Below are 47,662 nucleotides of genomic sequence, written 5' to 3'. Positions count from 1 at the left end.
ACTGTCAACCCCCGGTGTGTTCACCCCACACGACTAACTTCCAGCGGCGACGTGTGCCGCGGGTCGCCGTTGGCATCCTGCGTGCCGCTGACGACCATGAGGTCGTCGGCCGTACTCCACTGCAAGGAGCCGACCTGCTTGGGGAGATCGCGGTAGCGCAGGGCGAACCGCACGCGGGCAGGCTGACGCGCTTGTCCATCCGGGAGAAGGAGATGTCCTGCAGCGCCCCGCCATCGACGGGTCGGGGCGCTGTACAACTGCGGTCATCCCGGAACCTCCCCGCCTTCGCGCTGAGCGTCCGGCCGTCGACCATCATGCCGGACACTGTGCGCCGTCAAGAGCACCGATCACCTGAAGGCTCCGACTCCAGAATCCTTTTGAGGTTGTTGCGGGCATGACGCAGATGGGAGCGGACGCCGGCTGGTGTCAGGCCCAAAATCTCGCCGATCTCTTGAGGGCTGTAGCCGTCCATCGCTCAGGCGAGAACCACTCTCTGGCGCTCGGGAAGGCTGCGGAGCGCGTTGAGGACGGTGCCCGTCACCTCCGAGGCACCCTCGGTGGAGGTGTCGCTTCCCCATACCGGCAGTGCGTGATCCTCCAACTCGGCCCTTGGACCAACCTTCTCCGAGGAAGCCCGAGTCCGCGGCAACTGCGATGCTCGTTGGCATGGGCGACAAGTGTTGGCGGATCCTGTCGGCTAAACCAGGGGCCAGGGCCGCGGTGGCTACCAGGCGGTCTTGGCGGTGCTGTATGAGGTGCGGCAGGTGGCGTCGGAGGCCGTAGCGGAAAGCTTGGTCATGGCCTGGGTCCACACCTTCTTGACCACCTTTTCCAGGCCCCGGGCCGCCGCCGGCGTGTTCAGAGAGAACTTCCTGACCGTTCCCCCCGTGGCGACGGTGAACTTGTTGCACACCGGCAAGGCGGCGTTGCGGTAGCGGTTGTCGAGCTCACCCGTCACGGCGGAACTATTGGCGGTGGCCCAACTGTTCCACGCCGCACAGGCAGGCCGGGTGAGTTCGGCCCGCTCGGTCTCGGTCAGACTGCCCAGAGCGGCGACAGCGGCGTTCCAGAACTCGTCCGGGATGGCGTAGCGGGTGGTGGCGAACTGATCCCCGGCCTTGAAGATCGCCTCCTGGCAGGCGAACGGCAGCGAAGCCGCTTGCGTAAGGGCGGCCAGGAGCGGAGGGGACTTCACACTCTGAGCGGCCGGGGTCTCCTCCTGAGGGATGACGATCACCGCCACCGCCAGGACACCGGCGGCCCCGGCCACGGCCAGAGCGGAGCGCTTGAGGCTGCGGGAGGTATTCATGAGCGCAGGTCTCCTGTACGTGAGGGCTGAGCGGCCAGCCCGGTGCAGACCAGGAGCGGGGGCTGGATACGGAGCATCAGCCACCGCGCCCGTCCCCGGCCCTACTCAGCGCTGACGGTCGGCTGCTGAGGTGGCCAGTTCGGCGAGGCGCAGGGCGCCCGGCAGGCCGGTGAGTGCAACGTGTGCTCGTTCGGCGCGGGAAGATGCCATCTGGGCCGCCTTGGTGAGGGCGCCGGTGCGTGTCAGCACGGCGAGGATGTCTCGGTGTGCGGTGACGGGATCGATGTCGCCGTGGAATACGGTGGTCAGGCGGTCGCGGTCGGCTTTGTCGGCCACTTCGTAGGCGAGCAGGACGGGCAGGGTGGGCTGCAGGTTGGCGACGTCGCTGATGGCTGTCTTGCCGGTGATCTGGTCCTCGGCGGTGTAGGGGAGCAGGTCGTCACGGATCTGGAAGGCCATGCCGAGCTGTTCTCCGTACGTGCGGAGGGCCCGGTCCTGCTCCGGGGTTGCTCCGGCCAGGATGGCGCCGGCCTGGCAGGCGGCGCCGGTCAGCGCGGCGGTCTTGGCTTGCATGACGTTCAGGACGGCGGGTACCCCGCAGGTCAGGTCGCCGCGGATTTCGGTTTCGCGCATGATGCCCTGGCACATGTGACGCAGGGCCTCGACGGTGACCCGTGCTGCGTGCAGTACGCGCTCGGCGGGGCCGCCGCTGAGCATGGCCGCAATGCCGGCCATCGACAGTCCGTCGCCTGCTACCAGGGCCTCGGCGAGACCGTACTGCTCGGCGGTGGAGGCCCGCCCGCGGCGTACCGGGTCCTGATCGACGATGTCGTCGTGGACAAGGCTGGCGACGTGCAGGCATTCGATGCCGGCCGCGAAAGCCAGCACCTGGTCGGCGGTGCCGCCGACGGCTTTGGCCGACTCCATGCACAGGACGGGGCGCAGGAGCTTGCCCGGGGGGAACAGTGCGTCCAGGCATGACACCTCCAGCAGGCTGTCGCCGCTGCCCACCCAGCGCAGCAGTTCAGCTTCCAGGAGCGGAATGTGTGTGCCCCCGACTGGGGTCGCGGCGATGGACATGACAGGTCCCTTCGATGGTCAGCAGGGGATGACATCGCGCATGACGGGGCGCCACGCGTTGAGGAAGTGGCCCATGGGTGGTTGCACCGGCCGGTGTAGTACGTCCTGTCCTGCGGCCAGCGCTCCGGCCACGAGGAGCCTGAAATGCTCTCCCACTGCGTGGGTATAGGGGCTGGCGGTGGTGTGTTCCAGTTCAGCGGCCAGGGCGGGCAGCCGGTCAGTGACGCGCGCGGCCTCGAACGCGATGAGATCAGCCATGGGCGGTGTCCACCGCTTCGCCTTGACGTCCTCAGGGCACACCCCGAACTGGTGGAGATCCTCCAGAGGGAGGTACAGGCGGCCGTCGTCGAGGTCCTCCGACAGGTCGCACAGCACGTCGGCCAGCTGGCACAGTTCGGCGAACTCATGCGCCAGCGATTGCACTTCGGCCAGTTCGGTGCCGACCATGGCCCACATGACCCTGTAGAACGGGCTGCCTGAGACCTGCCCGGCCCACTGGCACAGTTCCGCGTAAGTGACGAAGTCACGGAAGTCGAGATCGCGCTGCATCCCGGTGAACATGTCCTCGATCAGTGACAGCGGCATGCCGAAGGTCCGCTGCGTGTGCACCGTGGCGTGCAGGACGGGATCGTGGGAGCCGCCAGTGGCGAATGCTGCCCGGGTGGCCTCCGCGAATTCGGCGAGCCGACGCCGACGGTCCTCGACCGGCCCGCTATCTGCCCAGGCATCAGCACGGCACCCGTGTGCCACCAGCGCCGCCGTATAAGGCCGTGCCGCTGCGGGCGCGATGCGCAGCGCCCCCCAGCGGCCGCGCCCTCCGCCGAGACCGGATACCTCTCGCGCGCACACCGTGTAGCAGCGCCGAAGGACAGGATCGGTGATACCCGCCGCATCCAGCCATCGCCCTACCAGCATCTGTGAACCCCTTTCTGCTCAACCGGCCCCCTTTCGGGGTCAGGACTTCGCTCTGCGATGAGGGCGCGACACGTCCCTCCAGGGCCCTTGTTGGGCCGTCGTGCGGGGGCGTCACTCAGCGGGACGTCGACGTGGCCCGGGCCGGGTGCGCAGGTTGTCGGCGCGTGGGCAGCCAAGGCAGACGCAAGGACGGCATTGCGGTCAGGGCGTCTTTGGTGCGGCGGTGGAAGGCGAGCAGGCCCAGGAACGCGGCGCCGGCGAACCACAAGAACTGAACGGCCAGATCACCGGGCAGCCACTCGCGGGTGAAACCCGCAGCTGAGGCAGCCTGCATGGTGCCGTAGGTAGGCAGGAACCGCACGACCTGGCTTCCGGCACCGCCGCCGGCCAGCGGATTTTGAAGACCGACATCCACGAGGCTGGTCATGACCAGGGCGAACATGCCCTCCACCTCCCGGCGCAGCAGCGAGCCGAAGACGACGCCGAGCGCCCCGTAGGTCATCGCTCCGCAGAACAAGGCAGCGGCGAGCAGCAGTGGCTGCCGAGGGCTCCAGGCCATGCAGATCACCGCGGTGGCATAGGCCGCGATGGCGCCGGAGGCCAGGGTCAGCGAGGTGGTCTTGGCCAGGACGAGATGGATGCGGGGGTACCCGGCCAAGGCCAGGCGGCGGTCGAAGCGCCCGCCGTTGAACGTGACGGCGAACATCATGAACCCGGTGATGAGGGTGACGGCGTTGATGGCGCCGGTGATCTGCGTGATCTGGTTGCCGGCCGGTGCCAGCAGCCGGCCGGTCGCCCGCAGGCGGAAGGCCAGGTGCCTGCTGGGGATGACGGCGTACGCCAGGCTGATCCAGCAGGGGATGAACACGGCGACCAGGACCATGGCGAGCCTGTTCCGGGCGTGTTCGACCAGGTCGAAACGGACTGCTGTGACGAACAGGTTCAGGTGCCGCCTCATGCCGACACCCCCTCAGCGGGGCGCAGCACGCCGCGCTGAAGGCGCCACAACTCGTCCAGGCGCTCAGCGTCATAGGCCAGGTGGGAGACGACAAGGACTGAGCGGCCCGTATCGCGTAATCGGGCCGCCAAGTCCCAGAAACGCTGGTAGGTCTCCCAGTCGAAACCCTGGTAGGGCTCGTCCAGCAGCAGCACCTGCGGGTCATGCATCAGCGCCAGGGTCAGGTTCAGCTTCTGACGGGTTCCGCCGCTGAGCAGGCCGGCACGCTCATCGACGTACTCCGACAATCCCAACGCGTCCATCACCTGCCCGGCGTGCTGCAGATCCGACAGCCCGCGCGCGACTCGGAAGAACTCCAGATGCTGGCGCACGGTCAGAGCCTCGTTGACCACCACGTCCTGCGGGCAGTAGCCGAAACGGCCCCCATGACGGACCGTGCCACCCAGCGGGCGCAGCTCACCAGACAAGATCTTCAACAGCGTCGACTTGCCCGCACCGTTCTCGCCGACAATCCCGGCCAGCACTCCAGGCCGTAGATCAAGGTCAAGGCCCCGCAAGACCTCACGGCGACCGTATGCGTGACGCACACCCCGAACCTCCACCGCACCCCCGGGCTCTACGGCGGTCGCAGGCACTCACTGCCGGCCACTCGCCGTCACGGCAAGGCTAGGCATCACGTACGGTCAATACCGGGGCAAGATCACTTATTAGCCCGCACGAGTGAAGCCCGCGCTGTAATCGGCGCCCAGCTCCGGGGTGATCACCTGCGTTGCCGAACCAGCGGGCGAGGCAATCGCACAGCGACACGCGAGAGTTGGACTCCGACAGTACGGACGCGGCAGACTAGAACAAAAGGACCTCCAGACACTCGGAGCGGGTTCGTACCCCGAGCCACCAGCAGGCCCTGTTTCCGTGCGCGGCCCCCACGAAGATCACCCGTGCGCGTTCCGGTCGTACCGGAACCGCGTCCTCGAACCTGACCGACACGCAGTCCAACAGCGGATGCCGTCGATGCTCGCGCCTGTCATCCACGCACGACACCTCGACGTACGGCACGGCCCCTTCCGCCCCAGCGGGCACGGCCATCCAACACCTCCAGCGTGCTCACCTCACGACTAGGTTCACTATCAAAAAAGCCGAAACGACTGGTTTCGTTGTCAAACGCCTCGATTGGACATCAAAGGGCATATTTGTCCTTTGATGTCGAAGTCAGTCGCGTGCAGTGCACTGACCTGGGGCGACTAGATTGGATGCCAAGGGGGAGGCTGACCGCTTCTTGCGCTGTCTGCCGGATCGCGTGTAGTCGATGTAGTGGCGGATGCTGTGGTATTTGACCAGGTAGTCGTGGTCGTCCATGAGCTCGATCCAGATCTGCCTCTTGTTCAGCCCTCTGCTGATCATGTTCTCGACCAGGTCGGCGAGTTCGCCCGTGATCGGGTCGGCCAGCTGTCCCGTCTCTGTGGTGGTCAGGCGTGGGGTCTCCAGGGCGAAGCGGATATCCCAGCAGCGGAGGTTGTAGCGCTTGGCGAGCGTGTGGACCCGTGTGCCTTTCAGGGCCTCTTGGGCGATGCGGTGCGCCAGGTCCGGGCGCCGGGCGAAGGGATTCTTCCTGGGCAGGCGGCGGCGTGGTCTGTTGGTGCCACCCAGGGCGCTGGCGTCGGCCAGGGCGCGCTCGAGTGCCTCGGGCGAGTGGCCGGCGACCGTGGCGAGGTGTTCGAGGAGCGGCCTGGCGAACCACTGCGGTGGGCCGGAGAGATAGCAGTGCAGGAAGCTGGGCTTGAGATGGTTGGCGCGGGCCAGGCGCCGGATGTATGAGTCGGAGGATTCTCCGAGGCAGGGGCGGAGGCGGACCGGCAGAGGCGCATACCGGGGCGGCAGTTCGCTGTTCACCGGGACGCTGCGGTCTTCGTGGCCATCGAGGCGGTGGTGTGGGCGGTGTGGTCGAGCGGGATGGCCTGCAGACTCCGCTTGGTGATCTTCTCGGTGCCGGTGAGGATGGCGTCGATCGCGGCTCCGCGGATGGCGTGGGAGAGGGATCCGATCATGCCGCCGGTGTGGTTGTGCAGGAAGCGGTCCAGGCTGGTGAGCGTGCCTGGGCGGTGGTCGTGCAGCCGCAGGGTGTCTTCCATGGTGGCGACCAGGCCCTTCCATTCGCTGTTGCAGGGGAAGGGGCGGGAGGGGATCAGGGTGAAGCGGCCGGCGATCTGGGCGCCGCGTGTCCCGGACAGAAGGCTGGATTCGGCGATGTCGATGCCGGCATAAACGAAGGTGGCGGGCAGGCGCTCGGAGAAGTACTTGAGGGTGTCGGCGACTTCGGCGCCGTGGCGGCTGGTGAGTGAGATGTTGTGGAGCTCGTCGACCAGCACCAGACCGGTGCACGTGTCGGTGCAGACCCCGACCACGGCCTCGATGATGTCGGTCATGTTCGAGCGGGCCCGCACCGGCAGTCCCAGGAAGCGGGCGAACTCGGTTGCGATCATGCGGGCCGTCGCGGCCGGCGGGACGGTGACGTAGACGACCGGGATGCGGTCGTTGACGTGTGGGTGCCGGGCCCGGTCAAGGAGTTCGTGGGAGCGTCCCAACTGGGTGATGGCGATGGTCTTTCCGGTGCCCGCGGGGCCGGAAACGATCAGCCCTCGGCGGGCGCTGATCGCGTGGCGGTTGAGCAGGACCAGCCGACGGCCGCAGATCGCCGTCTTCTCGACGAACGAGGTGGCGATCGTGAGCATGCGGGCGTGATGGTCCAGGCGGTCTTCGTCGTAGAGGTCCCGCTCGGGTACTGGCATTTGCTGCCACGTGCTCCGGGACGACAGGGCCGGGGGTTCGGGCGGCCCGTCGATGAACCTGCGCCATCCGGTCAGAGTGTTCAGCTGTCGGCCGGCCTCGGCGTCGGACTCCCGCAACACGGCCTGCCGGGCTGCCGGTGTGGATGAGGTCACGGGCGCCTCCAGGGGTTGGCGAGCGGGTCGAACAGGCCCAGCGGGATGACCTTGGCCGGCGCGGTGTCGGTGTCCTCATCCGCCGGTTCGCGGTCGGCCGGCGGATCGGGGATCTCCCGGCCTGGGGCGGTTGCCCGGGTGCGGGCGGCAATCCGGCGATCTTTCTGAGATCGTTTGGCCGCAGGGCCCTTCTCGTCTAGGGGGCCATCGTGGGCGCGCTGGAGCAGGGCGGCCGCCGCATCCGCGATCTGTGTCTCGTTGCGGCCCGGGACCTGTTGGCGGGCGTGGTCCCAGGCCATTTCGCCGAACGGGACGCCGACGCGGTGCAGGTGCCGCCAGAACGCGGTGATCCACCGGTCCCGCTCGCCGCGGCGGTCGCGTACCCAGATCCGGGAGACGTCGTAGGGGTCGTGGTGGATCTCCCACAAGCCGTTCTTCTCGGCGATGCCGGAGCGCTGACGGCGCAGCGGGTTCAACTCCGGGCTGTCGTAGGTGCGGTGGTTGATCTTGATGCCGTAGGCGTTGATCGCCTGCCACCGTTCCGGCAGCAACTCGACGTAGTCCTCACCGCTCAGCGGGGCCGGGACGTAGCCGCTCGACTCCAGCAGCATCGCGTACTTCTCGTTCGGCGAGAAGGCCCGCTTCGGCGCGTCGGGGTCACGCAAGGAGTCGTGCGGCCGGTTCTGCCAGACAGCGACGATCCACTCGTCGAGCAGTTCCTGCAGCTCGGGCAGCGACCACAGCGGTCCGTCCTCCAAGTGCCGGCCGCGGCGGTCCACCGACCGGCCGGTGTAACCCGCGACGAACTGCGCAAACAGCGTCGCCACGGACCCCAGGGTCTTCTCGATCACTCCCTTCTCGAAGGGCGATGCCTTGTGCGTCGGCTGCAGCGTGATGCCCAGAAAGCGGCAAGAGGCCCGGAAGTTGTTCGAGATGAACAGCTTTCCGTGGTCGCAGACGACCGTCTCCGGAACGATCACCGGCCGCGCCGCCGCATGCTCCAGCCGCTCGTCCAATTCCAGCAGCCGGCGGTGCGGCAGTGCCGACCGGGACATGCGCAGCGACTCCGACCAGCCCGGACCCATCATGTCCGGCGTGATGCTGCGGGCCACCAGCGCGGAGGCATCGGCCGCCTTCGTCGTCGGCCGCAGCACCGCCGCAGTGATCGACCTGGACGCGATATCGACCAGCGCGGTCAGCTCAACCTTCTCCGCGATGCCGTCGTCCAGCCTGACCAGGACATCCAGCGGACTGGAGTCGATCTGCATCAACTCGCCCGGTGCAATGGCCGGGACTTCCCCGAACGGGCCGGCCGGACGCGCATGCAGCGAGCGGCGCGTGGTTGCCGAGCCGGTCGCATGCGTCCCGGCGGCCAGTTTGTCGAACAGCCGGTAGAGCGTGCGCTCGTGGGGCATTTCGATGCCGTCGCCATCCTCGCCGGCTGCCAGGATCTGCTTGGTCCGCCAGATGGTGAATCGGACTGTCCTCGAGGAGGCATCGGTCGTCTCGGCGATCGCCTGCCGCATCGCGTCGACCACCGCCGGGGCGATCTGGCCGAAGGGAGGCAGCTGCTTGGCCGTCCGGCCGTCGGCCAGCCCAACCAGCCCGTCGCGGCGATAACGCTGGCGCCGCTGCTTGACGCCACTGGCCGTCATCCGATGGCCCGCCGCCGTCAGCTCGGCCGCTTTGGCCCGCTCGCGTTCGGCTAGCGAGTGCAGCCTGGGGTCGAACTCCGGCCGCGGCACCGCCCCCTGGGGAGCATCCGGCGGCAAACCGTGCAACACCTCCAGGATGTGCCCCTCCCACCAACGGGCCTGGTCAGCGGCCGTCTTGGGGTACTCCGCGATCCGGGCTGTCGGTGGAACCCGCCGCCCCTGCTCCGTCATCCGGCACCCCCACCGGCGAGGCGCACGACCGTGCGCGGCCCCAGCAACTCGACCGACATCCCCTCGGCGGACAACTCCTGCCGCCACAGAAGGTGGAACAACACAGGCAGCGTCGCGAGCCGGTCGCCGGCGCTGTCGGCCCCGGCCATCAGCGGCACCGGTTGCGAGAAGACTTCCATCAGCCGGGCCGCCACCGGATGCTGTCGGCAGCGCGGGTGACGGTAACGCGACAGCCACCGCACGTTCGCTAGCAGCACCGCCTCCGGCCTCCCCACCCGCTCAAAGCCCCACCCGGCCTCGGCGCAGGCCCGGCGCGTCACCTCGAACGCTTCCGCATCGCGCGGTGCGATGCAGTCGTCGGCGCGGACATCGACAACCACGGCCGAGCCATCCGCGCGGCGCACGAAGAAGTCCGGGGCATGCCGACGCTCACGCGTCCCGTCGTGCCAGTGCAGCCAGAACGGCTGGGAGGCGACCCCCACCACAGCCGGATCGAAATCCATGAGCACGAGACGGTCCCGCTCCAGCCACGACTCGAAACCGACATGCTGCCGAGTCGTCGCCGCCCAGTACCAGCCCGGGAAATAGCGCCCACCCGGCGGCCACCGAAACGGCCGCACCGGACGAGCGTCCTCGAACCTGACCGACACACAGTCCAACAGCGGACGCCGACGACGCTCACGCTTGCCCACCACACTCGACACCTCGACGTACGGCGCCGCCCGTTCCGACCCAGCCGATACCGACATACGACACCCCCAGCCTGCATACCCGTCACGACTAGATTCACTGTCAAAGAAGCCGAAACGACTGGGTTCGCTGTCAAACGCCTCGATTGGATGACAACGCGACTGGGTTCGCTGTCAAAGGACAAGTTCGCCGGGGGCAGACGGGAAAGAGCCCGAAAGAACTGGTGCGCGGCGGCAAGCCATGTCAACGTACAACGCCCTGCTGGAAACCCCGCCAAGCCCACGGAGGCGCCCCTGCACCCGCACCACCCCAGCGACTCCTCCCGTCCTGCCTCGCCGGACCAGGTGTACTGGGTCACCCCGCGCCACCTAGCCGGCGACGATGGTGTGCTTGCCGAGCGGATCGGCGACACCCTGGCCAGCCTCGGCTGGCGCATGTGGCTTACCTCCCGTCACACCCTGCTGTACGTCAGCCCGGACGGGCTGCGCGGCGCCGAATGGGTCCTCGCCGCTTATCCGTTGGAGTTGGGCGGACTGCCCGTTTCCTGGCAGCTGAGTGCCCGCTCGCATGCCGCCTCCGTGATGATGGAGTGGAACGCGTACTTCACCGCCGGTGTCCCGTACGAGGCGATCGCCGATCTCCTCGTGGCGATCGACGCCCGTAAGGCGCCCGACGTTGGTTTCGAGGGGCCCGAGACCGTCCTCAACGCGCTCTGTGCCCGCGGCTGGGTCCGTGACCTGGACCGCCCCCGTACGACTGCCATGGATCCCGGCTTCGCCTGCAGCGTCTCGCTGGAGGTGCTGCCGCCGCTCATCGAGGACGCCGACCCGTGCTCTGACCTGGTGGGCTGGCAGGCGTGGGCGGAACCCGCCCTCGGCGCTCCGTATCTGTGGTGCGCCAGCTTCAGCGCCAGCGTCCCCCACGACCTGGTCGCCGCGTTCGCCTCCTCGCTCGCCTCCCCGGTCCCGGTTCCTCGCCGCACCGTGCCCAAAAGCGCCGAGGCCGGCTCACCGTCGTTCGCCGCAGCTGACGACCCCTGCCTCGATAGAGCCGCCGTTGTGCGGCTCATCGCCGATCTCCCCGGGCGGAGGCACATTCCCCGTGCCCGCCAGACGACAGAGAGGAAGAAAATCTTGTTCTTTCGACGTGCTCGCGAGGACCGCGCCTTCCGTGAGGCCCAGCGTGCGGGCTACGCACTACTACTGCAGCTGCAGGACACGCAGCCCTGGCCCGACGCCTCCCAGCTGAGCGCACCGGCTGCGGCTCCGGAGGAAGCGGTGGCGTCCGACTTCCTGCCGCCGGACTTTCGGGTGCCGTCCCGGCAAGAGGTCGCTGGCCTGATGATGCGCTGGCAGCATCCCCTCGTCGTCGACGGCGAGGTCCGTACGTGCCCCGAGTGCGGCGCATACCGGGACTGGATCGTCTTTTGCCTGCGCGACGACTCGGTGTGGCTGCGCTGCCGGGCCGGCCACGAGACGAAGGAACCGCGCTTGGACGCGGCCTGGTACAACCGCCACTCCGGTCCCGTCGACCGGTTCCATCCCACCCTCGAAGAGGGCCTGCGCCACCTCGGCCACTGAACCCCCGAAACCCCTCCGCCCCTTCGTACTGCCGGTGCCCGGAGGGCCGGCCTGGTCAACCCGTCCGCTTCGCAGACCACCAAAGGGGTTCGCATGCGCCTTCACACTACAACCGTTCTCAGCCTCAGCGCCTTCGCCGTCCTTGCCTTGACGGGATGCTCAACCGACAGCACTGATTCCACCGACCCGACCTCCGGGGTGCCCGTCTCGGTGCGCCCGGACGGTGAGTGCCCCGGTGCCCGCGCCGTTGTCCTCGGCCGCCCTGGCCAAGCGGCTGTTGGACGAGAGCGACCTGGGCGAGGGCTACACCCGCACGCCGCAGCCCCCGGCGCAGCACGACGATATGACCGTGATCGGCTGTCCGGCGCTGGAGAAACGTGGCAGCGAGGTCGCGGTCGGCTGCAGCCTCGACTTCCCGCACGAGGCGAAGTCGTGTGCGCGGCCGACTTCGATATTCCGAAATACGGCGGCAGAGCCCGCCAGGCACAACCGCTGACCAGCACGTAGATGATCGCCGTGAACAGCTTCTCATCAGGCGTGTCCTGCGTTCCGCCACCCTGTGGCCGCATCACCGAGTGCGGGATCAACAGCTCGGCGATCTCCCACAGCCCGTCCGGAACAATCCAACCTCACGTACCCCGCCCCATGCGAGGCCCAACAAGCCCCCACCACATAGGGCACCGTCTTACTCGGCCTGTTGGCGGGCGTCGGGGGCTTCGCGGCGGGGTCGCCGATCGCCTCCAAGAGCGTCTGGTTCTCCGGTCGGCCGAAGCGCCGGAAGATTGCTCCGGCCGGGCCTTGCTCCTGGAGCGTCTTCATACCGGTGACCACGATGGGCAGCTTGCCGTCATATATGTGGAAGTCGTCGTGGGCGCTACGCTGCCAGTGCCGCTGGATCAACTCGGCCAGCTGCGCGATGACGGTGTTTGGGTTGCGCGGGCCGACGCGGTTGAAGACGAGCAGCAGCGGCGGGTGCGGCTGCCCGCCGTGACGGCCGTCGGGCACCCACCAGCGGGTGTGCCACATCGGCCGCTCGGTGCCGTCGGCGTCCTTCACCTTCCGCTGGCAGAACCGCATGTACTTGTCGATCTTCGCCGCGAGTTCCTGCGCGGACTCGAAGCAGTTGTCGATCTCCACGAACAGCAACGGCACCCCGTCCTCGGGCGCGGTGAGCACGATGTCCGCCTGGGCGCTGCCCTTGCCGGGGTTGGACCACGTTCCCGTCGCGGGCAGTGCCACCTCGGTCGCGTAGGAGGCGATGGTGCCCAGCCCGGCCGGGGCGTCGACGGCGGCCTGCGCGGCGGCGAAGGCTTCGGCCGGCTCGCCATCGAGCAGGGCCAGGTCCGGCTTCGGGCGCAGCAGTGCGAACAGGGCGTCGTTGACCGCCATCGGGTGAGAGGCGCCGCTGCGGCCCGCACCACGGGCTGCGCCGCCCATCTCCCCGACCGGCCGCCCCAGCTCGTAGGAGGCAGCCTTCAGCCCCATAGGCGTGAGGTTGCGCAAGGTCTCCCCGCCCGAGGTCCGGCCGCCGTTCTCCACTAGGCCGTGCTTGCGCAGATCGGAGAGCGCCCCGAGGTGTGAGGCGGTACGGGCCTGCTTCTGCTTGGCGGGCGTCTTCTTTTCAGTGTGCCGGTAGGTCAGGTGCGGGGCTGCGATCCGCTGGATCTGGTCGACGGTCGCGAGCTTCAGTACCCCGAGCACGCGCAGCACATCACCGCGCAGGTTGTTCGTCGACCCCGCCGGGTTCGTCTCCCGCTTTCCCGCCATCAACTCCACTTCCTCGTTGCTCGCGCGCGGTCACCGGCCGGACACCGGCCACGCCCGTCCGCAGAGGGCATCCGCCCCTCGGACCCGGTGATTTCCTCCTCCATGGGCATCGCCAGAAGGTCCAGGAGGGAGAAGAGATATATGGCGACGCGGCGCGCGACCGAATCCGCAGTGTGTACCGCGGCTTTCCGTCCTGCTCGATGCCGGGCACCAAAGTGGGTCCCCGAGTGAAAACCCAAGTGCGCAACGGCGAACCGCCGAGTCGTTCTGCCGTCGAACCCAATGAAGATTCGAGGTTGACAGTCTATATACACCTGGTGATCGTCGATCATCAAGAACAATATTTCAGCCCCCCCCTCAAAGTTTCGGCCATCCTGTAACGAGTTGCGCGACCGCCAGGCTCCGGGGAGTGCATGTCACCTGCAAGAACTGAGCCACGGCGGCGTCGGGTGCCCCTATGTCACGCCAATCCAAAGCAGCCGTGATCTACGCCACAGACGCACTCACAACATCCGCGTTAGGGTCTTTTCGATCAACGGGGGATTCCATACGGGCCGAGTCGATAACCCCTTCCTGACCAGAAGGCAATCGACTTAATTGGCGACTCGCAGAGCCGCTGTCGATTTCCCATGGAATCTTTCCGTGCAGACGCGACGGAAAAGAGGTCAAGAATGTCTCCCGTGCTGGAGATGGTGAACACCTCCGAAGAAATCGGCTCTCTGTCCATGAACATCACCGAGAGTGTCCATGGACCCCTGGAACCGGCTATGTTCGTCCACCTCAGCGACGTAGTAAACACCGCCTTGGCGGTTGCTGGGGTTCCGACGCATGCGGCTGTGCACTGCGCTGTGGCGGCACTCACCCACTAAGAAGAACCCGTCCGGCCGGCTTGTAGCGGAATTCCTCTGCTGCACGGAGGACTGAGCGAAAAGGGTTCGATCGGAGCATACTCGGAAGGGGGTAGGTGGATGGATTCCCTCACCTCGATCGTGAATAACGATGAGCGGCTCGATGAGCTTCAAATCGTGTCAGCACAATCGGAGATTCTGGACGAGACCACGGTCCCTGTGCTGTGTACCCCAGCAGTAGCAGTGGGCGCCGTCGCAGCCGCTACGGCGCTTCACTCGATTTGGTGATCTACTCACCTAGTCGACAAGAAAGTCGCAGTTGATTTCTCCGAGAGAAATAGGCCGTGCCCGTGTCTCACGGGCACGGCCCATCTAGTGGCATCCCATCGCAAAAGCATGGTGAAATGTGAAGCTTAGAATTAGTTCCCTTATGGGTAAAATGATTGCCCCGCCCTCCATCGGACGCAGCCGTGCCCTTACCGTCATGGAGCAGACGAGTGCTGTTACTCATCTCATTCATGCTTTAGAGAGTCTTGCATCGGCGCGGGACCGGCAACCTGGCGGTCTAAATCACTGGGATAAGGTGCGCGAGCTCTATGCTTCCAGACATCCATTATTTCGCCGTTCAATCGATATTCTCGCAGATCCGCGTAGTGTTCAGATAGTTCAAGCCACACGTGTGCTGGCCGCCGCATCGCTGTTGGTTCCGGGCACGCCTCGACGTCTTCGGGCTGCGGCGAACAGTGCGCTGGCGTTGACGTCGATGACAAACAACCTGACGCTACTTTACGGAAATGATGGCACGGATCAACTGAGTTTCCATGTACAGGCCGCAGCCGCCATAGCGAGGACGAGCGGCAAGCCCCGGTTGATTGATGCGTGCCTGTGGTACGTGGCTCTTCAGTCGACCATGTCGTACGCCGCCGCCGGATACGCCAAGCTGCCGAGCGATATATGGCGGTCAGGTGATGCCGTGCCCGGCATCCTGCGGACCGAGTCCTTTGGCGAGCAAAGGGCCTATCAAATGGCACAACGTCACCCCACTCTAACTAAACTGACGGCCCATACCGTGCTGGCCCTGGAGTGCGCCTTCCCCGCCGTATTTCTCGCCAAGGGAAGGCCGGCCCCTCTGATGCTCGTCGCGCTCGGGACGTTTCACCTGGTCAACGCTCGAGTGATGGGGCTCGGTCGTTTCGTGTGGGCTTTCACGTCCACCTATCCCGCAGTCCTCTACGCAGTACAGCGCAGCTCCGGGCTACCGGCCGCCCTGGTATCAGGGAGGGCTTCATGACCAGTCGTCACGATGCCCTCCCCCGTGCGTTTGCAGGATTGCTGGCCGGACTTGCCATGACTGGAGTTGCCGCCCAGGCCCTGCGCCACCGCAGAGTCATGCGCGGCCGCGGTAACGAATCACTGTTCGAGACGAGTAGAGGAAACATTCTTGCCTACCGATTTACGGAGTCGGCTGGGGTTTCCTCTGATACTCCAGTCCTGGTCTTTGAAACCGGGATGGCTGCGACGGCGGAGTACTGGTATTGGGCTGAGTTGAATCTCGGTTTGAGTTATCCGACTCTCGTCTACAGCCGGGCCGGCTATGGACGCAGCGAGTTCCGCGATAAGGAGCCGTTCACTCTGCGATCCGCTGTGCTGGACTTGGAGGATCTCATCCGCGACGCCTGCGGTAATCGTCCAGTGGTGATCGTCGGCCACTCGCTTGGCGGGTATCTGGCACTGCGCGCGGCAGAGGAAATGCGCGACCTCGTTCGAGGTCTTTGCTTGCTGGATCCGAGCCACCCTGGCGAGCTGCTGCGTTCTCCCGCTCAGGCCAAGGGAGCCGAGCATGTTTCCTTCAGTCTTACCCTCATGCCCTCCTCGCTTCGCTTGGGATTTGGAGGGTTGCTTGAAATACCATTGCGACTGAAGCAATTTCCCGCGGATCTACAAGGTCTATTTCAGGATCAGTATCGGGACTGGAAACTTTGGGAGGCGGCGAAGAGAGAATGGAGGGCTACTCGGGAAGAATTCCTCAGATATAATGGGGATCTCCCGAAGATCGGCGTGCCTACCTGTCTTGTGGCAGCTGATCGCACCCGTTCGACGGACAATTCCGTGGCCGAACTATACAGTGAACTGGTTGCCGCAGCACCCCGTTCCGAAATGCACGTTGTTGAGAGAGCAGGGCATGATGAGCTGCTCTTGCGTAAGGAAGTATTCAACCTGATCAGACAGTTCGGTGAGAGTCTCGAAGCAGACCAGGATAAAGCAAGGAAAGCGTCATGACACCTAGCATATCTAAGGTTTCTCATGTCTCGTCGGATAGATCCGCGCTGGTTACACGCGGTGTCGAGATAGCTCTTGCCGGGTGGCTGGTTGCCACCTTCCTAAGCCAACACCCTAATCGCGTCTTTGACCGCCTTCGGTCTCTGGGATTTATCGGGAGCTTGATCCCCAACTGGCGGTTCTTTGCTCCCACTCCAGCTCGCCATGACTTTCACATTCTCTACCGTACCCTGACAACGTCGGGAGAGCAGTCGGAATGGAAGCAGGCGTCGTCCATCACTCCGCGCTCCTGGAGCCATGCTATTTGGTTCCCAAACAGGCGCGCAGAGAAAGCAGTCTTCGACATCTGTCACAACCTGCTTGCCGCCAGCGGAAATGAGATCGATCCGACGGAAAGGGTTGAGTTTGGCCTACTTCGCGGATTCGTAGTCCGCAGCATCAAAGAGAACGACCCTGTATGGTCGCAACTCTCTGGATTTCAGATCCTGATCGTCAAGTATAGCGGCTATGACACCTCGCAAACCCCTGAATATCTGCTCGCCTCACCGTTCATCAAGGTGTCCGCGGAAGTCGCACAGGCCAGTTCGGATTCATGACCCGCCATGACCAGCACTGTCCCTGACATTGGCTACGGCCTCCAGTTCGCGCCCTGATACGACCGCGTCATTCCCAAGGAATCCGCGTCCAGGTAAATGGACACCACGACCATGCCCCTCAGTGACCTACGCGCCCGTATGGCCTGGTGGAACAGGACGCACCCCTGATGCGCAGAACGGTTCGCGAGAACCTCACCTACGCCTGGCCCCATGCTCCACAGAGCGAGATCCTCGACGTTGTGGAAGCCGCTCACCTCGCCGAGGTCATTGCAGGCCTTCCACAGGGGCTGGATACCGAACTCGGCGAGGACGGTATCGGCCTGTCCGATGGACAGCGACAGCTCCTGGCCATCGCCCGCGCGTTGCTGCCCCAGCCCGATGTCCTCCTACTCGACGAAGCCACCGCGAATCTGGACTCCAACTCCGAAGCGGCGCTGTGCAAGGCCACCACCGATATCGGCACCCGCTGCCAGATCCTGGTCATCGCGCACCGTATCTCCACCACCATCGGAGCCGACCGAATCCTGGTCATCGAAGACGGCTGCCTGCGAGCAACAGGCACCCACACGGAGCTGATGGAGCACAACGCCACCTACCGGCACTTGGCCAGCCAGCAGCTCACCTCTGCGGGAGCGGTCCATGACTGATGCTGCAATCGTGGGCACCGGTCCCAACGGCCTAGCTGCCGCCATCACCCTCGCCCGCGCCGGACTTAGTGTCACGCTTTTCGAGAAGGCTGACACCATTGGAGGCGGTCTCCGCAGCACGCCGCTGTTTGACCGCGACGTGACGCACGACATCTGCTCTGCCGTCCACCCGATGGCCGCCGCCTCCGCGTTCTTTCGGCAGTTCGAACTGCCCGCCCGTGGGGTCCCACTGCTGCAGCCCGACATGCCCTACGCCCACCCTCTGTCCAACGGCACAGCGGCCGTTGCCTGGCGCAGCATCTACCACACCGCCAGCCACCTCGGCCCGGACGGACCACGTTGGATGAAGCTCATGGCGCCCCTGACCAACCGCTCCACTGAGGTCGTTGGCCTCTTCCTCTCCCCTCAGCGCTCCCTGCCGCGCAGCCTGGCGACACCACTGCTGCTGGCACAACGCGTTCTAGCCCACTCCACCTCCCGTACTCCCTTCACCACCGAACGGGCGCGGGCCTTGCTGACCGGAGTTGCCGCCCACGCCGTGGGCAAACTGCCATCGCTGACCTCAACAGCGGTCGCCCTACTGCTCGGGCATCTTGCGCACAGCAGCGGCTGGCCCCTGCCTCAGGGAGGCAGTACCCGCATAGCCGACGCCATGGCCGCGGACATCACCGCACACGGCGGTGCCATACACACCGGCCACCCCATCAAGGACCTCACCGAGCTCAGCGCCTTCCCTATCGTCATGCTGGACATTGCTCCTAAAGCCTTCCTCGATATGGCCGGGCCCCGGCACACACTGCCCGCCCGCTACCGCAACGCCTTGAGGTCCTACGCGTACGGCCCTGGTGCAGCCAAGGCTGACTTTCTCGTCAACGCTCCGATTCCCTGGGCCAACCCCCTCGTCGGCAAGGCCGGCACCGTGCACCTGGGTGGGACACGCGCTGACATCCTCCGTCAGGAGACCGCCACTGCAGCGAGCCGCCGAGCCGACGCCCCCTTCGTGCTCGTCGTCGACCCGGCAGTCACCGACCCGTCTCGCGCCTGCGGGCACAAGAGACCGGTATGGGCCTATGCCCACGTGCCTCACGGGGACACGCGCGACCCCGTCGACCTGATCCGGCGGCGCATCGAGGACTATGCCCCCGGCTTCACCGATACCGTCATCGCCGCCCGCGGCCTCTCTGCCGCCCAGTACGAGGAGTACAACCCGAACTACGTCGGCGGAGACATCGCCGCTGGCGCCTTGACGCTCCGTCAGTCGCTGGCCCGACCGACGCCCCGCTGGGACCCGTACACCACACCACTGCCGCGCGTGTACCTTTGCTCGGCTTCCACTCCCCCCGGCCCCGGCGTCCACGGCATGTGCGGGTATTTCGCCGCCCTCTCTGCACTCCGCCGCCACCATGCCCTGCGCACTTCGCCGGATCTATCCCCCAAGAAGAGAGATGGGGAGACCAACTGATGAGTCTCCTCCAAACTGATCTCGCAGGTCAGGGCGGGTGTAGCCCGGGCATCGATGTGGGGGAGGCTCCTGTTAGGACAGTTTGACAGGGTCGGAGCATGCTGCGGCTGGTCTCTTCCCTATACCGAGACCACCGACCAGAAAAGCCATCAGCCACGTGATCAGCAACTCTTGTTGGAGCCAGTAAGAGCCGCTGCCGACGCACACCAACTGGTGTTTGGCTCCGGCTCCGACTGCTCGCTACCTCACCGCCAATGCACGAGCCTCGTTAGACTGGCGGCCTAAAGATACGTTTGAAGGGGGCTCAACGTGAGTTTGGGCAAAACTCCTCCGATTCGGGTGCTGCTGGCCGACGCGGATCACACCTTTCGTAAGATGCGATCCCAGCTACTCGCCTTGGAGGATGACTTAGACATCGTGGCTGAGGTCGCCTCCGGAGCCGAGGTCTTGGGGCTAGCGCAACTGCACGCTCCGGACGTCACCGTGCTCACCTCTCCGCTGCCGGGGTGCGACGAGTTGGCCTTAGCCACGGAACTGCGTGCTCAAGTCCCTAGTTGTGCGGTAGTGATTCTCGGCTCCAGTGAGGGTGCTTCGCTGTCGGACGCCCTGGCGGCCGGAGCTCAAGCCATGCTCCTGAAGGAGGCACCAGGGCAGAGGCTCATCCGGGCCATCCGCGCAGTTCACGCGGGGCACCGCTATGTCGATCAGGAATCTGTTGCCGATGCCGTCACCCGCGACAATAGGGCCACCTCGTAAGACGGCCCTATGTGGTGGGGGCTTGTTGGGCCTCGCATGGGGCGGGGTACGTGAGGTTGGATTGTTCCGGACGGGCTGTGGGAGATCGCCGAGCTGTTGATCCCGCACTCGGTGATGCGGCCACAGGGTGGCGGAACGCAGGACACGCCTGATGAGAAGCTGTTCACGGCGATCATCTACGTGCTGGTCAGCGGTTGTGCCTGGCGGGCTCTGCCGCCGTATTTCGGAATATCGAAGTCGGCCGCGCACCGCCGGTTCCTGATCTGGTCGCGGGCCGGGGTGTGGGGTCGGCTTCATGAGGCGGTGCTGCACCGACTCGATGACGCCGGCCTCATCGACGTCTCGCGCGTGGTCCTCGACTCCGCTCACGTGCGGGCTAAAAGGGGGGCGAAGTCACAGGTCCGAGCCCCGTGGACCGGGATAAGCCGGGTTCCAAGGTGCACGTCCTGTCGGACGCGAACGGACTGCCCCTTCTCGTCGGCGTCTCGGCCGCCAACACCCATGAAGGCGAAGCGCTGAGGCCCATGGCCGAGGGTCACCAAACGAGACACGGCCCCACCGCGGCCGCCACTTCAAGCCTCAGCGCCTGCGTGCAGACAAGGCATATGCCATCCCGCATCTGCGGAAATGGTTACGAGGCAAGCGCATCGGCGTGTGCATCGCCCGCAAAGGCGTCGAGTACAGCGAACGGTTGGGTCGCCGCAGGTGGGTGATCGAGCGGACGGTCTCGTGGCTGTCCGGCTACCGCCGCCTCAGCCCCCGTTACGAGCGCCCCTCCCGCAACTACCTCGCCTTGCTCGGCCTCGCCGCAGCCCTGTGGTGCTTCAAGCGACTGCTCCGCCTCACCACATAGGACCGTCTTAATTCCTGTCGCAACGGCGGCCCACTTTGTGGGCCGCCGTTGGTGTGGACCAGTCAGTTGTCTTCGTGTAGGGCGCGGTATTCGAGGGTGTCTTCCGCCGTGACGATCTCGGCCAGGCGTTCGAACTCCGCGTAGTCCTCGTCGGTCATGATGGCGACGGCATCGCTGACCATGGATCCCTTGGGGAGCTTGGCGAAGTACTTCATGAGCAGGTCGAAGAAGGCGTCCTGCATCGCGCCGAGTTCACGCTGCCATTCGGCTTCCAGCCGTGACTGCGTCTTCGCGGCGGCAACCTCTTCCGGGGTGCAGGTGATCAGCAGGGCATGCTCGGCATGGGTGAACGGACGTCCGTCACGGTGGTACGGGCGCGTCAGGTCGTCGCGACGGCTGAAGTCCACCTTGGTGATGAGGAGGATGACTTCGGGGCGAACGGAGGAGTGGGGCACGGGTGATTCCTGATGGGTTTGTGCTGGTGAGCGGTGCAGGGGGAGTGCGCTGGCTGGTGGTGCTCGTGGCATGACGTGCGGGTGCCTTGGTCGGGACGGTGTTGGCTGCGAGGGCGAGAGCCCTCGCGTCGGGGTGTCTGTCGGACGCGGGCCGGCGGTGGGCGTGACGCGGGTCCGACTGCGGTGGTGCGACGGACCGGGGAGCGTGGCGTGGGGTGTCTGGACACCAAATGCTCCGGAGAATCCCCGGTTTCGGTAACCGGGGATCGTCGGCTACCTTCCGCCTGCGCTCGTCCAGTCAGTGCCGACGGGCGGTGGCGTTCGCTGCCCGGTTCGCGGGTTGTGCGGTGCGCGCCGGGGCGCGGTGCTTGTCTGGGGTGGGTGTGCCGTGGGGGTTTTGTGGGGCGGCGGGCAGGTGGGCAGGTGGGCGCTGCGGCGCAGGCGCCAGACGAGGACGTCGCTGATGGAGGTGGCAGTGTCGCGCGATCGGCTGGTGCTGGCGAGTGGTTCGGCACGGTGTCGGCGGGTGGTGCTCGGGGCATGGGGTGTGCCTTGGTCCGGGGATGCATGGGCTAGGAGGGCGAAGGGCCTTCGTGCTGGGGCGAGTGGTGTGGGGCGTCAGGAGCCGCTGCGAGGTCCGTTTGAAGCGCCGTGCGAGGGCTGCCGGTCGAACTGCTCACCCCCAGCGCCTACGCGGGACTGCTCACCGTCGCCGTGCGGGCGACGCCTTTGGAGCAGGGACGGTCGCTGCCGGATGGACCGTAGGACCGGGGCGCTGTACGGCACTGTGGGCTTGCGCGGCACGGGCGTGGGGGCTGGGTGCGTGGCGTTCACCAAGGCGCTGGATGCGCCAGGTGAGGACTTGTGCCGGTGAGTGGGCATCGTCCAGCGGGCGTTGCCCGGCTGCTTGTTGGAGCAGGTCGGCGGGATTGTGGCCCTTGCGTTGGGCGTTGGCGAGTGCGGCCGTCAGTGCGTCCCAGGCGGGCTCGTCGAGGATCTGTTCGGCGTGGGCGGGCACAGCCTTGCGCAGGTGCTCGGCGTAGCGGCGTGCGGTGTCGGCGGGAGGCTTGCGCGCGGCGAGTCGTGCCAGAGGGGCCGGCGCGGCCTGTCCGTAGGCGGCCTGGAGGTGGAGCAGGGTCTGCTGGGCTGCGGCGACCTGCTGGTCGTGGTGGCGCAGAGCGCTGTGGCGGCGCACGGCGATGACGGTGAGGATCGCGGCGTCCACGAGCATCGCGATGAGGCCGTCGTCGGCGGGGTGGGTGCTCAGGGTCTTGCACGCGCCGCGCAGCGCGCGGGCGTGCTGGTGGTCCACGTGGGCACGGGTGTTGACTGCGTACTCGAACGCGAAGGCCGCCTTGCGCAGCTCGGCGCGGATGTGGGCGGGGGCGAGGGCGGGCAGGGCGTAGAGGATCTCCCCGAACGCCACCAGGTGCGCTGAGGCCGGCGCGGGGTCGTCCTGGGTGAGGTGGTGGGGGATGCGCTCGATGGCGGCGGTGGCCTGGTGCCACGGGTTCGGCCGGGGCCGGCCTGCCGGCTGCGGGGCAGTCGGTTCGGTGGGTTCGGTGGCGGCCAGGCGTTCTTGGATCTTGGGCAGGGACAGGTCGGTGGCGAGAGCGGTGCCGGAGTACCAGATGGGTTTGCCGTCGGTGGTGTCGCCGGGCAGGGCGACCTTGTAGCCGTTCAGGTCGCCGGAGGGCAGGGTGCGGGTTTCGACCTGCAGGCCCGCATCGGCGAGCAGGCCCAGGAACTCCTCCACGCTGTGGGCGTGGGAGAGCGCGGTGCGCACCGTCAGGCGCAGCTGTTCGCGTACGGCACGGGGGTGTCCGTTGCGGGCGGCCTTCTCCGTCTCCGCCCGGGTGGGGCGCTTGGCTGCGGGCCAGGCGTCACGATCACGGTCGACCTGATGGAGGCCGAAGTCGTTCTCGATCCTGGTGAGTTCGGTCATGGCGCGGTGGTAGTCGTTCCAGTTGCGCGGAGGGCGCAGGTCCCCGCGCATTTTCGTGGCGACGATGTGGATGTGGTCGTCCGCGTGGCGCACGGCGATCCAGCGGCAGCCGTCCGGATCGCCGACGGGGGCGATGCCGGTGGCGGCCAGGATGCGGCGGGCGATGGTGGCCCACTCGTCGTCGGTCAGGGCGCGGTCCCCGGGCGCGGCGCGCAGCGAGCAGTGCCACACGTGTCCCTCCGGAGCCTGGTCACCGGCCTGCTTCACCCGCAGGTCGAGTGCCTGGACGAGCTGGTCCATCCGCTGCTCGTGGCCAGGGCTGCCCTTCGGGCCAGGGTCCGGGGCGAAGCCGTCCCAGGAGGCGACGATGTGCTGGTCGGTGTGCTCGTTGGCACGGCCCTTATCGAACAGGTAGATCAGCACACCGCGTGTGTTGCTGCCCGGCTTGACGATGTTCGCGATCACGCCCGGCCCGCCCTCTGCTCGGCGGCCCGGAACGCGGCCTCGTCCACGGCCTTGACCGAGTCCCGGACGGTGGCGAGCAGGCGCTCAGACCGGTTGAGTATCGCGGCGTCCACAGGGTGCGGATCGCCGTCGGAGTTGAGGCGGCGGGCGATCTGGTTGACGTTGTTGCCGATCCGGGCGATCTGGGTGCGCAGGGCGGCGAACTCGTCGATCACGTCGTCGTAGGCCGTGCGCTGGTCAGGCAGGTGTTCCTCGCCGTTGACGAAGGCCATGACGACCGCGCCGACCAGGTGCGCGCCGGTGATGTGCAACGACTTCGCCCTGGCCAGGATCTTCGCTTTCTCCTCGCCGCTGTAGCGGGCATCGACACGCTCCTTGCGCTGGCCGTCGCCGCTGGCTGCGCGGCGGCGGGCGACACGGTAGAGCGCGGCTTCATCGCCGGCACGCACAACGGCAGACGACAGCTGCCCGGCGTCAACAGCGCCACCCACCCCCTCCAGCTCCGGCACGCCCTCGTGCCGGAGTCCCTCCTCCGCCACCCCCAGGGCGGAGGAGTTCGCGTCGGACCGACCCATGGACGGTCCGACGCCATTGCTTGCTCCGCCTGGGGCAGGGGTGGTCAGCAGAGAGTTTTCGTGGGTGGTGGGGTCTTGATGGTGTGGGGTGTGCATGGGGCCTTTCGTGCCGGGGTGGTCGGGAGTGCTGGTGCTGCGGGGATCAGCGGTGTGAATCGCTGGCCTCGGCCCTGAGCTGGGCCTTGAATGCGCGGACGACGCATCCGACGTCGTCGCTGGAGACGGTGTAGTCATCGGCGCGCAGGGCGTCCTCCACCCGGTCGCGTCCGACACTGCCGGTTTCCTCGTACATGCGGCGGGTGTACGCGAGGATGGCCTCGTCGGAGGCGCGGGGTTTGCCGTCGTCGCGTTTCTTCCGGGCAGCCGGTTTCCGCTCGCGCCTGCCCGGAACGCTGCCCGAGGCGTTGCCCGTGAGCGTCGGGCTGTCTTCGGTCTCTGCCCGCGCGAGCAGTCCTGGCTCCGGACGGGCAGGCCGCGGGCGGGCAGCCGGAGGCACCTCGCCGTCGCCCGGATCTGATGGGTGCGGGCGGGCAGCGTCCTCTGCCCGCGGCACTGACTCCCGGCGGGCGGAGCCCGGGCGACTGTGCCCGGATTCGTGGGCGGTGTACGAGGCCGGGGCCTGCCAGCGCGGCGGCAGTGTGAGGGAGGCGAGGCCGAGGGCCTGCCTGCGCGTGGCGAGCTTGCGCAGCAGCAGCTCGTCCTGGAGCGGATCGCCATCGACATCGGCCCGCTCCAGAGCCTGGTGCAGTCGCTCCGTCAGGCGCCGTCGCCGCCGCTTGCCGCGCTTCTTGTCGGCCACCGACTCGGCGCGCAGGATCAGGGCGACGGCTTCGGCCAGTGCGCGCTCGCGGATGAGGCGGGCGGCGTCGGCGTCCTGGTCGGCGATGCCGAGGCGGGCGAGCAGGCGTTCGCGTGCCTGGCGGACGAGGACGGCGGCCAGGCTGCGCGAGGCGGCATCAGGGGTGCGGTGGCGCAGTTCGATGCCCATGGCCAGGTGCCAGAGGATCGCGGCCAGGACCGGGCCGACGAAGGCGCGTACGGTGCCGCCGACCAGCCCGGACTCGGCGTAGGCGGGCAGAACCTGGACCGAGGTGATGACCCAGGTGAGGGTTCCGGGCGTTCCCGGTGCCTGCTTCGGGCCGTTGAGGTTCTGGCGCGCCATCAGCGCGGTGGCGAACAGCGCGAGCTCGGCGGCACCGAACATCGCGACACGCTCGGCGGTGCCGCCCATGTCGAGGTAGTCGGCGGCGAACCGCCAGCTGGTGTCCGCGCTGTAGGCGGTGCAGCCGATCGCGGCCATGGCCGCGACGGGCACTGCGATGGCCCCGCGCCGGCGGTTGGCGCCGGACGGCCGGCGGCGCTGCTGACGAACCGTCCACCCGGCGAACAGGGCGAACAGCACAAGCAGGACAAGGAGCGTCACGGTCATCGCGGGGGAGGCCGCCCACCCCGGCAGAAGCGAAGCACTGCTGTGTTCGGCAACCGAGGCTATCGGGGCAGGGGAGGGCAAGTCAGGTCTCTCCAGGGGGTGCGATGGGGCGTGTGGTGCAGGAGTAAGGAGCGTTCACGCGACCCCCTTCTAAAAGGGGCCTCTCGGTGGCGGGCGTACGCTGCCAGCGCTATTCGGCGCCGTGTAGATGCGCCAGGGCACGCGCACGGGCGCAGTAGGGGAGACGTGGGTCCGACGGAAGTGCCGAGGTGGTTTTCGTACCTCCGGCGGCCAGCCTCAGCCGATCTCGTCGACGGCGTCCCACAGCGCGTCTTGCTCGTCCTCCACCAGCTCGATGACCTTCTGCAATTGATCGTCAGCGACCTTCAGGCCGCGAACCTCCCGGATCTCCCGTGCGATCTCGGTGTCCTCGACATCGCCTATCCGCGCTACCACGAGGCGGGCGATGGCCAGCAGTTCGTCGATCGAAGCGTTTGGAGGTTGCTCGGCGCGTCGAGGAGTCGACACCTGCTTAGGTTCTGGCGCAGGCTCGGATGAGCGGTGCGGGTCCCCGCTATGGGTGTGGCTGTCCTCCGGTTCGCGTTCGCGTGCCGTAGGGGCCTGGTTGACGGCACGCGGACGGGCACCGGAATCCGACGCCCGTGCTGTCTGCGAAGCGGCGGCCGGCAGATCGCCGGGACAGGTGCAAGAAGCGGCCGGTGGCTCCGACGGCCGATCCAAGATGGGTTCTCGGCGGTCGGCGGTCCGGTCACCGAGCTGGTGGATCTGACGCATGAAGACGCCGAAGGCCAGCAGCGCGGCGGTCGGGGGCACCGCGGCGACGATCTGGTCGAGCAGGGGCACGCTGCTGGCGTGGCCCGCACCGCTGACCCCGACCACGCTGAGCGCGATGGATCCGACCGACCCGATGGCGGTCAGCGCGATGGCCCAGCCGTCGGTGACCCGGCGCAGGCCCGCCCGGAGCATCAGCAACTCGCCTGCGACAACGCATGCGTACAGGGTCGCGGGCCAGACCCAGCGGCGAGCGGGCGAGCCACCCAGCCCATGTGCTCCTGCGACCTCGGCGAGATGCGCGTACGACAGCCAGAAACCGCCGGCGGTGAGGGCGGCCACGACGGCAACCGCCGTGATGAGCACAAACCTCTCGGGAGCGTACTTGGGCATCAGCGGCTCCCCCTCGGGGCGACGTGCACGACTCCGGTACGGCCGTGCGAAAAGGTGGGTGGGCAGGCGTGGGGTGGTGAGTATGGGAGTTCTCCAGGTGGATGGGAGGGGGTATTGGAGGGGCGGTGGCCCGGGAGACACCCAGAGCCGGGTCCGCCATCACCGGGCTGGCCAAGGCGCGCACGGTGCCGAAGGGCGGAGCGGGTGTGAAGGAAGAAGAGCGGCAGGGAGATGCGGATCAGGCGGCCGCACGCCGGGCAGGCTTCGCAGCGGCGAGGTCCACGCGGGTCGGGTGCGGGGTAGCGCGGGGTGCTTTGCCTCGGGCACGTCCGTCGGGGCCTACGCGTCGGCTGCGGCAGGGTTCACCCTCACCCGCGTAGCACCACTGACACGGGACGCTGAGGGCGTCGGTATGTCCTGCGGCGACTGCGGCCTCGCGTGCGGCTCGGGCCGGCCGGTAGCGGGCGAGCTCGGCGCGTGCGGCTGGCGGGATGCACGATCCGATGGTCCGCAAGCGGGCCTCGATGTCGGGGTGCGGACCGCCGTTGGTGAGCTGCCGGTGCGTCGAGGGTGCGGCCGCACCGGCAGCGACTGCGTGCCGGGTGGCGAGCAGTTCGGCTCGCCAGGCGTCAGGGTTGTCCGGGTTCGCGGACGGTGTGGGGTCGGTGTGCCTCTGCAGCCGATCGCGACGGTAGATGCGCCACTTGCGGGCGACGTCCACGGGCAGGATCGGATACGGGCAGTCGAGGACGTGGGCCCGTATCACCTCACGGACGTCCCAGCCGTGGTCGGTGGCGAAGGGCACGTCGCCGAGCAGCTCGTGCCACTGGGCGATCTGGTCACGGGCTTCGCCCGTGTCGGTGCGGATGGTGCGGGGGTCGAGGCGGCCGATGTAGGCGAGGACGGCGGCGGCTTCGTTGCGCTCCAGGGGTGGTTACTCCGTTCCGGTCGGTTCGTCGAGGGCGGCGAGCAGGGCGGCCATGTGCGCGTCGGCGCGGGTCATGCCAGGGGGCGGGGCGGGGGTGCCGCCGGGTAGGGCGTAGAGGTTCGGGCGTCCGGCGGTGGGGGTGCGCTCGCGGGCGATCCACGCGCGCCAGTCGGCACCCCAGGCGGCGGCAGTACGGGGAGCCCACGTGGCCCGGTAGGTGCGCCACTTCTCGTCGGCGGCGCGCAGGGCGTGCTCGCCGAGTCGGTCGAGGTGGCCGTGGTGCTGCAGCCAGGCTCGGGCGTCATCGTCGATCCTCCAGTCGGTGGCAGGGATGAGCGGGGTAGAGCTGCTGCTGTTACTACCGTTCACCTTCGGTTCACTTCTGTTCTGGGGGTCGGAATCCGTGCCCCCTGAGGGTCTGAATCCGTACCCCCCAGGGGTCAGATTCTGTGCTGGGGGGTCGGATTCCGGTCCCCCGTCGAAGGTGTCGACAGGGTCGGATTCCGGCCCCCCTTGGGCTGGATTCCGGCCCCCCGGGAGGGTCGGTTCCTGGCTCCCCTCGGTGGCCTGTTCGGTGAGGAACCGAGCAGCGGCCGGGAGGTGGTAGTACGTCTCTCCCCGTGGCCCCCTGCGGCCGGCGATCTGTACCAGCTCTCCGCTGGAGATCAGCTTGGCCAGCGCGTCGCGCACGGCTGTGCGGGAGGCGTTCGCGCGCTTCACGAGGGTGGCCACGGACGCGTACGCGACGCACCGCCGGTCTGGGCACCGGTCGGCGATCAGGGCGAGCACCATGCGGGCGGTGCCTTTGCTGCGGCTGTGGTTCCACACCCATTCGCGGGCGTCGTGGCTCATGGGGCGGGGGCTCCTAGGTCAGAGGGGAGGTGCGTTGAGCCCTCGTCGGGCGGTGCGCGGGGAAGGGGTACACGGGGTGCCCTGCCCGGAGGGCTCGGGGAGGGACGGGGCCGTGCGCAGATGGGTCTCTTGGGCCCAGCGTTGGCAGGTCGGGGCCCATGCCCCGGAGTCGGTGTCCGGGGCGCATAGCCAAGACAGCCACACCGATGCCGCACAAGTCCAGCATTCCCGCCTGGAAATCAGACAGCTGACGGAGAACGCGTCCTGCGCGGCAATGCCAAAACCATAAGACCAGATCCCCGGTTGCCGAAATCAATCGTCCAGCACGCGGAGCCAGAAGGATCGTTTCGGCGAGCCGTTGACGTCCTGCGAGTGGCGAAGCCACAACGCAACACCCCACGTCAGGAGGTCATCGGCAGGGTGTCGGTGTGAGGCCGTGCGACACCGGACCGGGAGTGGAGACAAGCCCCGCCAGCCGTCCGTGCAGGGCGGAACATAGTCGACGATCCCCGGTTACCGAAACCGGCGAATGCCCGCCACAAGCGGAGTCATGGCAGCACGCTCTCTGGAAAAGGCCCCATAGGAATACAGCCGCCGCACCAGCGAATTCCTCCGCACCGAACACCTTCTCTCCCACCATCAGTCGGCCAGCCGTGTCATGGCCTTCGGCCCTCTGGTAGTCCGGAAGCCGCTCCGGACTACCGGTAGCCCCAGGGCTGCGGGGACCGCCCGCCACGCCGTCGCACAGTGCCCGGCGGCGACGGCACATCCGGCCCGTCATGCTGCGGTACTCGCCCCCTGGGGCGGCCTTCTAGGTCTGGCCCGAGGGGAGGTGCTGAGTCAGACCAGGGTGGTCAGGCTCAGGGCGAGGAAGCGGGCCTCGGGTGCGAGGCCGCCGAGGACGTCCCGGGCGTAAGGGGTGTTCGGTCGGGTGGCGAGGTGTTGGACGGCGGCCCAGTTCTCGGCGATCGCCCGGAGGGCCTGCTGCGCTTGGTGGATGGCGTCCCGCCGGTGGGCGAGGAACTGTTCGGCACGCTCGTGGGCCTCGCTCCAGGTGATCTCTCCCTGTTCGACGAGCTGAACCAGAGGCGGGGCGGGGTCGCCGTCGGCGAGACGGAGAGCGTCGGCGTGCTTCACGGACTGCTGGAGCTGTTCCTCGTGTTGCCGCTGGTCGAGTGCCGCCGTGGCGTCGTCGAGAGTGAGCTGGCCCTCGGTGACCTGTTCGGCGAGGTCGGGAGCGTGCTCGCGCAGGCGCTCGTGCTGGGCCTGGATCGCGGCGGCGCGGGCCTTGTTCTCAAGAGCGGTGCTGTAGGCGGCATCGAGGCCGAGGGTGCCGACACGTACCTGCTCGGCGAGGTCGCGGGCGTGCTGGAGGACCGTGGCCGCGTTGGAGATACGGGTCAGGCTGATGCTGTGGAGCTTGGCCTGCTGCCGCAGCGGGTGTTCCGAAAAGGAACGGGCCATCGCGATGATCATCGCCTGCTGGCCTTTGCTGATGTGCCGGCGGTACAGGTTGTGGGAGAGGATCACTCCCGTGGGGTCGTCGCCGGTGTAGGTGGTGAAGCGGGGCTCGACGCCGGCGATCTCGCAGGCGGCGAGACGGTTGCGGCCGTCGAGGAGGACGCCGTCGGCGTCGAGGACGATCGGCTTGTGCTGGCCGTCGGTCTTGATGGACTCGGCGAGGTCGTGCAGCTCGTCCTTGCTGAGCGTCGGGAACATGCTGGCGGTGGGGTGGATCTTCAGGGCGGGTTCCTTCTCGGATGGGATTGTAGGTGGCACGTTGGTGGTGTCCTGCGGCCAATGTGGAGCCGAGGCGGAGCTGAGGTTGGTGAACTGAGTGGGGCCTATCGGCACTGTCGTCGCTGCGCCCCACTGCGTCACGGCCACGACGGCGTAGTCGCTCGCCATCGCCATGTACCGCTTGATCCGTGCCCGCAGGTCGGCCATGAATAGCGCTCGCTCGGGCAGCGAGGTGAAGGGGGGAGCGTCGCTGGGGTCCCATCTGCGGGCGATGCGGCGGGGGTGGCGAGTTGGCCGGGAATGCCGAGCGGTGGCCAGCTGGCCTTCGTGATGTTCTGCGGGTTGGGGAAGCCGGTCCTCCGTGGTGCTCCTGGGTTGCGCGTAGGCAGGAGCCCGCTACACGGGGCTGGCTTCGTTCGCTGCGTGATTCAGGCGGCGAGAGCCATCGCAGTGCTGGGCGCCCAGGGACCGAGCACCTTCACGACGGGCTTGTGGTAACTGACCTGGCGGCCGTTTTGGGCGGTGAACTCAACCGTTCGGATCGCGAGGTCGCAGAGGGCAGGGGCACTCACTGAGGCCAGTTGAGTGCGTATCCCCTCCACCGTCTCGGCGAAGCGCCAGGAGGAGGACCTGAAGCGGAACGAGCCGAGGCCAGGGCATCCGGCCAGGCGGAACAGAAGAGTTGTGACTGGCTGCGGCCCCTGGCCGTGCCTGGCCCGTGCCCTGCGCTCGGTCATGCCGGGTGGGCACCCGCAGGGGTGACCTGCGTCAGCTTCCGGGGAGAGGAACACACGCCCGTCGCAGTGGTGCGCCAGGCCGCGGGAGTCCCACAGCTTCATCTGCGCCGTCAGCCTGCCTGGATTCTCGATGACGACTCGGAGGCTGGCCTTCTCGGCTACAACTTCGAGTTGCTCGGAGCCGTTGGCCGATCGCCGCTGCGGCTCGGCTCCGAGCGTGCTTGCGATGCTCTCCGCCACCTGCGGCGACACCGTGAGTAGGCGCCAGACCGGCCGGGCGAGCAGCTTGCCGTCGACGACGTGGCCAAAGTCGCAGTCACCGACGACCGGCTCGGATGCCCTGGACAGTGAGTACGTACGAGGAGTGCCGAGTCGCTGGCGGCGAGTGATGCGCGGGTGGGTGCATTCATTTGTTGCGGTTTTGCCGTGCCGTCGGCTCTGACCGGAACAATCACCGTCGGTCGGCGAAGTGGCGGCAGGACCGGGCGAGGGGTTGTGCAAGAAACGGCTCCTGATGGATGGGGGCGCAGGAGCGCCTGAGCAGCAACGCGGCTGCCCGGGGCCCCGAGGACACCATCAATTGTCCGGAGAATCGGCGGTTAGCCCAACCGGCGATGTGGGTGTATATTCCCTCGCTCACCTCGGTTCAGTGGCGTGTCAGATCGCTTCTACGAATGCCTCCTTCTGCCATGAATCGTCGGCCGCTGCGGCATCGCCCTCGCTCTGTTCCGGTCGTACGAACTCGACCGTCGCCCGCTTCTCGACGGGCGTCGACCTTCCCGCGCCGGATGCCTTGGTGACCGTCACCTGGCGCACGAACAACTTGACGAAGTCCCGGCGCTCCTGTGTTGTCGCCGCCTCCCACCACGAGCCCTCGCCCACTGGGTCTACGTCCCCCGCGCCCAAGGGAAGCCACAGGTGGATCGGGAGCGTTGGCGTCGCCGCTTCCTCCAACTCGGCGAGACGGGTCTCCGCCCGCTCCATCCGACCGAGGAGCCGTTCCCTGCGCTCGCGGAACCGGCGCCGTCCGACGGGGTCGTCATAATCGCCGGCTTCCTCCCGGTCGTACAGCTCCTCCAGCGCATGCTTGGCATCCGCGCGTTCGGTGATGAGACTGCGGCGTTCGCCCACGATCTCCGGTTGTTCCGTCTGGGCCGCGTACCGACGGGCAGCCTCGGCGAGGACGACCGCCGTCTCGGAGTCGTCCTCGGCGGTCTGGATGAGGGCGAAGACGCGCCGCGCCACGTACCGGTCCAGGGTCTGCATGCTGATGGTGCACTCGCCCTCGTGCTGGCCCGGCAGCGCTCTTCGGCGGCGGCAGCGGTACGCCGCCTTGTTGGGGGTGGTGGCGCGGTGCGACGTCATCACCGCGCCGCAATCGCAGAACAGGACGTCCATGGCGGAGAGGACGGCATGGCCTCGCGACAGCCCCTTGCCCTGGCCCCTGCCGCCGAGCCATGTCTGCAGTTCATGCCAGTCGTCCGGCGAGATGACCGGCGGGTACGCCTGGACCGGCTTCATGGTCTCGGGGTCGCGCTCGATGCGGTAGCAATCGATGGTGCTGGTCAACTTGCCGTCCTCACGGCGCTTGTACACGGGGGTCGCCGCGTAGCCCGCGATGCGTGGGTCCCGGAGGATGCGCATGGCGGTCTTCGGGTCCCAGACGCTGTCCTTCGTCTTCTTGCCGACCCGCTGTCCCTTCGTCGGGACTCCGTCGGCGTTCAGTTGGGCGCAGATACCCGTCAGAGAGCCTGGGTGCCGGCGCCCGCCTCCTGGCTGGTACGGCATGTCTTTGTGCTCTTTGATCCGCGCCCACATGTCCTGGATGACCCACACCTCGTCAGGTTCGTGTTCCAGGAGCTGGATCACGACGGGTTTGCCGCCGGACGTCGTTCGTGTCACGGGGATCATGCGGAAGCCGTACGGAGGCTTGCCGCCCAGATAGCCACCGAGCTCGCGGGCCGTCTTCTTCGCGCCCCGTACCGCGTCGCTCTTGTTCTTGCTCTCGCTGTGGGCCGCGTCGAGCCGCAGGATCAGATGGATCAGGTCCATCAGATTGCCCTTGCGGAACTCGCCCTCGGTGAGACTCACGATCGTCACGCCGAGGTTGAGCAGTTCCGTGACGATGGGGATGGCGTCGAGTGGGTCCATCCGCGACAGGCGGCTGATGTAGTAGACGATGATCAGGTTGATCCGGCCGTCGTGGCAGTCCTTCAGCAGCCGGTCGAAGTCCGGGCGGTCGTCGCCCTTGAACGCGGATATGCCGAGGTCCTCGTACTCGGTGATGCTGACAGCCCCGCGTCGCCCGGCCTCGGCCACGCCCGCCTCGCGCTGCGTGACGGTGCTCACCTCGGACTTGTTGGCTCGCCCCACGGACTGACGTCCATAGACCCCTGCATGGACGTCCATGCCGGTCACCACCCCTGGTCTGATCATGGGGGGACTCTAGCTGATTTTTTAATCCCCCAACTGGATTCACCCAAGGGCACCCCGTGGCACCCGCACCGCGGCTTCGAGACCGTCACCTACATCATCGACGGGATCTTCGACCACCAGGACAGCAACGGCGGTGGCGGCACCATCACCAACGGCGACACCCAGTGGATGACCGCGGGCTCGGGCCTGCTGCACATCGAGGCCCCGCCGGAGTCCCTCGTCATGTCCGGCGGTCTCTTCCACGGCCTGCAGCTGTGGGTGAACCTCCCGGCCAAGGACAAGATGATGGCCCCGCGCTACCAGGACATACGCGGCGGCAGCGTCCGGCTGCTGACGACGCCGGACGGCGGTGCGCTGCTGCGCGTCATCGCGGGCGAACTGGACGGCCACGAGGGCCCCGGTATCACGCACACCCCGATCGCGATGGTCCACGCGACCATCGCCCCGGGTGCCGAGGTCACCCTGCCCTGGCGTGCGGACTTCAACGGCCTGGCCTACGTCCTCGCGGGCCGCGGCAGCGTCGGTGCGCAGCGCCGGCCGATCCACCTCGGCCAGACCGCCGTCTTCGGCGCCGGATCCGCGCTGACCGTGCGTGCGGCCGAGCGGCAGGACTCCCACACGCCGGACCTGGAGGTCGTCCTCCTCGGCGGACAGCCCATCCGGGAGCCCATGGCGCACTACGGCCCGTTCGTCATGAACACCAGGGAAGAACTGATGCAGGCCTTCGAGGACTTCCAGAAGGGCCGCCTGGGGACGGTCCCGGCCGTGCACGGGATGACCGAGAGCGGCCCGCGGGGTCACTGAGCCCGTAAGCCCGTCGACTGCCCCGCTGACTGGTTGACACAAAGCCCCGTCCGGCACCCGGACGGGGCTTCGTGCGTGCCCCGCGCAAGACGGCGCGCCGACACGGATGGCCCAACTCCGCAAGGCGTCAGGCCGAACGGACCCATAGCGTCACACATGTGCCAGTCGTTCCACGGCGCACATTGAGTGGTCGCTCCTTGGTGGTCGACACCTCGCACTCAACCAGATCAGGAGACACATATGAGCAGCATCCGCAGAGCCATGGCATGCACCGTGGCCGGCGCCCTCCTCACCGTCGGCGGTGTCACGCTGGCCGCCCCCGCCCAGGCTCAGACCCAGGTACCGGCGGCCGCCGCCCAGCAGAGCGCGGCCACGGTCCCCGCCGGTAACGAAGGCAACGGCAACGGCAACGAGAACTGCGGCCTCCTCGGCCTCGGTTGTCTGCTGCACGGCCTGCTCGGCGTCCTCTGAGCCCGCAGCGCCTGACCGGTCATCGCGTGAGCGGCTGCCCCCGCCCCGGGGCGGCCGCTCACGCCTGCGCCGGGCCCGACGGACGAGGCGGAGCCCCGGCTACGGCGCGAGCCCGACGGGCCTGACCCGTCCGGCCCCGTACGGCAGGACACCCGCCGGCGGCCGTGATCCGCTGGACGTGTGCAGCTGTTGCCCGACCCCGTGCGCCGTGTCGCCGCCTGGTGTGCCGTGCTGCTGCTGGTCGCCGGGGTGGTGTGGGTCGCGGTGCGGTTGTGCGGCGAGTTCCGTACGGCCGTCACACCGGTGCTGCTGGCCCTGCTCGGTACCGCGCTGCTCGGCCCGCTGTACCGGCGGCTCGTGCGGACCGGCGTGCAGGCGTCGGTGGCGGCCGGGCTCACCTGTGTCGCCGTCGTGGCCGTCGTCGGCGGTGCCGTGTACATCGTCGTCGCCGCGCTCATCGACACCGGCGACCAGATCATCGCCTCGCTCCGGGACGCCGCCAAGTCCCTCTCCCAGCACTTCGGGGCCGCCGGCACCGGCCTGGACGACCTCGCCGCCAACTCCCGCAAGCTGCTGAGCAAGTTCGGCGGCACGGCCGCGTCCAACGTGATCAGCGGGGTCAGCGTCGCCGCCGAGAGCATCGCGATGGCGGTGCTCGCCCTGCTGCTCGTCTTCTTCTTCCTGCGCGACTCCCACCGGGCCGTCGAGACCCTCCGCTCGGTCGCGCCCGGCAACACCGCCGACACCCTGGAGGCCATCGCCCGGCGCGCCTTCGAGGCGGTGGAGGGGTTCATGCGCGGGACGACGGTCATCGCGCTCATCGACGCCGTGTGCATCACCGTCGGCCTGCTGATCCTGCGGGTGCCCGGCGCGATCGGGCTCGGCGCGCTCGTCTTCGTCGGGGCCTACATCCCCTATCTCGGCGCCTTCATCTCGGGCGCGGTGGCCATCCTCGTCGCCCTCGCCGACCGGGGCTTCGTCATCGCGCTGTGGGCGCTCGGGGTGGTGCTCGCCGTGCAGGTGCTGGAGGGGCATGTGCTGCAGCCGGTCATCCAGAGCCGCACCGTGCAGATGCATCCGGCCGTGGTGATGCTCGCCATCACCGCCGGGGCCTCCGTCGCGGGCATCCTCGGCATGCTCCTCGCCGTACCGCTGACCGCGGCGGCCTTCGGGGTCGTACAGGAGCTGCGGACCCGTTACGCGGCGCCCTCCGACTCCTCGCCCCCGGGCTCCGCGAAACCGGCCGCACCGCCTCCCACGGCACCCTCCGACTCGTAGAGCTCGAACCATATGCTCTTGCCCTCGCCCCGCGGGTCCACCCCCCAGGCGTCCGCGAGCAGCTCGATCAGCATCAGGCCGCGGCCGGAGGAGGCCAGTTCGCCGGGCCGGCGCTTGTGCGGGAGGTCGTCGCCGGCGTCGGTGACCTGCACCCGCAGCCGCCGTGCCGCCGCCTCGCCGGTCACCTCGGCGAGCAGCAGCGCGTCGGCGTCGGTGTGGACGAGGACGTTGGTGACCATCTCGGAGACCAGCAGCACCGCCGAGTCGACCTGTTCGGCGGCGGCCCAGTCGTGCAGCAGCTCGCGCAGGTGCTGGCGGGCCTCGGCGATCCGGTCCGGCTCGTCCTGCGCCACCGACAGCAGCGTGCGCCGCACCCGCGGCCGTACGGTCACCGTGGCGCCGCACCCGCAGCCCTCGCCCGGGCGGCACAGCAGCACCAGCGCGATGTCGTCCTCGCGCCGGTCGGTCAGCGGGCCGACGGTGTGGTGAGAGGACGGCCCGTGCACGCCCTGCACCAGGGCGTCGGCCAGCGACTCCAGATCGGCGTCCGCATCGAACTGATGGGCCTCCAGGATCGCGCGCAGCCGTCGCCAGCCGCTCTCCAGGTCGTGTCCGCCCGTCTCGATCAGGCCGTCGGTGCAGAGCATCAGCGTCTCGCCGGGCTCCAGCGTGAACCGGGTCGTCGGATAGTCCGCGTCCGGGTCGATGCCCAGTGGCAGCCCGCCCGCCGTCGGCCGCATCATCACCGTGCCGTCGGCCATCCGGATCGCCGGGTCCGGGTGCCCGGCGCGGGCGATCTCCAGCCTGCCGGTCACCGGGTCGGCCTCCACGTACACGCAGGTCGCGAAGCGGAGGTCGGTCATCTCGTCGTCATGGGTGACGCCGTGCAGAAACCGGGAGGCGCGGGAGAGCACGGCGTCCGGGCGGTGGCCCTCGGAGGCGTAGGCGCGCAGGGCGATGCGCAGCTGGCCCATGAGGCCCGCGGCCCGTACGTCATGGCCCTGTACGTCGCCCATGGCCAGCGCGATGCGGCCGGAGGGCAGCGGGATCATGTCGTACCAGTCGCCGCCGACCTGGAGACCGCCGCCGGTCGGGATGTACCGGGCGGCGATCTGCATCCCGGGTATCTCGGGGCCGAGCGAGGGCAGCATGGAGCGCTGCAGGCCCGCCGCCAGTTCCCGCTCCGACTCGGTGACCTCCGCCCGGGACAGCGCCTGGGCGAGCATCCGGGCCACCGTCGCCAGGACGGCGCGCTCGTCGGGGGTGAACGCCACCGGATAGGTGAAGGCCGCCAGCCAGGCGCCCATCGTGCGTCCGGCCACCGTCAGCGGCAGAAAGGCCCAGGAGCTGCGGCCGAAGTTCCGGGCGAGCGGCCAGGTCGCCGGGTAGCGGGCCTTGTACTCCTCGGGGCAGGACAGATAGACCGCGCGGCCCGTGCGGGCGACCTGGGCCGCCGGATAGTCGGTGGTCAGCGCCATGTTCGAGAAGGGGCCCAGGTCGTCGGGCTGGTGCCCGTGCTGGCCGATGATCGTCAGCCGGTCGCCCTGCACCCCGAAGACCACCAGCCCGTCGGGGGAGAACCCCGGCATCGACAGGCCGCCGGCCACCCGCAGTACCTCCGCCGTGGATTCCGCCTCCGCCAGGGCCCGGCCCGCGTCCAGCAGAAACGCCTCCCGCGAGCGCCGCCAGTCGCCGGTGACCGCGCTGCGAGCGGCCCGGGTGCCCGGGGTCGGTTCGGTGACCTCCTGGAGGGTGCCGATCAGCTGGTACGCCTGCCGCTCGGGGTCGTAGGACGGTTTCGAGCGGCTGCGGACGACCCGCAGGACGTTCCCCTGCTCGTCCATGATCCGGATGCGTACCTCGGCGAGCGTGCCCTCGGCGACCGCCAGCGGGACCACCCCGGTGATCTCGTTCCAGTCGACCGGGTGCAGCCGGGCCCGGGTCTGGGCCTCGGTGAGGGTGGTCGCCTCCGCGGGCAGCCCGAGCAGCCGCGCCGCCTCCGCGTCCACGGTGACCATCCCGGCGGCCGTGTCCCAGTGCCACAGCCCGGTCGCGAGGGCGGCGAGGACGTCCCCGAGGGCCGGGAGAGGCTCGCCTGTGCGCATTGCCCCACTTTATGAAGATCCGACCGAAGGGTGCCACCGTAGAAACAGAGGATCCTGTACCCCCCGATATACGGAGGATCCTCCAGGGGAAGGCGCGGAAAAAGGGTGGGGAGCCGATCTTGGCGTCCCCGGTACCCTTGATGGGTCCGGGCCCCGTGCCCGTTCTCGCCGAGGAGAGCAACCTCGGCCAGACCCGAAGCGCAAAGGACGATGAACGACGATGCATCGGTACAGGTCCCACACCTGCGGCCAGCTCCGCGCCTCTGACGTCGGCACCGACGTCCGGCTGAGCGGCTGGCTGCACAATCGGCGCGACCTGGGCGGCATCCTCTTCATCGATCTGCGCGATCACTACGGCATCACGCAGTTGGTCGCCCGCCCCGGCACGCCCGCGTACGAGGCCCTGGACACGATCTCCAAGGAGTCCACGGTCCGCGTCGACGGCCGCGTTGTTTCACGTGGAACAGAGAACGTGAACCCCGATCTGCCGACCGGTGAGATCGAGGTCGAGGTGGCCGAGGTCGAGCTGCTGGGCGCCGCCGCCCCGCTCCCCTTCACCATCAACGCCGAGGACGGGGTCAACGAGGAGCGGCGCCTGGAGTACCGCTTCCTGGACCTGCGCCGCGAGCGCATGCACCGCAACATCATGCTGCGTACGGCGGTGATCTCCGCGATCCGGCACAAGATGACGGCGCTGGGCTTCAACGAGATGGCGACGCCGATCCTGTCCGCGACCTCCCCCGAGGGCGCCCGTGACTTCGTCGTCCCCTCCCGCCTGAACCCGGGCAAGTTCTACGCCCTGCCGCAGGCCCCGCAGCAGTTCAAGCAGCTGCTGATGATCTCCGGCTTCGACCGCTACTTCCAGATCGCGCCCTGCTTCCGCGACGAGGACGCCCGCGCCGACCGCTCGCCGGGCGAGTTCTACCAGCTTGACGTCGAGATGAGCTTCGTCGAGCAGGAGGACGTCTTCCAGCCGATCGAGCAGCTGATGACCGAGCTGTTCGAGGAGTTCGGCAACGGCCGCCACGTCACCTCCCCCTTCCCGCGGATCCCGTTCCGCGAGGCGATGCTGAAGTACGGCTCCGACAAGCCGGATCTGCGCGCCAAGCTGGAGCTGGTGGACATCACCGATGTCTTCGACGGCTCGGAGTTCAAGGCGTTCGCCGGCAAGCACGTGCGTGCGCTGGCCGTCCCGGCCGTCCAGGACCAGCCGCGCAAGTTCTTCGACCAGCTCGGCGAGTACGCGGTCTCGCTGGGCGCGAGGGGCCTGGCCTGGGTCCGTGTCGGCGAGGACGGCGCGCTGTCCGGCCCGATCGCGAAGTTCCTCACCGAGGAGAACGTCGCCGAGCTGACCAAGCGGCTGTCGCTGGCCTCCGGCCACGCCGTCTTCTTCGGCGCGGGCGACTTCGACGAGGTCTCGAAGATCATGGGCGCGGTGCGGGTGGAAGCCGCCAAGCGCGCCGGGCACTTCGAGGAGGACGTCTTCCGCTTCTGCTGGATCGTCGACTTCCCGATGTACGAGAAGGACGAGGAGACCGGCGCGATCGACTTCTCCCACAACCCCTTCTCGATGCCGCAGGGCGGCCTGGAGGCCCTGCAGACCCAGGACCCCCTGGACATCCTGGGCTGGCAGTACGACATCGTCTGCAACGGCGTCGAGCTGTCCTCCGGCGCGATCCGGAACCACGAGCCGGAGATCATGCTCAAGGCCTTCGAGATCGCGGGCTACGACCGGGAGACCGTCGAGGAGAAGTTCGCGGGCATGCTCCGCGCGTTCCGCTTCGGCGCCCCGCCGCACGGCGGCATCGCCCCGGGCGTGGACCGTATCGTCATGCTCCTCGCGGACGAGCCCAACATCCGCGAGACCATCTCCTTCCCGCTCAACGGCAACGCCCAGGACCTGATGATGGGCGCCCCGACCGAGCTGGAGGAGTCCCGCCTGCGCGAGCTGCACCTGAACATCAGGAAGCCGCAGCCGAAGTAGTACGGCCCTGTTCGTCAGTCCCCCGCGTCGGGGCCGGACTCCGTGTCCGCCTCGATGTCGGGGGACGCGCCGTCTTCCAGCAGGCGCTCGGCGATGTCGTCGGACCATTGCTGGGCCCAGGCGCGCACCGCGGTGACCTGCTCCTCGGTCAAGCCGTAGCGGAGGAAGTCCACGTCGGCGTAGAAGTCCGTCCCCGTCAGCCGGGACTGCAGCGTGGGCAGATCGAACGGGTCGTGGGCATGCCGCCGCCCCAGCTCCTCCAGCCGCGGAAACGAGAATCGCGAGGCGGCGGCCCGCGCGTCGATCAGATCGACGGCCGCGCCCCGGTCGTACAGCGCCCGGATCTTCGTACCGACGGCGTCCTCCAGGGAGAGCGCCGGCCCGTACTCGGTCAGCTCCGGCGGCTGCCAGAACGCCTCTTTGTGCAGCGCGAGAGCGCAGGGCTCGCCGGTCGGCGGGTCGGTGACCGTCAGCTGGGCGGTGAGCGCGGTGCCGGCCCCGGCCCGCACCGCCCGGCCGCGCGCCTCCAGGGCCGCGCCGATGACACCGGCGATCCGGTCCATCGGTTCGGCGCTCTCCGTGGCGAAGTCGAGATTGGCGTGCGGGCGCCGCAGCAGGCCGTGCGCCTGAAGGGCATAGCCGCCGGCGAGGACCAGACCGTACGTGCCGCCCGCCGCGACGACGTCCGCCAGCAGCCGCCGGTGAGGTTCGGGGAGGTTCAAGATTTTTTCCGGGTTCCTGTCACACGGGTGCGGGCTGGGGGTTCAAAGGGGTGTCCGTAGCTCTTCGCCCGCTCGATGCTCGATGGGAGCCTCTCATGCGTACCGCTCAGATCGTCGTCACCCTGCTCGCCGCGCTGATGTCCGGTTTCTCCGGGGCCGTGTTGCTGATGCGGGCCCGGTGGATCGTGAAGGCGCTGACCGACTACCGGGTGCCGCAGGGGTGGTGGACCCTGCTGGGGGTGGCCAAGGCCGCCGGGGCCGTGGGGCTGGTGGCCGGGCTGTTCGTGCCGGTGATCGGGATGCTGGCCGGGGCCGGGCTGGTGGTCTACTTCGCCGGGGCCGCCGTCACCGTGGCGCGGGCGCGCTGGTACTCGCACATCCCGTTCCCGCTCGTCTACGCCGCACCTGTGGTCGGCGCGCTCGCCCTCGGGTTCACCGGCTGAGCCTGGGCGTCCGGGACGCCGGGGTTCTGAAGTAAGCCGACCGGATCGTGAAGAGGCGCCGAGCACAGGGGCTCGGCGCCTCTTCACGGATCAGGGATCAGTGCTGCGCGATCAGCTCTCCTCGCCGCCGAAGCGCTCCTTGTACGCCGCCAGGTCCTCGTCCGTCAGCTTGGCGAACAGCACCGGCGGAACCGTGAACGGGGTGCCGGCGGGGACCGCGGTCAGGGCCTTCGCCTCGTCCGTGGTGACCCAGGAGGCGGTGTCGTCAGCCAGGGCGAACGCCTCGCGCATCGCCTTCGCCGTGGCCGGGATCAGCGGCTCGGAGACCACCGCGTACAGGTGGATCAGGTTCATCGCCGTACGCAGCGTGAGGGCCGCGGCGTCCTTGTCGGTCTTGATCTGCAGCCAAGGGGCCTTCTCCTCCAGGTAGGAGTTGCCGGCCGACCACAGGGCCCGCAGGGCCGCGGCGGCCTTGCGGAACTGCAGCGCCTCCATGTGGCCCTCGTACTCGGCGAGGAGTCCGGCGATCTGCTCGCCGAGCTTGGTCTCGGCCTCGCCGGGCAGGCCGCCCGCGGGGACCTCGTCGCCGAAGCGCTTCTTCGAGAAGGACAGCACGCGGTTGACGAAGTTGCCGAGGGTGTCGGCGAGGTCCTTGTTGACCGTGGCCGTGAAGTGCTCCCAGGTGAAGGACGAGTCGTCCGATTCGGGGGCGTTGGCGATGAGGAAGTAGCGCCAGTAGTCCGCCGGGAGGATGTCCAGGGCCTGGTCGGTGAAGACACCGCGCTTCTGCGAGGTGGAGAACTTCCCGCCGTAGTACGTCAGCCAGTTGAAGGCCTTGACGTAGTCGACCTTCTTCCAGGGCTCCCGGACGCCGAGCTCGGTGGCAGGGAACATCACCGTGTGGAAGGGGACGTTGTCCTTCGCCATGAACTCCGTGTAGCGGACGGGGTTCTCGCCCGAGTCCGCCTCGTACCACCAGGACTTCCAGTCCCGCTTCTCCGGGTCTGTGTCTCGCGCGGCGTCCGACCATTCCTTCGTCGCGCCGATGTACTCGATCGGGGCGTCGAACCAGACGTAGAAGACCTTGCCTTCGGCGGCCAGCTCCGGCCAGGTGTCGGCCGGGACCGGGACGCCCCAGTCCAGGTCACGGGTGATCGCGCGGTCGTGCAGGCCCTCGGTCAGCCACTTGTGGGCGATGGAGGAGGCCAGCTGCGGCCAGTCCTTGTCGTGCCGGGCGACCCACTCGCGGACCTCGTTCTCCAGCTTGGACTGGAGGAGGAAGAGGTGCTTGGTCTCGCGGACCTCCAGGTCCGTGGAGCCCGAGATCGCCGAGCGCGGGTTGATCAGGTCCGTCGGGTCCAGGACGCGGGTGCAGTTCTCGCACTGGTCGCCGCGGGCCTTGTCGTAGCCGCAGTGCGGGCAGGTGCCCTCGACGTAGCGGTCGGGGAGGAAGCGGCCGTCGGTGGGCGAGTAGACCTGGCGGATCGCCCGCTCCTCGATGAAGCCGTTCTCGTTCAGCTTGCGGGCGAAGTGCTGGGTGATCTCGCGGTTCTGCGGGGAGGAGCTGCGGCCGAAGTAGTCGAACGCGAGCGCGAAGCCGTCGTAGACCGCCTTCTGGGCGTCGTGCGCCTGGGCGCAGAACGCGTCGACCGGGAGACCCTGCTCCTTCGCGGCCAGCTCGGCGGGGGTGCCGTGCTCGTCCGTCGCGCAGATGTAGAGGACGTCGTGGCCGCGCTGGCGCAGGTACCGGGAGTACACGTCCGCCGGGAGCATGGACCCCACCATGTTGCCCAGGTGCTTGATCCCGTTGATGTACGGAAGGGCGCTGGTGATGAGGTGTCGAGCCATCGTGGCTGCTCCCAGGTCGCTGCTTTTTCTGCGGTTTCGAACCTTGAAATCGTAGCCGACCGGGGTGGGCCGCCCGCTTCCCGTTTTGCTGGGTGGAACGGGGTGGGAAGGGGGCGGCCCGGTGGGGTGCCGGGTGGGGAGCGGGGTGAGGGGCGGGTGGTTACGACCGGTTACGGCCGCCAAGCGGCCAGTACGCCCTCGTAGAGCTCGGTGTCTGTCAGCTCGCGGGGGGTGGGGCCCGCGTGGAAGAAGGCCGTGTTGTCGGTCTTCAGTTTGCGGAGGTAGTCGAAGGCCTTGTTGTCGTGCTCTCCGAAGGCGACGAAGGAGAAGAAGACGGCGGGGTGCGTGGTCGCGGCCGCGGTGAGGGACTGGGTCGCGGGGGTCTTCGCGTCCGGGGCGCCGTCGGTCTGGAAGACGACGAGGGCGGGGGTGCCGGGGGCGCTGTTCTTGTCGTGGTGGGTGAGTACGGCGTCTACGGCGGCGTGGTAGCTGGTGCGGCCCATGCGGCCGAGGGCGGCGTGGACGTCGTCGATCTTCGTCTCGTGGTCCGGGGTGAGGGTGAGGTCGGTGGTGCCGTCGATCTCCGTGGAGAAGAAGACGACGTGGACCGTGGCCTCGGGGTCCAGGTGGGCGGCGAGGGCGAGGGTCTGGTCGGCGAGGGCCTGGGCGGAGCCGTCCTTGTAGTACGGGCGCATGCTCGCGGAGCGGTCCAGCACGAGGTAGAGCTTCGCTCGGGTGCCGGTGAGGTCGGCCTTCTTGAGGGCGGCTGTGGCGGCCTTGTAGGCGGTGGTGAGGGAGGGGGTGCGGGACTTGACCTTGGTGAGGGGGGTGGCCGCGGCGGGGGCGGGGGCCTCCGGCTTGGGTGCCGGGTTCGCCTCGGCTTCGTCTTCGGCGTCCGTGTTCCCACCCGCACCACCCGTGCGAGTGTCGTTGCCGGGTGCGGGTGGCGCCTGTGGGGTGTCCTCGCCGTCGGCGGCTTGCGGGGCGGTCGTCTCTTCGGCCGTGGCCGACACCGTGTCCTCGGCTTCGCTTTCGGCCTTCGCGTTCCTACCCGGACTGCCCGTGCGAGTGTCGTTGCCGGGTGCGGGTGGCCCCTGTGGGGTGTCCTCGCCGTCGGCGGCTTGCGGGGCGGTCGTCTCATCGGCCTCGGCCGACACCACGTTCACGACTACCTGAGCCGTAGCCTCCGGCTCGGCCTCAGCCCTCTCCGCGACCGGCACAACATCCTCGGCCTCGGACTTCTCCTCGGCCTTCAGCTCGGCGTTGTCCTCGGTCTTCTCCCCGGCGTCCGGCTCGGCCTGCTCAGCCTCGGCCTTCTCCGCGACTGACGTCTCGGCCTGGGGCTTCTCCTCGGTCGGTTCCTCATCGCCGACCTGCGCCTGCGCCTTCTCCTCGAACCGGTCCTCACCGTCAGCCTGGGCCTCGGCCGGGTCCTCGTCGTCAGCCTGCGCCTGCGCCTTCTCCTTGACCGGTTCCTCATCGCCGGCCTGCGCTTCGGGTTCCTGCTTGGCCGTCTCCGCCTGGGCCTCGGCCGGCTTCTCGCCGTCGGCTTGCGCCTCGGGCTTCTCCTCGGGCTTCTCCTCGGCCGGGGCCTCATCGCCGGCCTGCGCCTCCGTCTGCGCCTTCTTCTCGGCCGGGGCCTCGTCGGTGGGCTGTGCTTCTGGCTTCTGCTCGGTCGGCTTCTCGTCGGCGGGCTGCGGGGTGGGGCGCTCGGCCTCGGGGCTTGTGACCGGAGTTTCGGGCTTCGGCGTCTCCGTTGTCGGGTCTGCGGGGTTTGTGGGGTGGGGGACGTGGATGTTGTCGAAGGCCGCTGATACCAGTTCGTGTTCGTCGGGGGACGAGCGGCGGGGTTCGGGGACTGTGGTGGGTGCCGGCTGCGGGGTGGTCGGCTGCGCCGGCAGGCGGTCCGCACCCTCTGCCTCGGCGGCGCGTGACTTGCGTGAGCGGCCGAATGCGTTCCGCAGGAGAGTGAGAATGCCCATGTGCGCAACCCTTCGCGTGAGTTGATGCCCGTTGATCCCTGGCCAGGACGGACACGTAAGGTTAGCGAAGGGGTCAGTGTGGGGAAGCGATCGACCGGGCCGCGGCGACCTCCTGGCGGAGAGGTTCCAGGACGCTACCGGCGGGGCCGGTGAGGTCCGTGCGGACCGGGATCAGGGTTTCGGCGTCGCGTACGCCCTCCGACAGCTCCCGGAGCTGCAGCACCACCTGGGTGATCTCGGCCGGGGACGGGGGCGGCGCCCCGTGTTTCACACGGACGCGGGCCGCCGTGGTCGCGTCGATGATGCGTTCCACCGCGACGACCAGCGGCCACCAGGCAGCCGCGCGGCGCCCGGTCGGCGGTGGTTCGGTCAGGGCCCGCTGGAACTCCGTACGGATGACCGAGAGGTCGCGGTAGAGGCGGCGGCGCATACGGGCCCGGGCCGACGGGTTGGTGGCCGGGTCGAACGCCGTCTCCACGTAAGCCGCCGCGTCCGCCACCGCGTCGGCCAGGCCGTCGCCGACCCGGGTGCGCCAGCTCTCCGGCCACAGGAGGTAGCCGGCCGTCAGCGCGATCGCGCAGCCCAGGAGTGAGTCCGTCAGGCGCGGGAGCAGCAGTGCCGTGCCCTGGTGGTTCAGGATGTCCGACAGGAGGAGGATCACCGGGGTGATCGCCGCTGTTTGGTAGCCGTAGCCCCTCGGAGTCAGCGCCGGAATCAGCGGCGCCAGGATCAGCATCGCCGGGACGTCCCACCAGCCCAGGGGTACCTCCGCCAGGACCACCGCCGCGATCACCAGGCCCGCCACCGTGCCGACGGCGCGCAGCAGGGCGCGGGAGAAGACTGAGCCGAAGTCGGGCTTCAGGACGAAGGTGATCGTCAGGGCCACCCAGTACGAGCGCGGGACCGGGATCAGGGAGACCAGGGCCTGGGCGATGCCGATGCAGACCGCCAGGCGCAGGCCGTAGCGCCAGGAGTTGGCCGACAGGGTCACGTTGTGGGCCGCTCGGGCCGTGCGGATGCCCAGTGCTGCGGGGCGGCCCAGGCGGTCTTCGATGCCTCGCGAGTCGACCTCGGGAGCCGTGACGACCTCGGCCGTGTGGCGCAGGGCGTGGTCCACCGCGCGTGCCGTTTCCGTCGTGGGGAGAGGGAGGTCCAGCGCTATCGGGCCCGTGTAGCCCGTCTCGACCGCCTGGGCCAGGTGGTGGACCGCTTCCGGGATCTGCGGGGGCAGCGGGCGGCCCGCCAGATGGGCCGCGGGGGCCGCCTCCACCACCGGGGTGACGGCGTTCAACTGGGCCAGGAGACGGGTGAGTTCGCGGCTGCGGCCGTGGTGGCGGGCGCGCCGGGCCAGGATCAGGTCGTAGGACTGGTTGAGGGACTGGGTGACCGTGCGGCGGGCGTCCTCGTACTCCTCGGTGCGGTCCGTGCCGGAGACGGTGAGGAGCGCGGCGACCGTGCGGTAGGTGGCCGCCACCGCCGTGCGTTCGGGCACGCCCGAGCGCAGCGGCCAGGCCAGCAGAGCGAGGAGGAGGACCTGGAGGCCGCCTCCCGTCATCAGGGCCGGGGCCAGCCACCAGGGCCGGGGGAGCGGGAGGCCCGCGCCCACCACGCAGTTCAGGAGCAGGAGCAGGCCCGAGACCGACGCCACGGCGCCGATCGTCGAGATCATGCCGGACAGCAGTGCCACCCCGGTGACGGCGGCCACCGCGTACCAGCCGTGGCCGTACACCAGCGTGCCCAGTGTCACGCCGATCGCGCCGAAGAGCTGCGGTACGGCGATGTTGAGGATGCGCATGCGGTAGGCGTCGGCGGTGTCGCCGATGACTCCGGACAGGGCGCCCATGGAGGCGAGGGCGCCGTACGCCGGATAGCCGGCGGCGAGGCCGATCGCCAGGGGGAGGGCCATCGCGACGGCCGCGCGGGCCACGGCCGCCTTGTTGACGGGGGCCTGCTCGGGGCGGAGGTTCCGGACCAGCCAGTCGGGAGGGGTGAGGCCGATGGGGAACTCTCGCGACATGCCGTCATTATCGCTGTTCGCCGTCGTTCACTCCGGTCCGCCCCCGCTCATCCTCGCTGGTGGGCGCGGTCGTGTCCGGCGAGGCGGGCGGTGTCGGTCAGACTGATGTCGAGGATGCGGCGGAAGGCCGCGTGGTCCTGGGTGGCGTTGACGTCGCCGACGAGGATGGCGGGGGTGTGGGGGTCGGCGGCTGTGAAGGGCTGGAGGTCTGCCGAGTTCGCGCTGCTATAGGTCGGCCCGGTCCGGCGAGGATGGCGGGGGTGCGGGGGCGGCGGACGCGAAGGCCCGGAGCCCGCCGAGTTCGTGCTGCTACAGGTCGGCCTGGTCCGGCGTGGATGTCCACAGGGTGGGGGCATCCACAGGGTGTGGAGATCCACCCGGCGCCGCGTCCACAGGCTGGGGACGGCGCGCGGGGAGACCACGGGCTGCCGGGCGCGGTCAGACCCGCGCTCGGGTCGGTTCCTCGGCCGGGGTGGGAGGGCGAGCGGGAGCAGCGGTCGCGGTCGGCGCCGGGACGGCGGCGCGGCGGCGCCGTGCGGGACGGCCCACGCGCAGATACCGGGTCAGCCAGGTGGTGAGGGCCACCGTGAGGCCGAGGCCCAGCAGCAGCCAGGAGACCGTGCGCAGGGTGCCGGTGAGGGCGTCGTAGACCGCGCCGGCAGCCGGGTGGGGCACGTCGGCGGGCAGGTCGGCGA

General features: G+C 68.5%; 40 protein-coding genes and 5 pseudogenes. 15 read left to right on the top strand and 30 right to left on the bottom strand.

All coding sequences use genetic code 11. The features are described 5' to 3' along the window. Positions 1–20: 20 nt before the first annotated feature. The 11 genes from M878_RS97600 to M878_RS69295 form a co-directional block, all read right to left on the bottom strand. Positions 21–173: a hypothetical protein gene (locus M878_RS97600; RefSeq protein WP_023548251.1), complete on the bottom strand. Its 153-nt coding sequence runs from the start codon at positions 171–173 to the stop codon at positions 21–23. A 161-nt stretch (positions 174–334) separates the two neighbouring features. Beyond that, entirely contained in the window at positions 335–472 is a 138-nt protein-coding gene (locus M878_RS000000101875) for an RNA polymerase sigma factor (RefSeq protein WP_106962731.1), read from the bottom strand. A 252-nt stretch (positions 473–724) separates the two neighbouring features. After that, positions 725–1,309 carry a hypothetical protein gene (locus tag M878_RS69335; protein WP_023548249.1) on the bottom strand — a complete coding sequence of 195 codons (585 nt, stop codon included), beginning with the start codon at positions 1,307–1,309 and terminating at the stop codon, positions 725–727. 105 nt (positions 1,310–1,414) lie between these two features. Further along, positions 1,415–2,389 (bottom strand): polyprenyl synthetase family protein, encoded by a 975-nt coding sequence (locus M878_RS69330; RefSeq protein WP_023548247.1) that lies wholly within the window; start codon positions 2,387–2,389, stop codon positions 1,415–1,417. Positions 2,390–2,407: 18 nt separating this feature from the next. After that, complete coding sequence (locus M878_RS48315) at positions 2,408–3,304, bottom strand: phytoene/squalene synthase family protein (protein WP_031225323.1); 897 nt, start codon at positions 3,302–3,304, stop codon at positions 2,408–2,410. Between the two features lie 115 nt (positions 3,305–3,419). Further along, complete coding sequence (locus M878_RS69325; protein ID WP_023548243.1) at positions 3,420–4,262, bottom strand: ABC transporter permease; 843 nt, start codon at positions 4,260–4,262, stop codon at positions 3,420–3,422. After that, positions 4,259–4,864 (bottom strand): ABC transporter ATP-binding protein, encoded by a 606-nt coding sequence (locus tag M878_RS69320; protein WP_031225322.1) that lies wholly within the window; start codon positions 4,862–4,864, stop codon positions 4,259–4,261. Before M878_RS69320 ends, M878_RS69325 begins: the two co-directional genes overlap by 4 nt. Before the next feature lie 607 nt (positions 4,865–5,471). After that, positions 5,472–6,152 carry a TniQ family protein gene (locus M878_RS69310; protein WP_023548238.1) on the bottom strand — a complete coding sequence of 227 codons (681 nt, stop codon included), beginning with the start codon at positions 6,150–6,152 and terminating at the stop codon, positions 5,472–5,474. Next, positions 6,149–7,201 carry a TniB family NTP-binding protein gene (locus M878_RS69305; RefSeq protein WP_023548236.1) on the bottom strand — a complete coding sequence of 351 codons (1,053 nt, stop codon included), beginning with the start codon at positions 7,199–7,201 and terminating at the stop codon, positions 6,149–6,151. The genes M878_RS69310 and M878_RS69305 overlap by 4 nt, the downstream gene beginning before the upstream one ends. After that, complete coding sequence (locus M878_RS69300; protein WP_031225320.1) at positions 7,198–9,087, bottom strand: Mu transposase C-terminal domain-containing protein; 1,890 nt, start codon at positions 9,085–9,087, stop codon at positions 7,198–7,200. Before M878_RS69300 ends, M878_RS69305 begins: the two co-directional genes overlap by 4 nt. Beyond that, the gene (locus M878_RS69295; RefSeq protein ID WP_031225319.1) at positions 9,084–9,836 is read right to left on the bottom strand and encodes a TnsA-like heteromeric transposase endonuclease subunit; all 753 of its coding nucleotides are present in this window, start codon (positions 9,834–9,836) and stop codon (positions 9,084–9,086) included. Before M878_RS69295 ends, M878_RS69300 begins: the two co-directional genes overlap by 4 nt. Positions 9,837–10,121: 285 nt before the next feature. On the opposite strand from M878_RS69295, the pseudogene M878_RS000000101870 reads away from it, so the two are divergent. The 3 genes and pseudogenes from M878_RS000000101870 (at position 10,122) to M878_RS97595 (ending at position 11,853) form a co-directional block, all read left to right on the top strand. Continuing rightward, positions 10,122–10,807: pseudogene (locus M878_RS000000101870) on the top strand (SPDY domain-containing protein). A 103-nt stretch (positions 10,808–10,910) separates the two neighbouring features. Continuing rightward, on the top strand, positions 10,911–11,357 hold the full coding sequence (locus tag M878_RS000000101865) for a hypothetical protein (RefSeq protein WP_031225317.1): 447 nt from the start codon (positions 10,911–10,913) through the stop codon (positions 11,355–11,357). A gap of 235 nt (positions 11,358–11,592) precedes the next feature. Continuing rightward, the gene (locus tag M878_RS97595; RefSeq protein WP_023548228.1) at positions 11,593–11,853 is read left to right on the top strand and encodes a hypothetical protein; all 261 of its coding nucleotides are present in this window, start codon (positions 11,593–11,595) and stop codon (positions 11,851–11,853) included. On the opposite strand, the pseudogene M878_RS94515 reads toward M878_RS97595, so the two are convergent. Both M878_RS94515 and M878_RS92940 read right to left on the bottom strand, forming a co-directional pair. Continuing rightward, positions 11,792–11,980 (bottom strand): annotated as a pseudogene (locus M878_RS94515) (transposase); the annotation flags it as partial. The gene M878_RS97595 and the pseudogene M878_RS94515 sit on opposite strands and share 62 nt — an antisense overlap. Further along, positions 11,889–13,124 (bottom strand): replication-relaxation family protein, encoded by a 1,236-nt coding sequence (locus M878_RS92940; protein ID WP_023548226.1) that lies wholly within the window; start codon positions 13,122–13,124, stop codon positions 11,889–11,891. The pseudogene M878_RS94515 and the gene M878_RS92940, both read right to left, overlap by 92 nt. Positions 13,125–14,456: 1,332 nt before the next feature. Between M878_RS92940 and M878_RS97590 the strand changes: the two genes are divergently transcribed. The 7 genes and pseudogenes from M878_RS97590 (at position 14,457) to M878_RS96505 (ending at position 20,566) form a co-directional block, all read left to right on the top strand. Continuing rightward, the gene (locus M878_RS97590; protein WP_158692714.1) at positions 14,457–15,263 is read left to right on the top strand and encodes a hypothetical protein; all 807 of its coding nucleotides are present in this window, start codon (positions 14,457–14,459) and stop codon (positions 15,261–15,263) included. Next, entirely contained in the window at positions 15,260–16,252 is a 993-nt protein-coding gene (locus tag M878_RS94510; RefSeq protein ID WP_078630323.1) for an alpha/beta fold hydrolase, read from the top strand. The genes M878_RS97590 and M878_RS94510 overlap by 4 nt, the downstream gene beginning before the upstream one ends. After that, positions 16,249–16,848: a hypothetical protein gene (locus M878_RS97585; protein WP_158692713.1), complete on the top strand. Its 600-nt coding sequence runs from the start codon at positions 16,249–16,251 to the stop codon at positions 16,846–16,848. Before M878_RS94510 ends, M878_RS97585 begins: the two co-directional genes overlap by 4 nt. A gap of 146 nt (positions 16,849–16,994) precedes the next feature. Then, positions 16,995–17,495, top strand: a complete 501-nt coding sequence (locus M878_RS69270; protein ID WP_209445543.1) for an ATP-binding cassette domain-containing protein — start codon at positions 16,995–16,997, stop codon at positions 17,493–17,495. A 10-nt stretch (positions 17,496–17,505) separates the two neighbouring features. Then, the gene (locus M878_RS69265) at positions 17,506–18,957 is read left to right on the top strand and encodes a phytoene desaturase family protein (RefSeq protein WP_342452724.1); all 1,452 of its coding nucleotides are present in this window, start codon (positions 17,506–17,508) and stop codon (positions 18,955–18,957) included. Between the two features lie 309 nt (positions 18,958–19,266). Continuing rightward, complete coding sequence (locus M878_RS69260; protein WP_158692712.1) at positions 19,267–19,713, top strand: response regulator; 447 nt, start codon at positions 19,267–19,269, stop codon at positions 19,711–19,713. Between the two features lie 60 nt (positions 19,714–19,773). Further along, a pseudogene (locus tag M878_RS96505) lies at positions 19,774–20,566 on the top strand (IS5 family transposase). A gap of 62 nt (positions 20,567–20,628) precedes the next feature. Here the strand turns inward: M878_RS96505 and M878_RS69250 are convergent. The 10 genes from M878_RS69250 to M878_RS69210 all read right to left on the bottom strand — a co-directional run bounded on the left by M878_RS69250 (position 20,629) and on the right by M878_RS69210 (position 33,313). Then, positions 20,629–21,021: a hypothetical protein gene (locus M878_RS69250; protein ID WP_023548216.1), complete on the bottom strand. Its 393-nt coding sequence runs from the start codon at positions 21,019–21,021 to the stop codon at positions 20,629–20,631. A 703-nt stretch (positions 21,022–21,724) separates the two neighbouring features. Beyond that, a complete protein-coding gene (locus M878_RS69245; RefSeq protein ID WP_023548214.1) occupies positions 21,725–23,431 on the bottom strand; it encodes a relaxase/mobilization nuclease domain-containing protein in 1,707 nt (568 codons plus the stop codon). After that, entirely contained in the window at positions 23,428–24,102 is a 675-nt protein-coding gene (locus M878_RS69240; RefSeq protein WP_031225314.1) for a MobC family plasmid mobilization relaxosome protein, read from the bottom strand. Before M878_RS69240 ends, M878_RS69245 begins: the two co-directional genes overlap by 4 nt. A gap of 46 nt (positions 24,103–24,148) precedes the next feature. Continuing rightward, the gene (locus M878_RS69235; protein WP_023548210.1) at positions 24,149–25,435 is read right to left on the bottom strand and encodes a hypothetical protein; all 1,287 of its coding nucleotides are present in this window, start codon (positions 25,433–25,435) and stop codon (positions 24,149–24,151) included. A 297-nt stretch (positions 25,436–25,732) separates the two neighbouring features. Next, entirely contained in the window at positions 25,733–26,620 is an 888-nt protein-coding gene (locus M878_RS92935; protein WP_023548208.1) for a DUF2637 domain-containing protein, read from the bottom strand. A 238-nt stretch (positions 26,621–26,858) separates the two neighbouring features. Continuing rightward, entirely contained in the window at positions 26,859–27,548 is a 690-nt protein-coding gene (locus tag M878_RS69225; RefSeq protein ID WP_031225312.1) for a zinc finger domain-containing protein, read from the bottom strand. A 6-nt stretch (positions 27,549–27,554) separates the two neighbouring features. Further along, positions 27,555–28,400, bottom strand: coding sequence for a DNA-binding protein (locus tag M878_RS69220; RefSeq protein WP_023548204.1), 846 nt, complete (start codon positions 28,398–28,400; stop codon positions 27,555–27,557). An 840-nt stretch (positions 28,401–29,240) separates the two neighbouring features. Next, entirely contained in the window at positions 29,241–30,347 is a 1,107-nt protein-coding gene (locus tag M878_RS97580; protein ID WP_023548202.1) for a ParB/RepB/Spo0J family partition protein, read from the bottom strand. 221 nt (positions 30,348–30,568) lie between these two features. Further along, complete coding sequence (locus tag M878_RS000000101860) at positions 30,569–31,117, bottom strand: recombination directionality factor (RefSeq protein ID WP_023548200.1); 549 nt, start codon at positions 31,115–31,117, stop codon at positions 30,569–30,571. A 417-nt stretch (positions 31,118–31,534) separates the two neighbouring features. Further along, positions 31,535–33,313 (bottom strand): recombinase family protein, encoded by a 1,779-nt coding sequence (locus tag M878_RS69210; protein ID WP_245238148.1) that lies wholly within the window; start codon positions 33,311–33,313, stop codon positions 31,535–31,537. On the opposite strand from M878_RS69210, the gene M878_RS69205 reads away from it, so the two are divergent. The 3 genes from M878_RS69205 to M878_RS69195 all read left to right on the top strand — a co-directional run bounded on the left by M878_RS69205 (position 33,275) and on the right by M878_RS69195 (position 35,866). Beyond that, positions 33,275–34,117, top strand: a complete 843-nt coding sequence (locus M878_RS69205) for a pirin family protein (protein ID WP_023548197.1) — start codon at positions 33,275–33,277, stop codon at positions 34,115–34,117. The two genes, M878_RS69210 and M878_RS69205, sit on opposite strands and share 39 nt — an antisense overlap. Before the next feature lie 240 nt (positions 34,118–34,357). Then, positions 34,358–34,588 carry a hypothetical protein gene (locus tag M878_RS69200; protein WP_023548195.1) on the top strand — a complete coding sequence of 77 codons (231 nt, stop codon included), beginning with the start codon at positions 34,358–34,360 and terminating at the stop codon, positions 34,586–34,588. A gap of 180 nt (positions 34,589–34,768) precedes the next feature. Next, the gene (locus tag M878_RS69195; RefSeq protein ID WP_023548193.1) at positions 34,769–35,866 is read left to right on the top strand and encodes an AI-2E family transporter; all 1,098 of its coding nucleotides are present in this window, start codon (positions 34,769–34,771) and stop codon (positions 35,864–35,866) included. On the opposite strand, the gene M878_RS69190 is transcribed toward M878_RS69195, so the two are convergent. Further along, positions 35,785–37,971: a SpoIIE family protein phosphatase gene (locus M878_RS69190; protein ID WP_023548192.1), complete on the bottom strand. Its 2,187-nt coding sequence runs from the start codon at positions 37,969–37,971 to the stop codon at positions 35,785–35,787. The two genes, M878_RS69195 and M878_RS69190, sit on opposite strands and share 82 nt — an antisense overlap. 220 nt (positions 37,972–38,191) lie before the next feature. Here M878_RS69190 and aspS point away from each other — a divergent pair, with 220 nt between their 5' ends. After that, positions 38,192–39,955: an aspartate--tRNA ligase gene (gene aspS / locus M878_RS69185; protein ID WP_023548190.1), complete on the top strand. Its 1,764-nt coding sequence runs from the start codon at positions 38,192–38,194 to the stop codon at positions 39,953–39,955. A gap of 14 nt (positions 39,956–39,969) precedes the next feature. Here the strand turns inward: aspS and M878_RS69180 are convergent, their stop codons facing one another. Next, the gene (locus M878_RS69180; RefSeq protein ID WP_023548187.1) at positions 39,970–40,677 is read right to left on the bottom strand and encodes a nucleotidyl transferase AbiEii/AbiGii toxin family protein; all 708 of its coding nucleotides are present in this window, start codon (positions 40,675–40,677) and stop codon (positions 39,970–39,972) included. 95 nt (positions 40,678–40,772) lie between these two features. Between M878_RS69180 and M878_RS69175 the strand changes: the two genes are divergently transcribed. Continuing rightward, entirely contained in the window at positions 40,773–41,120 is a 348-nt protein-coding gene (locus M878_RS69175; protein WP_023548185.1) for a DoxX family protein, read from the top strand. Between the two features lie 111 nt (positions 41,121–41,231). Here the strand turns inward: M878_RS69175 and metG are convergent, their stop codons facing one another. The 5 genes and pseudogenes from metG to M878_RS48280 all read right to left on the bottom strand — a co-directional run. Beyond that, positions 41,232–42,968: a methionine--tRNA ligase gene (gene metG, locus M878_RS69170; protein ID WP_023548183.1), complete on the bottom strand. Its 1,737-nt coding sequence runs from the start codon at positions 42,966–42,968 to the stop codon at positions 41,232–41,234. A gap of 170 nt (positions 42,969–43,138) precedes the next feature. Continuing rightward, the gene (locus M878_RS69165) at positions 43,139–44,950 is read right to left on the bottom strand and encodes a VWA domain-containing protein (protein ID WP_023548181.1); all 1,812 of its coding nucleotides are present in this window, start codon (positions 44,948–44,950) and stop codon (positions 43,139–43,141) included. 73 nt (positions 44,951–45,023) lie between these two features. Continuing rightward, positions 45,024–46,967, bottom strand: coding sequence for an FUSC family protein (locus M878_RS69160; RefSeq protein ID WP_023548179.1), 1,944 nt, complete (start codon positions 46,965–46,967; stop codon positions 45,024–45,026). A 65-nt stretch (positions 46,968–47,032) separates the two neighbouring features. Then, positions 47,033–47,189: pseudogene (locus M878_RS000000100005) on the bottom strand (endonuclease/exonuclease/phosphatase family protein); the annotation flags it as partial. Positions 47,190–47,405: 216 nt separating this feature from the next. Then, a pseudogene (locus M878_RS48280) lies at positions 47,406–47,662 on the bottom strand (hypothetical protein); the annotation flags it as partial.

This window comes from Streptomyces roseochromogenus subsp. oscitans DS 12.976 (assembly GCF_000497445.1).
GTDB lineage: Bacteria > Actinomycetota > Actinomycetes > Streptomycetales > Streptomycetaceae > Streptomyces > Streptomyces oscitans.
Note: the sequence above shows the minus strand (reverse complement) of the source record. Positions and strands in the feature narration are given on the sequence as shown.

Bases quoted from the DNA above. Each gene is read 5' to 3' on its own strand.
- M878_RS69190 (WP_023548192.1), bottom strand. From the start codon at position 37,971: ATGCGCACAGGCGAGCCTCTCCCGGCCCTCGGGGACGTCCTCGCCGCC.
- M878_RS69175 (WP_023548185.1), top strand. From the start codon at position 40,773: ATGCGTACCGCTCAGATCGTCGTCACCCTGCTCGCCGCGCTGATGTCC.
- M878_RS92935 (WP_023548208.1), bottom strand. From the start codon at position 26,620: ATGCCCAAGTACGCTCCCGAGAGGTTTGTGCTCATCACGGCGGTTGCC.
- M878_RS69160 (WP_023548179.1), bottom strand. From the start codon at position 46,967: ATGTCGCGAGAGTTCCCCATCGGCCTCACCCCTCCCGACTGGCTGGTC.
- M878_RS97580 (WP_023548202.1), bottom strand. From the start codon at position 30,347: ATGGCCGACCTGCGGGCACGGATCAAGCGGTACATGGCGATGGCGAGC.
- M878_RS69205 (WP_023548197.1), top strand. From the start codon at position 33,275: ATGGACGTCCATGCCGGTCACCACCCCTGGTCTGATCATGGGGGGACT.
- M878_RS69165 (WP_023548181.1), bottom strand. From the start codon at position 44,950: ATGGGCATTCTCACTCTCCTGCGGAACGCATTCGGCCGCTCACGCAAG.
- M878_RS69235 (WP_023548210.1), bottom strand. From the start codon at position 25,435: ATGACCGTGACGCTCCTTGTCCTGCTTGTGCTGTTCGCCCTGTTCGCC.
- M878_RS92940 (WP_023548226.1), bottom strand. From the start codon at position 13,124: ATGGCGGGAAAGCGGGAGACGAACCCGGCGGGGTCGACGAACAACCTG.
- M878_RS69210 (WP_245238148.1), bottom strand. From the start codon at position 33,313: ATGATCAGACCAGGGGTGGTGACCGGCATGGACGTCCATGCAGGGGTC.
- M878_RS97585 (WP_158692713.1), top strand. From the start codon at position 16,249: ATGACACCTAGCATATCTAAGGTTTCTCATGTCTCGTCGGATAGATCC.
- M878_RS000000101875 (WP_106962731.1), bottom strand. From the start codon at position 472: ATGGACGGCTACAGCCCTCAAGAGATCGGCGAGATTTTGGGCCTGACA.
- M878_RS69300 (WP_031225320.1), bottom strand. From the start codon at position 9,087: ATGACGGAGCAGGGGCGGCGGGTTCCACCGACAGCCCGGATCGCGGAG.
- M878_RS69295 (WP_031225319.1), bottom strand. From the start codon at position 9,836: ATGTCGGTATCGGCTGGGTCGGAACGGGCGGCGCCGTACGTCGAGGTG.
- M878_RS69220 (WP_023548204.1), bottom strand. From the start codon at position 28,400: ATGAGCCACGACGCCCGCGAATGGGTGTGGAACCACAGCCGCAGCAAA.
- aspS (WP_023548190.1), top strand. From the start codon at position 38,192: ATGCATCGGTACAGGTCCCACACCTGCGGCCAGCTCCGCGCCTCTGAC.
- M878_RS94510 (WP_078630323.1), top strand. From the start codon at position 15,260: ATGACCAGTCGTCACGATGCCCTCCCCCGTGCGTTTGCAGGATTGCTG.
- M878_RS69330 (WP_023548247.1), bottom strand. From the start codon at position 2,389: ATGTCCATCGCCGCGACCCCAGTCGGGGGCACACACATTCCGCTCCTG.
- metG (WP_023548183.1), bottom strand. From the start codon at position 42,968: ATGGCTCGACACCTCATCACCAGCGCCCTTCCGTACATCAACGGGATC.
- M878_RS69335 (WP_023548249.1), bottom strand. From the start codon at position 1,309: ATGAATACCTCCCGCAGCCTCAAGCGCTCCGCTCTGGCCGTGGCCGGG.
- M878_RS69325 (WP_023548243.1), bottom strand. From the start codon at position 4,262: ATGAGGCGGCACCTGAACCTGTTCGTCACAGCAGTCCGTTTCGACCTG.
- M878_RS69240 (WP_031225314.1), bottom strand. From the start codon at position 24,102: ATGCACACCCCACACCATCAAGACCCCACCACCCACGAAAACTCTCTG.
- M878_RS69200 (WP_023548195.1), top strand. From the start codon at position 34,358: ATGAGCAGCATCCGCAGAGCCATGGCATGCACCGTGGCCGGCGCCCTC.
- M878_RS48315 (WP_031225323.1), bottom strand. From the start codon at position 3,304: ATGCTGGTAGGGCGATGGCTGGATGCGGCGGGTATCACCGATCCTGTC.
- M878_RS97590 (WP_158692714.1), top strand. From the start codon at position 14,457: ATGGAGCAGACGAGTGCTGTTACTCATCTCATTCATGCTTTAGAGAGT.